This window comes from Rhizobium rhizogenes NBRC 13257, from assembly GCF_000696095.1.
Taxonomy (GTDB): domain Bacteria; phylum Pseudomonadota; class Alphaproteobacteria; order Rhizobiales; family Rhizobiaceae; genus Rhizobium; species Rhizobium rhizogenes.
Genome location: NZ_BAYX01000022.1, coordinates 55539 through 112922, shown reverse-complemented (window position 1 = coordinate 112922; position 57384 = coordinate 55539). Strand labels below are relative to the sequence as shown.

The window sequence follows — 57384 nt, the reverse complement described above, 5'->3', positions numbered from 1 at the left end:
ACGGGCAGCAGCTTGATCCTCGGCGGACTGGCGCTCAATCTCAGCGGCCAGGCCGATCTGACCGGCGCGCAAGTCAATACGGTCACGAATGCAGGTGGCTCCGGCGACATCGCCATCACCGCCGCCGGTCTGACCGCGAGCGACACCACGACGCTGCTCGCCGCCCACGACCTGACGCTGACCTTGCCGACGTTGACCAATAGCGGCCAGCTGGCCGCCGGCAACAACTTGACCATCAACACCAGCGGCGACCTCATCAATACATCGACTGGTCTTCTCTATGCCGGTAACGATGCTTCCCTTCTGGTCGCGGGAACGCTGACGAACGATCAGGGCGCCATTCTCGCCGGCGACGACCTGACGATCGCTGGCAGCACGCTTACGCAGCGCAATCAGGCGACCACCAATATCTCCGGCCTCATCCAGGCCGGTGGTGACATGTCTATCTTGACGTCCAATCTGACCAACAAGCGGTCGACAACGCCGACATGGACAACCGGCGTACTGGTGTCCTCCGGCGGTGTTGTCGGCACGTTTGTGCTTAATCCAGACGTCGCCGGCAAGCCATTCGCCTATCTGGAAACCAGCGACCAGAATATGTTCCAGCTTTACCCCGGTATCGATCCGCCGGCGTGGCAGGACTACCAGCCATTGCTGTGGTCTGAAGCTACCCTTGCCGACGGCACGAGCTACCATGCCTGGACGTGGACTTCCGCGAACGGGCCGACTGAAGTCCGGCCAATCTATGATTGGATCCTGGCGAGAGTGCCGAAGGATGGCAACGGCACCCCTGTGCTTGATGCGAACAATCCGTCGAGGTATTTCATCGTCGACCAGGTCATTCGCGGCGGTTCGGACGCCAGCACCACCTATACCTGGGATCCGACCAGCAATCTCAGCCAGTCGGTTTATGAGGACCAGTTCACCACCGCGCTCACCCCAGAAGCGGTCATTCGGGCCGGTGGCAATCTCACCGTTGATGCCACCAACCTCACCAATTCCTATAGCAGGATTGAAGCGGGTGGCGATGCGACCCTCAAGGGTTCGACGTTCACCAACGAGGGTGTTGTCCTCAATCGAACCACGACGCTGACCTGCAATGCTCAGAGCGCCTGCACGGCTTACAATGCCGATGGCACGGCCGATCCGTCTCGCGATATCGCTAACGGCACGTCGATCGTGTCGGGTACGACGGTCATCGGCGGCGCGGCCGGCATCGTCAAGGCGGCAGGCAGCCTCAACCTCAACTATGCCATGGTCAACAATACGTCTGCCGCCGGTTCGGTCGCCGGACAGGCAACGGTGACGTCGCCCGCGACCTCCAGCGATCCGCTGTCTGCCCTGAACGGCATGACCGCAGGCGGCGCCCTGTTCACGGTCAATAGTGCGCTCTCCAATGTGGCCGGCAACGGCGCGCTTACCGCCGGTGGCGGTCTGACCGCAGCGCTTGGCAATCTCACTCAGATATCCGCTGCGAACGTTGCGCAGCTAGCGGCACTCGCCAAACCGCAATCCGGTGGTGTCGGCGGCACGGTGCCGGGACAGGCCTTCATCTTCGAGACCCGCGCGGCCTTCCTAGACGTCTCGAAGTTCTATGGCTCGAGCTATTTCATCAACCGCGCCGGCTATAATCCGGAGACCGGCATTCCCTTCCTCGGGGATGCCTATTTCGACAATCAGCTCGTTGATACGCAATTGCGCCAGTTGGTCGGCGATGGTCTTGGCAACGGCTCCTTCATCCCCGGCAACAGCGCCATCGAGCAGATGAAGACCCTGCTCGACAACGGTGCTGCCTATGCCGAGGCCAATGGCCTTGCCTTTGGTCAGGCGCCAACGCCCGAACAGGTCGCCAATCTCAAACAGTCGATGGTGATCTATCAGGCCCAGACCATCAATGGCGTTCAGGTGCTGGCGCCTGTTGTCTATCTGTCGGCCGCAGATCGGGCCAAGGCGGGATCTGGCGCTGGCGCAATGATTGCCGGCAACACGGTCGATCTGAATGTCGGCGATCTGAACAATTCCGGCGCGGTTGCCGCTGCCGGCGGCCTCAACATCGCTGCGAGCTCGATCAAGTCGACCGGTAGTTTCTATGCCGGCGGCAACGCCAATCTCACCGCCTCGAACGGCATCACACTCGCTGCCCAGACGATGACCATCGGCGGTCAGAACCTCATCAATCCCAAAGCTGGCGTGTCGGCCGGCGGTAATATCCAGCTGGCCGCTAACAACAGCGATCTCAATCTCCAGGGCGCCAGCGTCAAGGCAGGCGGCTCAGCTCAGCTCTCGGGCAACAATGTCAACCTCGCTGCGGTCAAGGTTGATAATGGTGGTCAACAGAATGCCACCGGTACACGCGTCAATGCCGGCGGCAATCTGAACATTGCCGCTAATAACGACGTCAATGTCATCGGCTCCTCTGCCAAGGCGGGCGGCGATCTTAACGTCCAAGCCACGAGCGGCGCGGTCAACATCGTTTCCACCGACGTCGCCCGCAAGACCGACGATGGCTACACCAAGACATCAGGCACCGATCAGCAGGCTTCACAGCTGTCTGCCGGTGGCAATCTGCAGGTCAATGGCAATACCGGTGTCTTGATCTCTGGCTCCGATCTGTCGGCCAAGGGCGATGTCGGCCTGACCTCGAACGGCGACATCAACGTTACCACCTCGCAGAACCAGTCGAACTCGACCTTCGGTAAGGGCTCCTCGTCGTCGCTGACGCACAATGGCTCCACGATTACAGCCGGTGGCGATCTGGTCGCCAAGTCCAACAACGACATCAACGTCATCGGCTCGAACATGACGGCCGATGGTACGCTTGGCCTCCAGGCGAAGAACAACGTTACCATTGCCGAGGCGACCGATAGCACCACCCTCGATGTCAAAAGCTCCAGCAAGAAGAGCGGCTTCTTCGGTTCGACCAAGGAGAACGCCTCCGGTCATCTGGAGACCACCACAGCGGCCGGCTCGTCGATCTCCGGCAAGGATGGTGTTACCATCATTTCTGGCGGCGACACCACAGTCTCGGCCTCGAAGATCACGGCCGGCGACGCCGCCCACACCTCCGATCTCAACATCCAGACCGGCGGCAACCTGATCGTCACCGCCGGCAAGGACACCGAGACCGAACACGATAGCGCCAAGCGCAAGGGTTTTCTGCGCAGTGGCAGCTCCAGCTATGACGGCTACAACGAAACGACGGTCGGCTCGCAGCTTTCGGCCTCCGGCGACGTCAACCTTGATGCCGGTAAGGCAGCCGCCATCGTCGGTTCGAAGGTCAATGCCGATGGTTCTCTGAATATCTCGGGTGAGAGCGTTTCCATCATTGGCGCCCAGGAGAACCACCAGTCCGACAGCCAGCGCAAGGATTCCGGCCTGTTCGTCGGCTCTGGTGGCGGCTTCATCTCGCTTTACGGCAAGAACGAAAAACAGGGCGCGCAGTCCTCGACGGACAATATCGGCTCCACGCTGTCGGCTGGCCAGGATGTCAATCTGACCGCACGGGCGACCGACCTCAACATCATGGGATCGTCTGTCACCGCCGATCGCGACATCAACTTGTCGGCCGCCCGTGATGTCAATGTCACGCCAGGCGCGGAAAGCGCGTCGCAATCCGAGCAGCAGAAGAAATCCGGCTTTGGTCTCGCCTTCTCCACAGGCGGTGGCGGTTTCTCGCTGGGCATCGGTGCGCAGTCGACCAAGGACAGCAAGGCGCAGCAGTCCGATACCAATGCCATGTCGGTGTTGTCTGCCGGCCGCGATCTCAACATCTCGGCGGGTCACGACGTCAACCTGCAGGCGACCAGTGCCTCGGCTGAACGCGACGTTAGCCTCTTTGCCGGCAACGATATCAATCTCCTGTCGGCCAATGACGTTACCAATTACCAGGAGGCGCACGAGAAGAGCTTTGCCGGTGTGACGCTCACGGTATCGAGCCAGGTCGGCAAGGCCGCCCAGAGCATCATGAACTCCGCCGAGCGCCTGTCGGACAGCGGCGGCGTCAATGCCGTGACCAACACAGCCATTGCCGGTCTTGGCTTCTATCAAGGCTTCAAGGACCTTCAGGGCGTCTACGATCAGTATCAGAAGTCTGGCGACATCGGCGTCAATGTCTCACTGACAGTCGGCGCCAGCCATCAGGAAAACAGCTGGTCCTCTTCATCCTCGACCCCGGTCGTGACCGATATCCGCGCTGGCCGCTCGATCTCCATGGAGGCCGAGAATGGCTCCATCACCAGCGATGGAGCACAGATCCTGGCCGGTTATGACAAGAACGGCATTCCCACGTTATCCGGTGACCCGCTGACCGGCGATATCTTCCTGTCGGCGACAAACGGTAACATCAATCTCAACGCCGCTACTGGCACGACGGACACCTCGAGCAACAATTCCTCATGGAGTGTTGGCGTCGGAGTCGGCGCGACCTTTGGGGGCGGAGGCAAGGGCACCGCAGATCTGGGGCTGGTCGCCAATGCCGGCTATGGCAAGGGCAGCGCTGATACAAGTGGTCTCAGCCATACCAACACCCATGTCAACGGCACCGGTGACATCACCATCATCACCAATGACCTGGCGCTGCGCGGCGCTACGATCACCGGCAATTCGGTCACCGCCAACGTCAAGAACCTGACGATCGAAAGCCAGGTGGATACGGCCAAGGCCAAAGCTGATCAGCTCAGCCTCTCGGCTTCTACTGGCTTCGGCTCGACCAGCATCTCCGGTGTGACGCAGAATGCCAAGGGCGATGCCGCCCTTGTCACCGAGCAGTCGGGCATTCATGCCGGTACTGGGGGTCTCAATATCAACGTCAGCGGTCAAACGTCGCTCGTCGGCGGTCTGATTACGAGCGAGGCCAGCGCAGAACTCAACAACTTCTCCACCGGCACACTGACGGTCGCCGATATCGATACGCATTCGACCTGGAAGGCTAATACCTACGGCGGCTCGATCGGTACTAGTGGCATAGTGCCGTCCCCCCCTGTCAAAGCGAGCGAAAACAAAACAGGCCAGGCGCTCTCGGCCATCGGCGGCAATATTCCGATCACGATCACTGATCCGGCGCACCAGACGCAGGATATCGGCACGATCCGCCGCGATACCGACAATACCAACACTTCGCTGCCCGGTCTGCCGGACCTCGAAAATATCCTGCGCGACCAATACAAGACCCAGGCGGACCTGCAGGCGGCTCAAGCCACCATGGCGGGGCTGGTAGGTGATATCGCTACCAACCTATACAAGAATGCCGGCACGCAGGCAGAGCGTGATTTGTGGGCTGAAGGTGGCCAAGGTCGTGCGCTACTGCATGCAATCGGAGGGGGTATCCTCGGTGGGGTCAACGGCTGGGAAGGAGCCATCAATGGCGCGCTCGGAGGCGCTGCGACAACCCTGATGGCTCCTGCGATTGCTGATCTTGTCAAGGGCATGCTGAAGGACAGCACCTTGTCAGATCAGGATAAGCAGATGCTTGCTACTATGATCGGAACGAGTCTCAGCTCGGCTGTTGGTAGCGTAGTTGGCGGTGGAGAAGGAGGGTCCTACGGCGCTGCTAACTATCAATTCAACTACCTGACTCACGCACAGCGTGAAGAAGAAATAACGCAGTTGGCTGCGTGCGACGGCAATCAGGACTGCATCCAGGACATTGTTGGTCATTATGCCGGTGTAAGTGCCACCCAGCAAAGCGACTTGACGGCATGCCTGACGATGGCATGTGTTGATGCCATCGTAGCGTCACTCGGAGATTCTGATGCCACGCTGGGAGCTGACTATGGTCAACTGCTGCAATATTCGGGACAAGCGGCTGAAATTGCGATGGCTGACAAGGGACTTGGCGTCCTCATGCAGACTCGATTGCAGACAGATATAGCTTACGCCTATTCTACTGCAGCTTACTGTGAACAGAATCCCGGGGCTTCATGCAAACGTGACGGAGGGTTGCTCTACTACCTCGGCCAAACAGCTCTCGAGGCGACATACGGCACCCTTGGCCAAGGAGGTGGCGGCTCAGGCAATCCTGGCAATACGTCAGTTAAGACTGGAGCGCTTTTCGACAATCCTTCGGTTACCGTTACGTCACGTGTGAGCGAATTGCTCGATCAAATTCCCGCGAACTCCAGGGGCCGGATTACAATGGGGGTTGCCGTCGTCGAAGATGCCGCAGGTAATCGCCAAATTCTCATAAGCACTTCCGAACCCAACGGCTATCTGCGTCCAGGCGTCAGCTTAAAAGACGGTGAAACGCTGATTTCCGGCCCAAGAGGAAGCCACGCTGAGGCAGATATTGTACGATATGCCCAACAGAATGGGCTTAAGATTGTTGATATCGGTGCAACAAGGCCCGTTTGTGCAGGGTGCCAAGGTGTAATCCCCGGCGGCACAACTATCTCAACACCATTAAAGTGAGTGTCATGCGTCTATCTACAGTCAACGAAGATCTCGCCCAGCGCTTTCGACAAGCCCCAGATACGAATGATGCCCAACGACTATTCGAAGAGATATTCCGGGCGTGCGCTCGCAGAATTGATAACGGTTGGTACGCCTTGTTGGAGAATGACCCGCTCGCTCTGCAGTTAGCGGTCGGTGAACTGCCCCAAGGTTTCGATTTCGGCGGGCTAAGCGGCAAGATGGATGAAAAATATTTCGATGCAGAAGACGAAGGGCGAGATGAGGATTCTGCAGCCTACTTTGCCTTGGCTCGTTTGATGTCGGCACTTTCGTTTGCCGCAGCAGCCACGGATGCTACTGATTTTTCTGAGGCAACCTACGAAGCCATTATGGCACTACCCAATCCCAAAGAGGATTCGGCAACATTGCTCTAAATCATGCAGACGGAAAAATTTCAATTGGAATTGGCGCTGATGCTGGTCCAAGCGCTCTCTTCGAAGAGTTGGTCCACTACGGGCAATATAGAAGCGGGCAAGTAGATCTCTGGACGGCTCAGTATGGATTGAGCGGCGCAGTGTCTATCTCTGAATACGAAGCCGCTTACAAGCTGGTGAAAAATGCTTCCGCATATGGTATCAGCACTGCCGAGAATGCAGAAAATATAAAACGATTAGCCCAATTCGCTGAAGAAGCTGTCAAAGTGGGGTACAAAGTTCATTGAAGTGCAATCCCGTAAATATCGGAAAGATTACTTTTGCCGCAGTCGAGGAAAAAGATGGTGCGCGCCTAATTCGCACAGTGGTGAAGCTAGTGAGCGCTGACTACAATGTATATGGCGGGACACTATACATTTCAAAAGATGGTCGTGAATATGAATTCAAACACATCCCGTCAACATACTCAGGAGTAGATCGAAACATTGCGCCGCTAGTTTTTAGGGAGACGGAGTACTTTTCGTTCGACTATATCGGATGCGATATATATTCAAATTTGAACTCGGAATGAGTTGGAGTTGAGCTCATCCCTGGCGCGGCTAGCTCCGCTGCGGCTGGATGACGATTAATGCCAATACGGCATCAGTGGCCCGCTGCCGGTTTATCGGACACGAGGTTATTCGATATGCCCGGGAAGTGACTTTTGGGTCGCCGATTGTAACTGATAAATACAACGGATTTCAGTCAACTTCGACGATGACCATTTTGATAGATCGATTTGGAAACCTCGTCACCGCCATCCCAGGAAGAGTTCAATGAGACTAATTGGCAGTGATATAGAGGCGAAGTATCGATCTGAGCTAATTCATAGTAGTCATCTGCTTTTTTCAGGGCGAGGCAATAGACGCCTGTTAGCTTCTATCAATCGAGCATTTTCAGATATGGAATCTGCCTTTGTTTTGGATTGGGTTCCAGAACAGGGCGAGGATATTTTTACTGTTCTCGTGAACGACAACAAAGTTGCGGTATTTGAGTTGGCAAGGTCCAGCAATGAGCTTGCAGACGCTTGCGATGTTAGGACGGTGGAGGCTTACCGTCGTGGTCTGCGAAAACACCGCGCAATAAAATTAGCGGTTGCACTTGATCTGCTGTCGAATTGCTACTCTCGACGGCGCGATCTTTCCTCTTCCTGATACGGAGGAGTATGAGGATTTGTGGGTCGTGCTGACTAAATTGCGGCGGGATCGGCGGGTGTGAAGAGGGCGAGACGGACGGAAGCAGAAAAACGGGAAGGAGTCCCCTCGTGGGTACGCCCTTTTAACTTCATACGCGGATTCGTAGATGGACGACTTGGTAAGGCAGTTCTTCGGGGGCTATTTTCATCAGGATTGGCGCTTGGAGTATGGCAGCTATAAAGCCGCTATCGAAGACTTTGTAAGAAATGCTGAGCCTCAGCAACTTGATGCAGTGCTGGAGTTTGTTGACACATTTCTATTGAGCGGAGATTGCGAGGGATTTGATATGGTGAGATTTGGGGGATTTTATAATCCTAAGGGCGACGGGTTATCCAAACTCGACTTCTTGAACGCTGTTAAGCAATCGATTCTGTCAAGAAATGGGTCTGACTTCTCCTCAGTTTGATAACAGCTGAGGGAATCCTTGCGGTCGGTTCGGCGACGAAAGTCGCCGGAGAACTGGAGCAAACTGCAAGGGCAGCAGAAAAAACGGCCGGCACGCGTAATATTATCGCCTCGGACGGAACGACGGTCATCGTTCTCGTTGGGCGCAGCCGCCGACCTCTACGGCTAAGGCTGCAAGTTACACTTCAATTAAGAAAGAGAATCCGAGGATGCGCTTAAAAACTGTTGGCGTTTGGTTTGTCGTCGGCCTGTTGGCCGGTTGCGCCGGGACCCCGGACCCGGTGAAGGTTGCTGCCCAGCAACATGAAGGGTCGGCCCAGATTTTCGCAAACCAGAAGAAGAAAGGCTCGCTCCTTCTTGTGCGAATGGTGGATTCGCCGTTCTTGGGTGACGTGGATTGTGACGGTTACATCACGCTGCGCAGGATCAATGCGGGAAAGCCAGACGAGACGGAACCTCCTCTGTCGGTTGGTTCCGCACCCTCTTATCGCTTGCAAAATCCAAATAAACTTTCCCTCGGCCAGTTGTTCTCCGCGACGGTGCAAAAATATGAAAGATGGTTCGTACCCGTTGCCCCTGGTCGCTACGCCATCACATACGCGTCGTGCCACTATGGAAATACGACCATCGAAGCGGGAGGTGACAATGACGGTCTCTTCGGTAGAACATTCAGCTATGTCCGTCCATTTGGCGGTGAAAGTACAATCACAATTGGCCAGGGTCAGATTGTTGACGCAGGGTATATCCGGCTGGCAGGAACGCGTAGCGATCCGCGCGTGGTGGGATCGGAAGCCACGCCCGCCGAGCGTGACCTTATGAAGAGCGTCATGCCGGATGTCTATCCGTCGATTACTTTTACGAAATTCGGTTTGTAAGTGCTTAGTCAGCTCGGTAGACGTCCTGCGGTCACTTTAGGGGCCAGAGCAAGAGCTGCTCCAACCTGATTTAGCTTGACGATAAGGACATCCTGCAACTCAATCAGGCGAGGTTGGTCTCCCTCGGAATGGCTGTGTCGCCGAGGATAAAAGGAGAGGTTTGATTGCCAGTTACTGGCCATGACGATGAATTGCGCTCATCCGATTCAAAGACCGAGGCGACCTGTTCCGATCTCCGTAAATTCGATTCAGCCGGAAACGCCTTGCGCCGGCAGGCCGACGTTCTGCCGGGCGGCTATTTCCACGTCGTCTTCACCCTGCCGCAGCAGATCGCCGCGATCACCTTTCAGAACAAGAGCACCGTTTTACACCATCCTGTTACGCGCCGTCGCCGAGACATTGGGCAGGATTGCCGCCGATCCCAATAGTGTCAGACACACCACCCTTCGTTCAATGCAGCTTCAACGAGGTCCGATCCGTGGTGAGTGCGGGTCGCTCAGCCGTCGACCTATGTTTCGCGCTCTGGTCGACTGTGAAGCGAATCTTGAGCGACACCAGCGGGCTTGATGAGAGGTTCCCGTCAGGTCCCAGTAACGGTCGGAATGCGCGGCGCCGTCTCGTTCTGCTGGACACGAGCGGCCACAGCGACCGTTAGCGCTTGAGCCAGGCACATCGGCGCCGCGAGCGAGCGCGAAAAGGTATAGTCATGCTCGGGCACGGCAAACAGAACCTTCGCCGATTTGGCGAGCGGGGAAAGCGTGCTGTCGGAGATGGCGACGATCGGCACACCGGACTTTGCCGCCTCCTCGACGATGTTGACGACTTCCGTCGCGTAAAAGCGGAAAGAGACGGCAATCAGGACATCCTCCATCCGCATCGTGCGCGCCATATGCGTGGCCAGCCCGCCGCCAGGATCCAGCAGGATGCAGCGCTTACCAAGCATGGTCAGGATATAGCGCAGCAGATCAACGACCGGCGAGGAACGCAACTGGCCGATCAGGTAGACCGTCTCGGCCCCTTCGATCGCATCCGCTGCGATTGCGAGGTCCTCAGCGCTGATGCGCTCCAGCAATTCCTGCAGGGAGGCGATGTCGCGCACAACGAGATCGTGCAGGAAACCATATTCGGACCGATCCTCGCGGTTCTGCAATTCGTCTCCGAGCGCTCGCACCCTGGCTTCGAAGCCCGGCGCGGCTGTCGTCAGACGTCTCTGGAACAGGAGCTGGAGTTCCTTGAAACCTTTATAGCCGAGCGCCTGTGCGAAACGCACGAAACTCGATGCGTGCATGCCGCAGCGCTCGGCAATCGTGTTGACCGATTGCACCGCGACTTCATTCGGATTCTGCGTGAGATAGACCGAAATCCGCTGGTAGGTCTTGCTCATCTGAGCATGACGTTCATGGATCAGGCGGATCAGCTCTTCATAGTCCTTGGGGGCATCGTCTGATTGCGTCTGGTGCTTCATGGCCGGATCTTGCAATAATTATTGCAAAACGCAAACAAAATGAATGGACGCATTGGATTGCCCAGGCTGGCGATGAGGATTTTCAGAGACATCAAGTTCCTCATGAGCGGGTGGACGTCCGGAGGAAAACCGGACGCCGGAAAGCAGGGCGGCGCGGCTCCTTCAGGCGAGAACGCTCATCCACTGACGCGTGGATGACGAGCGTTGGATCGTCTCGACCAGTTGCTGGACGCGCGAACCGGCGGCAAATCCGAAGGGTTCGGGGATTTCGCCGACGATCGTACGCATATAGCCCTCGATCTCGATTGCTTTCAGGTCGTTGAAGCCGAGCTGATGCCCTGGCGCGATGCAGAAATGGCCGTAGGGCGGATGGTCGGGCGCGGCCTCGATCCTGCGGAAGCCACGTCGGCCTGCCGGATCCGCGTTCGAATAGAAATGCAGCTCGTTGAAGCGCTCCTGCGTGAATGCCAGTGCGCCCTTCGTGCCGTAGACCTCGAAATCATGCTGCATCTTGCGGCCGGTGGCAATCCAGTTGCCCTCGATGGAGCCCTGTGCGCCGTTGGCAAAACGCACGAAGGCGCGTGCGACGTCGTCGACTTCCACCTTGCGTGTGCCGCCCCTGCCGTCGGGCCGCTCGCCGATCATGGTGATGCAGTCGCCCATGACTTCGCTGATCGGACCGAGCAGGAATTCAGCGGTTGCAAGCGCATGGCTGCCGATGTCGGCCAGAGCTCCGCCGCCTTCAGGATCGTGGCGGAAGGTGAAGGGGCTGGACACATCTGCCATATAGTCTTCGGCGTGAAGACCGCGGTAGCCGCGAATTTCGCCCAGTTCGCCAGCAGCGATCATTTCGCGGGCAAGGCGCAGCATAGGATTGCACAAATAGTTGAAGCCCACCTGCGTCTTGACGCCTTTCGCTTTCGCAGCCGCGGCCATCTCGCGTGCGTCAGCAGAAAGCGGCGCCAGCGGCTTCTCGCAATAGACATGCTTGCCGGCGGCAATAGCGGCGAGCGCCATCTCCTTGTGCAGCGCATTCGGCGCGGTGATGTCGATGAGATCGATCTCGGGGTTGGAAACCAGCGTCCGCCAGTCGGCGCTGGCATGAACGAAGCCGAAATCGGCCGCCGCGCGAGCGGCCGCCTCTTTGGTGATATCGGCCACGGTGTGCATCTCCAGCCGGTAAGGCAGGTCGAAGACTTTTTGCGCCGAAGCAAAGCCGAAGACATGGGCCTTGCCCATGAAGCCGGTGCCGATCAGGCCGATACGGAGGAGAGGTTTTTCATACATGTGCAAAATCCGGATTGACGACAAGCTGCGGGTCGATGGTGCCGACAAGAAAATTGACAGCATTCTCAATCGCAGCGATGGCCATGCGTTCACCGCATTCAGCCGTCAGCCCGGCGATATGCGGTGACAGGATTGCGTTAGGATGCGAAAAAAGCGGAGAGCCGGTTGATGGCGGCTCATCGTCGAACACGTCCACGCCGGCAGCGCCCACCTGGCCGGAGGCGAGCGCGTCGGCCAGCGCCTGTTCGCAGACGACGCCGCCGCGCGCGGTGTTGACGAGGATGACCCCTCGCTTCATGCGGGCAATCTCGACTGCGCCGATCGCAGGACTGTCGGCTTTCGGGATATGGACCGAGATGCAGTCGGCCCATGCCAGTCCCTCGTCGAGCGGTACGGGCCTGACCGGTCCCTCGGGCCAGCCAACCTTTTCGAGGAAGGGATCATAGGCGCGGATCTGCATCCCGAACCCGGACGCCATGCGCGCCAGATGACGCCCGATCCGGCCATAACCGATGATCAACAGGTTCTTGCCCGAGATCTCCTGCTGCTCCAGCCTGTTTCGCCAGCCCCATTGGCCAGGCTCGCGCACGGCGCGATCGGCGAGCAGTACGCGTTTTGCTCCGGCGAGGAGTTGCATCATGGCATGCTCGGCGACCGACACTGAGTTCACGTCGCCGACAATCGTCAAAGCGATCCCACGCCTGTTGAGGGCGGGAAGATCGACCGAGTCGTAGCCGACGCCATGACGCGAAACGACCTTCAACCGTTCCGCCTGGGCAATCGTCGCGGCAGACAGCGGCTGCGTGCGGATCACCAGCGCGTCGGCCTTTGCGATCAGCGGCGCGTAGGACGGTTCGGAGACCTCCTCGACATAATCCACGGTAAAACCCCGCGTCTTGAGATCGCGCAGCAGGGCCTCGCCCGAGGGATGGAGTTTTCCGGCGGCCAAAAGGTGCGGCATCAATAGGCTCCTTTTGTGGCCTCGGCGGGAGCCGAATCGGTCAGGTCGCGCCATGTCTTGACCGACGCGGCGGCGGCGGCGGCCAGAAGGCGGCTGTCACCCGAAACGGTGGTGAGGTCAAAGCCCCAGCCGATTGCGCGGGCAGCATAGTCCGGCGTGCCGCAATGCAGGCAGGCGCGGATGCCATTCGCCTTGCAGGCCGCGAGAATACGCTTGATGAGGTCGATCATCTCCGGCTCCTCGCGGTCGAAGCCGGGCGGCAACCTGCCTTCCTGTGTGCCGAGGGTCAGATCGGCGGGGCCGACATAGATGCCATCGAGACCGGGCGTGGCGGCGATGGCATCCAGATTGTCGACGCCCTGCTGCGTCTCGATCATCGCCAGCGCCAGAACCTCGCCGTTTGCGGCAAGCCCGTAGCTGCCATAGGCGAAAGCCGCGCGCGTCGGGCCGAAGCTGCGTTGTCCGTGCGGCGGGTAGCGCAGGTAGCTGACGAACTCCGCGGCCTCTTCTGCAGAGTTCACCATCGGGCAGATGATCCCCTGCGCGCCGGCGTCCAATGCCTTCATGATGATGCCCGGCTCGCGCCACGGTACACGCGCCATCGGCGTGACGCCTGATGCACGCATCGCCTGAAACATCGGCAGCACGGAAGAGTAATCGAGGGCGCCGTGCTGGATATCGATGGTCACGGAATCATAGCCCTGCGCCGCCATGATCTCTGCGGTAAAAGCGTTGCCGATTGACAGCCAGCCGTTGATGGCTGGCCGACCTTCGGACCATTGCTGCTTGAGCCTGTTGATGAACATGTCGGGTCCTCAGAAGACGATCTGGGCGAGCTTGGTGTCGAGATAGTCATCGATCCCCTCGATGCCACCCTCTCTGCCCATGCCTGAATGGTTTGTGCCGCCGAACGGCGCCTCGGAAGCCGCCAAAGCGAAGCTGTTGATGCCGACCATGCCGGATTTCAGAGCCGCCACCGTGCGCCTGGCGCGATCGGGCGAGCGGGTGAAGGCATAGGCCGAAAGGCCCATTTCCGAGGCGTTGGCGCGGGTCAGCGCCTCGTCCTCGGTGGAAAACCGGGTGATCGCGGCGATCGGTCCGAAATTCTCCTCCGAAAAGACCTTCATGTCGTCGGTGACGCCGACGAGAATGGTCGGTTCGAAGAAGAAGCCGCTGTTGAGATGGGCGGGACGCTTGCCGCCATGAGCAATCGTCGCGCCGGCGCGAACCGCATCCTGAACGATGGCGTCGATCTCCTGCAGCCGGCCGGCATTGATCAGCGGTCCCATGCCGGTCTCGGGATCAAGCCCATCGCCGAGTTTGATTTTGGCCGTGCGGGTGACGAAACCATCGACGAAAGCGTCATGCAGGCTGTCGTGGACGAAGATCCGGTCGGGCGTGACGCAGACCTGACCACAATTGGCGAATTTTGTCGGCACGGTCAGGTCCAGTGCCGTCTGCAGGTCGGCGTCGTCATAGACGATCAGTGGCGCATTGCCGCCGAGCTCCATCGATACCTTTTTCACCGTATCGGCGGCGTCGCGGATCATTTGCTGGCCGACACGGGTCGAGCCGGTCAGCGACACCTTGCGCACGCGGCTGTCGGCCATGATCGGTCCATAGGTATTGCCCGTCGAGCCGACAACGAGGTTGACGGCTCCGTCAGGCAGGTTGGCGGCCCTGAGGCAGTCGACCATCACCATCGCCACGCCCGGCGTCTGCGACGAGGGCCTCAGCACCACCGGGCATCCGGCCGCAAGGGCGGGTGCCAGCTTGCGGGCCGGCAGGGCGGCGGGGAAGTTCCAGGCGGTGAAGGCGCCGACGATGCCGACGGGCTCGCGGCTGACCTCGAAGCGCCCGCCGGGCACGCGGCTGTCGATGATGCGGCCATAGATGCGGCGTGCCTCCTCGGCGAACCAGCGAAACTGGTCGCAGGCAAGCCCCCATTCCCGGCCCGCCTGGGCAAGCGGCTTGCCGGTCTCGGCAGAGATCATCCTTGCAGCCTCGTCGGCGCGGCGGACCATCTCGTCGGCGGCCTTGTGCAGCGCATCGGCCCTGGCGAAACCGCCCATCGCGCGTAGTTTCGACAGGGCGGCCGCGGCGGCATCGAGCGCCGAGCGGGTGTCCTCGACAGTCGCCAGGGGCACGGCGCCCAGAGCTTTTTCAGTGACAGGAGAGACAACCTCTCCCGTTACGGTGCCGGCTGCCCAGCGACCGTTTATGAAAAGTCCGAATTGTGCGTACATGGTTCACCCGATTTCGCTGGTATTTACGGTTCGCCCTTCGGCGATCGATCGGATTGCCGCTTCGGCGAGGATCAGCGCCTGGCGACCATCTTCGAAATTAACCGCGGGCGGCCTGTTCTGTTCGATCGCATCGACGAAGGCACCGATCTCTGCGGCGAACGCATCGCCATAGCGCTCGATGAAGAAATTCATCAGCGGTGCGCCTTGATCGGTGTGGCTGTCGGTATAGAGCCGCAGATTGTTGAGCGTGTGGTTTTCCGAAACCGCCATGCCGCCGCTGCCAAACGCCTCGACCCGCTGGTCATAACCGTAGACTGCGCGCCGCGAGTTTTTGATGATCGCTTGCTTCCCCGATGCGGTTTTCAGCACCACGGTCACCGTATCGTAGTCGTTGCAGCGCTCCATCAGCCCCGGATCGACGAGGCGCGAACCAGTTGCACTGACCTCAGCCACTTTCTCGTCGAGAATGAACCGCGCCAGATCGAAGTCGTGGATTGTCATGTCGCGGAAGATGCCGCCCGAGACTTCGATATAGGCGTCCGGCGCCATGCCGGGATCGCGCGAGGTGATGACAACCTGGTGCAGGTCCCCGATCTTGCCGGTCTTGACGGCCTGGCGCAACGCACTGTGTCCGGCGTCGAAGCGGCGTACGAAGCCGAGCATGACCGGCACATTGCTTCCTGCGATTCTTGTCGCGCAGGCATTGACGCGATCGAGCGATAGGTCGATCGGCTTCTCGCACAGGGCAGGTTTTCCGGCCGCCACGGCCTGTTCGATCAGATCCGCATGGGTAGCAGTTGAGGTCGCGATTAGCACGGCGTCCACGTCGGTGGATGCGAACACCGCATCGGCCGAATCGAAGCGGGGAACGCCCAGTTTTTCCGATATGTCTACGGCCGCCGGCATATGCACGTCGAACACACCCGCAAGCGTCGCGCGCGGATGGGCCGCAATGTTTTCCGCATGCATGCGACCAATACGGCCGACGCCCAGCACTGCAATTCTCAGCATTCAATTTCCTCCCGAGATATTTGGCAATAATCATTGCAAAGAGTTATATTTGTCAATATGTATTCCGGAACAACAAAACATTCCATCCGCAGGAGGAGGCGAGATGACCCGCAAGACTGTGCGCCTGACCATGGCTCAGGCCCTTGTCCGTTACCTTTGCAATCAGTTCACCGACATCGAGGGCGAGCGCGTACCGCTCTTCGCCGGCGTCTTTGCGATCTTTGGCCATGGTAACGTCACCTGCCTGTCCGAGGCGCTGGAGACCGTGCAGGACAGGCTACCGACGTGGCGCGGCCAGAACGAACAGTCGATGGCGCTCGCCGCCATCGGCTTTGCCAAGGCCAAGCGCCGTCGACAGATCATGGTCGCGGCAAGCTCAATCGGACCGGGTGCGCTCAACATGGTGACCGCGGCGGGTGTCGCCATGGCCAACCGCCTGCCGGTGCTGTTGCTTGCGGGCGATACCTACGCCAGCCGCCTGCCTGATCCTGTGCTGCAGCAGGTTGAACACTTCGGCGATCCGACGATCACCGCCAATGATGCCTTCAAGTCGGTCGTGCGCTATTGGGATCGGATCGTGCTGCCGGAACAGATCCTGCAATCGCTGCCGCAGGCGGTGGCAACGATGCTCGATCCAGCGGATTGCGGCCCGGCCTTCATTGGCTTGGCGCAGGATACCCAGGAAGTCGCCTTCGACTATCCGGAGGTGTTCTTCGAGCCGAAGGTCTGGAAGATCCCACGCCCGCGTCCCGACCGCGATACAGTAATCGCTGCGGCCGAACTGTTGAAGACCGCGAAGCGTCCGCTGATCATCTCGGGCGGCGGCGTGCGCTATTCGCTGGCTGAGGAAAAGGTCGCCGAATTCGCCGCGAAACGGGGAATCCCTGTTGTCGAGACCATCGCCGGCAAGGGCGCACTGACTCATGACCATCCGGTGCATGCCGGGCCGATCGGCATCGTGGGTTCGACCTCTGCCAATGCGCTCGCGAAAGACGCGGATGTGATCCTGGCGATCGGCACGCGCCTGCAGGACTTCACCACCGGATCGTGGACGGCCTTTTCGCAAGATGCGCAGTTTATCTCGATCAATGCGGCGCGCTTCGATGCGGTCAAGCATCGGTCGCTGTCCGTGGTCGGCGATGCGTTGGAAGCCGTGGCCGAGCTCGACGTTGCACTCGGCGACTATAAGGCTGCGGCGGGCCTGATGCCGCGCGCCAAGGCATTGTTTGCCGAATGGGATAAGCTCCTCGATGAGCATCAATTCCTGACCAATGCGCCGGTTCCCTCCTATGCCCAGGTGGTTGGCGTGCTGAACAAGGTCGCCCGCCCGGAGGATACGCTGATCGCCGCCGCCGGCGGCACGCCGGGCGAAGTGGTCAAGGGCTGGCGGGTCAAGAATCCGAACACCTTCGATTGCGAATTCGGCTTTTCCTGCATGGGCTACGAGATCCCCGCCGGCTGGGGCTGCGCCATGGCGCAGGAAGGACCTGGCGGCACCGGAGGCACGCCGATCGTCATGATCGGCGACGGTACCTACATGATGATGAACTCCGACATCTATTCGGCGGCGCTGACGGGACACCGGCTGATCGTCGTCGTCTGCGACAATGGCGGCTTTGCCGTCATCAACCGTCTGCAACAGGCCAAAGGCGTTCCGGGCTTCAACAATCTTCTCACCGATTCCCGCGTGCAAAACCGGGAAAACCCCCTCCACGTCGATTTCGTGAAGCATGCGGAGGCCATGGGTGCAAAGGCGCGCAAGGCCGAGAGCCTGGCTGACCTCGAAGATGCGATGAAGTGGGCACAGGGCAATGACGGCGTGACCGTGATCTCAATCGTGTCGGACGCCTGGAAATGGGTGCCGGGCGATGCCGACTGGGACGTCGGCGTCCCAGCCGTATCGACCTTTGAAACCGTCCGCGCAGCCCGCGCGGCGCAAGAGAAAATCCGCGAAGCACAGCGTTTGGGTGTTTGAGATGAAGGCAAGATTGGGAATTGCTCCGATTGCATGGTGGAACGACGACCTTGCGGAGCTCTCGGATGACGTCAGCCTGGAGGAGTGCCTACGGCAGGCTTCCGAGGCCGGCTTCACCGGCATGGAAACCGGCCGTCGGTTTCCGATGGACATGAAGGAACTGGGGCCGATCCTGTCCCGCTATGGAATTTCCGTCTGCGGCGGCTGGTTCTCCGGCCTTCTGCTCGATGGCGATCTCGAAGCGGAGAAGGACCGCATCGCGCAGCAGATGCAATTCTTCATCGCCGCGAAGGCGCCCTGCATTGTCTATGGCGAAACGGCGCGTTCGATTCAGGGCCTGCGCTCCGCACCGCTTGCGACGAAGCCGAAGCTTTCCGAGACCGAGATGGTGGCCTATGGCCGCAAGATCTCGGACTTCGCCGACTGGTGTGCCAGGCAGGGCATGCCGATTGCCTATCACCACCATATGGCGGCGGCGGTCGAGACGGAGGCGGAACTCGATTTGCTGATGGAGCACTCTTCCGTGCCGCTACTATTCGACGCTGGACACATGGCCTTTGCCGGCGGCGAGGTCATGCGGGTGATCGACAACCACCATGCCAGGATCACGCATGTCCACACCAAGGACATCCGCCGCGCGGTCGTGGATGGGCTGGACCGCAGCAGGGAAAGTTTCCTCGATGCGGTCATCAACGGCGCCTTTACCGTGCCGGGCGACGGCAGCCTCGATTTCGAGGCAATCGTCAAGGCGCTGGCCGCGAAGGGCTACGAGGGCTGGTTCGTGGTCGAGGCCGAACAGGATCCGGTCAAGAACCCTCCGCTGGAGATGGCCCGCAAGGGCCACAAGGAATTGCTGCGCGTCATGGACGCCGCCGGTTATGAGGTCGTGAAATGAACCGTATCGATGGAAAGATCGCCGTCATCACTGGCGGCACGCAGGGGCTGGGTGCTGCGATCGCCCGAATTTTCGCGCAAGCCGGCGCCGCCGGCCTGGTGATCGTTGGACGTGACGGCGCCAAAGGTGCGAAGGTGGCGGACCAGATCGTTGCCGAGCACGGAACGCCCGTGCTGGTCGTGGCGGCCGATCTGGGAGAGATCTCAGACGTCCGACGTGTGCTGGCCGAAACGGACGAACGGTTCGGCCGGGTGGATATCCTGGTCAATGCGGCTGCGCTGACCGACCGGGGCAATCTGCTGAACACTACGCCTGATCTTTTCGACCGGATCTTCGCCGTGAACGTGCGCGCGCCGTTCTTCCTGATGCAAGACGCTGTGCAGATCATGATCCGGGAAGGGATCGAAGGCACCATCGTCAACATCGGCTCGGCTTCGGAACACGCCGGTCAACCGTTCATCGCACCCTACTGCGCTTCGAAAGGCGCGCTTGCGACGCTGACGCGCAATTCCGGCTTCGCCCTGATGCGCAACCGGATCCGGGTCAACCAGCTCGACATCGGCTGGATGAACTCCGACCACGAGCGCGCCCTGCAGGCGGCGGAAACCGGAGATCCGCAAGCGATCGACCGGGCCGCAGCGCAACTGCCTTTCGGACGCCTGCTCGATCCGGCCGAAGTCGCACTTGCCGTCCTCTGGTCGGCTTCCGGCGATAGCGGGATGATGACGGGATCGGTGATTCACTACGACCAGTCTGTCTGGGGCGGTTATGACGGCCAGGCTCCGGCACCTGCCAAGCGGCTCGGGGAGTAAGCGATGCGCACGATCAAGGGACCAGGCGTTTTTCTCGCTCAGTTCGCGGCCGACGACGCACCCTACAATTCCTTGCCGAGCCTTGCGAAATGGGCAGCGGACAAGGGCTTCAAGGGCGTGCAGATCCCGACCTGGGATACGCGTCTCATCGATATGAAGAAGGCGGCGACAAGCGATGCCTATTGCGACGAACTGAAGGGCATGCTGGCCGACCACGGGCTTGAGATTACCGAATTCGCCTCGCATATCACCGGGCAACTGGTGGCGGTGCATCCGGCTCATGACACGATCATGGACAGTTTCGCACCGGAACATGTGCGCAGCAATCCGGCCGGACGGCGGGCCTGGGCCGAGGAGCAGCTGCGCTTTGCCGCCCGCGCCTCGCAACGGCTCGGGATCGACCGGCATGTGACGTTTTCCGGCGCGCTGCTGTGGCCCTATCTCTATCCCTATCCGCAATGGCCGGAGGGGCTGGTCGAGGAGGGGTTCGAAGAACTTGCCAAACGCTGGACGCCGATCCTCAACGATTTCGACGCGCATGGCGTGGATGTCTGCTACGAGATCCACCCCTGTGAAGACCTGCACGATGGCCATAGCTGGGAAATGTTTCTCGATAAGGTGGGCGAGCATCCGCGCGCCAACCTAATGTACGATCCGTCGCATTTCGTGCTGCAGGCGCTCGACTATCTCGCCTTCATCGACCACTACCATGAACGCATCAGGACCTTCCATGTAAAGGACGCCGAGTTCCGCCCCGACGGCAAGTCAGGCGCCTATGGCGGCTACCAGCCGTGGTCGAAGCGGGCTGGGCGCTTTCGCAGCCCCGGCGACGGGCAGGTCGATTTCGGCGCGATTTTCACGAAACTCACTACCTACGGCTTCGATGGCTGGGCGGTGCTCGAATGGGAATGCTTCGTCAAAAACCCGGAAGATGGCGCAGCCGAGGGCGCGCGTTTCATTGCGGATCATATCATCCGGGTCTCGGACCGGGCTTTCGACGATTTCGTGAAATCCGGCGCCAATCGCAGCGCTAACCGGGCGATGCTCGGACTGGGGGAGAAATGAGCGTTCAACGACCCTTGCGTCTTGGCATGGTCGGCGGCGGGCAGGGTGCCTATATCGGCAACATCCACCGTCTCGCCTCGCGCCTTGACGGGCAATGGCAGCTCGTGGCCGGTGCCTTCGACGTGGATCCCGAGCGCGGCCGCGAATTCGCGATCGGGCAGGGCCTCGATCCCTCGCGCAGTTATGGCTCATATCAGGATCTCATCTCAGGTGAGGTCGGGCGCGCGGACCGCGTGGATGCGGTGGCGATCTGCACGCCGAATTTCACCCACTATCCGATCGCCAAGGCGCTGATCGAGGCGGGTTTCGACGTGATCTGCGAGAAGCCACTCACGGCAACGTTTGAAGACGCCGTGGCGCTCGAAAAACTCGCCCGCGAATCCGGCCGCTTTGTCGGTGTGACCTATACCTATTCGGGCTATCCGATGGTGCATGAGGCGCGCGTGCGCGTTGCGCGCGGTGAGATCGGTGCAGTGCGTTCCGTGCAGGTCGAATATCCGCTCGAATGGATGGCGACCGCGATCGAGCAGAAGGGCAACGCGCAGGCGGCATGGCGTACCGACCCGAAGAAGAACGGCCGCGGCGGTTCGATAGGCGATATCGGTACCCATGCCTATCATCTGGCGGGTTTCGTGACGGGGCTCAAGTTGGACTCGCTCACCGCCGATCTCGCGACCTTCGTCGAGGGCCGGGCGCTGGACGACAACGCCCATGTGATGATGCGCTATCAGGGCGGTGCGCGAGGCCTGCTGTGGTCTTCGCAGGTCGCTTTGGGGAACTCGAACGGTGTGCGGTTGCGCGTCTTCGGCTCCAGCGGATCGTTTCAGTGGTTCCAGGAGCAGCCGAACGAATTGATCTATGCGCCACTGGAAGGCCGCGTCCAGATCATCAAGCGCGGCGCCGATGACTTGTCGGAAGACGCGAAGGTCCGCAGCCGGACCCCGCCAGGCCATCCGGAAGGTTATCTGGAAGCCTTCGCGAACCTCTATGCAGGCTTCGCCGAAGCGATCCGCGCACAGAAGGAAAATCGCGAGCCAGGTGCCGTCGGTCGGAATGTGCCGCTCGCCTATGACGGCTTGAAGGGCGTCGCCTTCGTTGAGGCTGTGGTCGATAGCGCAGAAGCAACGATCCAACCATGGATTCGACCGGTCGCGGTCTGATGGACGCGTCGCCGCCGCCGACAATGCCTCTTGGAGGACGATCTGTTGAAGGGTCACCTTTTCAAAGACCGCAATTATAGCGCGTATGAAGAAGGATTTGCGAATGAGGCGGTTCCGTCGATACCCCGTTCAAATTGTCTCTTATCCATCGCGCCGCCGAGGTCAGCTCACCGGCAAAGTCGTGCGATATGACGTAATCCATGCTGCCCGATTCCAGCAACGCGCGGGAATGGTTGGAGAGTTCGTGCCCGACGAACACGGTCTCCTGAGCCTTGCCTATGTGTTCGAGAGCCTTGGCAACGCCGCGATTGGCGCCGGCGACATTGTAGATCGCGGCCGGATGGCCGTTCGCCTCGAAATAGCGAAGCAACTGCTCGCATGTGTTCTCGGGCCGCTCGTCGGAGATCACGCGCTCCTCAATCCTGAGATGCGGGAAGTCCGAGCGGAGGACCCTGCGGAACCCCATTTCACGCTCCTGCTGGCAGCGGAAGGGAACGCTCATCACGATCAGGATGCTGTTGCGCTCTTTCGGCAGGGCATTGCCGATCAAAAGCGCAGCGACGCTTCCGGCCGCATACTGATCGTTGCCGACGAAGGCGCTCCGGCGCGAACTCGGCAAATCGGTCGTCAGGCAAACCACGGGAATCCCGGCTGTTCGCAGTTTGCGTATGGCACGGTTGACGGCGGGATGTTCTCTCGCGACCACCACAACGCCGTCAGCGTCGCTACCCTCCTGCTCGATGCTGCGCGCAAAAGCGATGGGGTCGAGTTCGCTCGTCGTCACATAGGCGCCCTCGACCTTGATGCCCGGAAGCGTACGGTTCACATCGGTCACGGCACTCGCCATCGCCGCATTGAAGGTCTCGCCGGACTCGCAGAAGAGGCGGATCAGCAGGGGCACATCCCTGTCCGAGTTTTCGTTTCGGAGCTTCTCCAACACAGCGAGAATACGCGCTCTGGTTTTATCTCGTACCCCGCTTCGGTTGTTGAGAACCCTATCGACCGTCGCCACGCCGACGCCCGCGAGATGGGCGATTTCGTGGACTGTCGGACCTTTCCAGGTGCCGTTAGAGGAACGCTTGCGCAAGACTATCTCCAATAGTGATGTAATTGCCATCATATGACGAATAAGTTTGGCGAATAATCCATTATTTATAATGGATTAGATACTGATTTTACCCCGCATCATTATTGATGATTATCCCATCATAAAATCGCTATCGTAAGCCTTGAATGATGGAAAATCAATCCGGATAATCACGCCGTCCAACTGAGGAGGAGGAACCCATGAAACTGAAAAAATTGATGATGCTTTCGAGCTTATTGGTTGCAACCGCATTGAGCAGCGCAAGCAGTGCTCAGGAGAGCGGGAAGCAATATCGCTTCGTCATGGTGTCTCATATCGGGTCCAACGATCCGAACATGAATTGGCTGACGACGTCGCTGAAGGAGTTCGAGAAGAGGTATCCGAACGTCAAGACCGAGTATATTTCAACCAACAACTATTCGGTTCAAGAGCACGTTCGTCTTCTCGAGCAGGCCATCGCCACCCACCCCGATGGCATTGCCGTGCCGATCGTCAGCTCCGACGCCTTCGAAGGCCCTCTGCGCAAGGCGATCGAGGAAGGCATCCCGGTTGTCGCCTTCAACATTCCTGACAGCCGGCCCGTCGGCGAGCGCATTCCCTATCTGACCTATGTCGGCGGTGACGAATACCTGACCGGCAAGAAGCTTGGTGAATATGCGATCGAACAGGCGAAGGAAGGCAAAGTTCCGATGCCGAAGCATGTCGTATGCGCCAGTCACGATTCCGCTCACCAGGGTCTAAAGGCGCGCTGCAAAGGCATGCAGGACGCCATGGCGACGGTTGGTGCCAAGTTCGACGAGTTGTTCATCGGCGCAGAGCCGGCGACGGCGCGCAACACGCTGCAATCCTTCCTGCAGGCCAATCCGGACACCAACTACATCTTTACGGTTGCCGGCTGGTCTGCGCCCTGGGCCTGGGGTGTCGCCAATGACATGAAGCTCGATCCCGACGTCGACGACAAGGGCATGACAATCCTCACGGTCGACGAAGGTCCAGTCTCAATCGAAGGCGTGCGCGCGGGACATATTCTCGCGACCAATAGCCAGGGCTTTTGGCTGCAGGGCTACGCGCCGATGGAATGGCTCCTTTGGAACAAGGAGTTCGGATATGCGCCTCAGAGCGACATCCTGACCGGCCCGATTATCATCGACAAGGACAACGCCGATCAGTGGGCTAAGCAGGTTCGCGGCGTGTTCGGTGACAAGGCCTACAACGAGCAGAACACCTGGTAGGAGTTCCTCCCGAAGCCGGGCAGCCGAGCCTCTTGAAGGCTCGGCTGCCTTCCTTCGATTGCGCCTCAAGCGCAGTTCTAATCAGCGAGTCCAAGTCTCATGAAGCATCTTCTGCGAAACCAGGGCCTCGGCGCAATCGTCGGTGTCGTCGTCATGTTTGCCGTCTTCACGGTGATCGATTTCTCGGGTTGGTGGACCGTTCAGACAGTGTCGAACGTCACCCAATTCACAGCGATCCTTGCCTTCGTGGCCATGGGTCAGGCTCTGATCATCATTACCAGGGAGATCGACCTTTCGGTCGGTTCGGTCTATGGCCTCACCGGGGTCGCCTTTATCACCATGGAGCCGGCGCTCGGCGTGCCCGGCTCCCTTGTCCTGGCGCTGGTCATTGCGGCGGCGGCAGGCCTCGTCCAGGGTATCGCGGTCGTCAAGGGACAGTTGCCATCGATGATCGTCACGCTCGGCGGTCTCTTTACGGCGCGCGGCATCATCTATGTATGGACCGGCGGCTCGGTCCATAATTTCTCGCCTGATGCGCGCAGCCATCCGCTGACGCTGCTTTTGGGCGGCAGCCTCTTTGGCGTCGAAGCTGCGATCTACTGGCTGATCCTGGTCGCTGCGGTTCTTGCCCTTGTGTTATGGCTGACGCCGTTCGGTAACCGCCTTCTGGCGACGGGCGGCAGCCGGGAGAGCGCAGAATCGCGCGGCGTCCAGACCGATCGCATCAAGATCGCAACGTTCATCCTCTGCTCCCTGCTGGCGGGCTTCGCCGGCATCTTGACGCTGTGCAACCAGCCGCAAACCCACGTAACGCTCGGCGAAAACATGGAGCTCGAGGCGATCGCCGCCGCCGTCATCGGCGGCTGCCTCTTGACCGGCGGACGCGGCTCGATCCTTGGCACCATACTCGGAGCGCTCATCGTCGTCAGCCTGCGCTACGAACTGATCGCGCTCGGTGCGCCATCATCCTGGTACATCACCTTCGTCGGCGCCGTGCTCATCATCGCAATCATCTTCAACCAGAAACTGGCCCGCTTCCTCGGGCACAGTGTTTGATGCGGGAGGACGCTCAAATGACAAACAATCACCCGCTTATTCAGGTCAAGAACCTCGACCTTTATTTCGGCGCCTTCCATGCCCTGAAAAATGTCTCGGTCGACTTTCATGCCGGCGAACTGGTCGGTCTGGTCGGCGACAACGGCGCCGGCAAGACGACGCTGATCCGCGTTCTCTGCGGGATCCATGCTCCGACATCCGGAGAGGTCTTCTTCGACGGCAAGAAAGTCGAAAAATTTCACCCGAAGCTTGCCATCGACCAGGGAATCGAAACGATCCAGCAATCCGTCGGGCTTTGCGACAACCTGTCGATTGCACGCAATTTCTACCTTGGACGGGAGCCCGTCAAACGCATCCTCGGCATCCCCTTTCTCGACTTCGGCAAGATGCGCGAAAAATCCGCCCGAGTCATTCGGCAGTTCGGCCTGCGCGAGAATGTCTCCGCCGATGACGAGGTAGAGCGGCTCTCCGGCGGCGAGCGTCAGTCGGTCAAGATTGGTCGCGCCGTCGAGTTCAAGAACCGCGTCATCATCATGGACGAGCCGACTAACCATCTGTCGGTGCGAGAGCGCGAGCATGTCAACGAGATTGCCGTGCAGCTCAAGGAGCAGGGCCTGCTCGTCATCTATATCACCCACGACATCTTCCAGGTCCACAAGCTCGCCGACCGCATCGTCATCATGGAAAATGGCGAAAAGGTCGCCGACGCATCCACGGATGCCATGACCGCCGAAGCGCTTGAGGACGTCATCCGCCAAGGCGGCCGCGTCGTTGAAAAGAAGGAGGTGGTCTGATGGCACTGTCGGCCGCCAAACCGCTCATTCGGCGTCATTCGGAGCTTGGCATTTTTCTGATCGGCCTCGTTCTGGTCGTCATTTTCTCCGCCACCTCGGACGGCAACTGGGCCAATCTCTACAATATCGGGACGATCCTGCAGGTGACGGCAACCCTGGGGCTGATGAGCCTTGGCGTCGCGCTGGTGATCGGAACCGGGGAGATCGATATCTCGGTTGGATCGACGTTCGGGATGGGCGCGCTCGCCTATCTCTGGCTTGCGGCGCGAGTCGATCCATCGGTCGCCGTCATGGCCGCGATACTGGTTGGGTCGGCGATTGGCCTGATCAACGGGCTGCTCGTCACGCGGACCGGTACGCCATCCCTCATTATCACGCTCGGTACGCTGATGATCTTCCGCGGCATCGCCATCGCGCTAACGGAAGGATTCTCGTTCTCCATTCCCTATGCGGCGCGCAAGGGCTGGACCTACGTCGTGCTCGGCGGGGGTGACTTCCTCAACTTCAACACAGCCTTCTACTGGCTAATCGTGGTGCTCGTCGTTCTCTGGGTGATGTTGAAGGCGATGCCGTTCGGCAACCGGCTTCTCGCCGTCGGCGGCTCGGCCGAGAGCGCCCATTCCCGTGGTGTCCGGGTGGATCGTATCAAACTGTCGGCCTTCGTCTTGTGTGGTATGCTCGCCGCTTTCGGCGGGGCGCTGGAAGCCGGCAAGCTCGGCTTTGCGGATGGCTCGATGGGGCGGCTCATGGAACTCCAGGCGATCGCCTCCTGCGTGCTGGGTGGTTGTTTGCTTGCCGGCGGGCGCATTTCCCTGATTGGCGCGCTGATGGGCGCATTCGTGCTGTCTTCCATCCAATCCTATCTCGTCGTCATGGGTGTGCAGCCGCAGTGGTTCATCCTGATATTGGGGATGATCGTCGTGCTCGCTGCCTACGGCGACCGCTCCCTTCGCCAATGGGCTCTCAAGAAATAAGGATATCGGAATGTCAGTCAGAATAGCGATTATCGGTGCCGGCATCATGGGGGCGGACCATGCACGGATCGTCGCCGAAGATCTGCCGGGAGCAACCTTGCAGGTGGTCTGCGATGCCGCGCCGGAGCGCGCGCGAAAGATAGCGGAAGAATTCGGTGCCGCGGATGTCTCCATCGATCCGGTCGGGACAATAGGGCGAGGAGATGTCGATGCCATCCTGATCGCGAGCCCCGACGAAACGCATGCGCCGCTGTCGCTCGCCGCGATCGAGGCCGGAAAGCCGGCCCTGTGCGAGAAGCCACTGTCACAGAGCGCGAAGGAGTGCTTGGTCGTGATCGAGGCGGAGGTGTCGCGTGGTCGCCAGTTCGTTCAACTCGGCTTCATGCGCCGCTTTGATCCGTCCTATCGTGATATGAAAGCGGGGCTTGACGATGGCGCGCTCGGCCATGCGATCATGATGCACAACTTCCACCGCAACGTCGAAGCGCCGGCGAATTTTACCGGGCAGATGGCGATCACCAACTCCGCACCCCACGAGTTGGATGTCGCGCGCTTTGTGCTGGGCGCCGACTACACGGCAATTTCGGTCTTTCAGCCGGCCGGCATTAATGCATCGAGGACGGGAGCGCCGGTGTTCATGGTCCTCGAAACCGACAAGGGCCAGCTCGTGAACATCGAAATCAACAACAATGCGGCCTATGGCTATGACGTGCGCGGCGAACTGGTCGGCGAGAAGGGATCGATCTTCCTCAATGCCCCGGTCTATATCCGCCAGAACGGTCAACTGATGGCGTACGAGCGTTATGCAACCGATTGGCGTCCTCGTTTCGCGGAAGCCTATCGGCTGCAGAACAAGGCGTTCCTGAACTTCGTTCGAACCGGCGTATTTCCGGTTATCGCTTCCGATGCCTGGGACGGCTATTGCGCCTCTCTTGCCGCGGAAGCTGGCGTCGAGGCGCTCCGGAAGGGTGGGCGCGTCACAATCGCAAAGATGGACAAGCCGTCTCTCTATCACTGACAAAAGAGGATCCACTCATGAAACTCGGCTTCGTCTCCGACAGCCTCGGCGGCATGTCCTTTGAAGCGCTTCTCGACAACGCGGCCCGACTTGGTGTCTCGGGTGTCGAGGTCAACACAGGCGGCTGGTCGACCGCGCCGCATTTCGATCTGCAGTCGATGAAGGCGAGCGCCGATTCGCGCCGCGACTTCGCCAAAGCGTTCGAAAATCGCGGTCTGGAGATTATCGCCCTCAACGCCAACGGCAACCCCTTGCATCCCACCCAGCCGGAGCAGGGCGAATGCCTGAAGGACACGATCCGTATCGCTGGCGACATGGGAATCAAGACGGTGTGCGCTATGTCCGGCCTGCCCGCCGGCCGTGAAGGCGATCTGATGCCAAATTGGGTCGTCTCCTCATGGCCGCCGGAAACGCAGGCCATCCTCCGCTATCAGTGGGAGGAAAAGCTTCTGCCGTTCTGGACGGAGATCGCCGCCCTCGCGAGAGAAAACGGTGTCGGACGCATCGCACTGGAATTGCATGGCAACCAGTATGTCTACAATGTGCCATCGCTTCTGAAACTGCGCGCCGCCGTCGGTCCGGTCATTGGCGCAAACCTCGATCCATCGCATCTGTTCTGGATGGGCGCCGATCCGCTTGTCGCGGCCTTGGCTCTGGGTGAGGCCGTACATCACGTGCATGCTAAGGACACGATGCTGAACGGTCCTGTTCAGGCGACGACGTCGCTTCTCGAGAACGGCTCGTTGATGGACATCCCGGCCCGTAGCTGGTCTTACATCACGCTCGGCTTCGGTCATGGCGAGGAATGGTGGCGCCAATTCTGCTATCACCTGAAGATGGCGGGCTACGACGGTTGGCTGTCGGTCGAGCACGAGGATGTGCTGCTTAACAGCCTCGAAGGGCTGGAGAAGTCTATCGCACTCCTCAAGGGCGTAATGCCTGTGGCTGCGAGCGACTTCGTACCTCAGGCGATATGATCGATCCTCCCGCTGAATGGCCACTGCAGTGTGAACCTCACGCCTTTGGTGGCAATCACATCGCAGGCGCACTGAACCTGTACGCTTCTATTGCCAGATCATCATAAGCACGGGCAAAAGCAGGGCGGTCAGGGCGATTCCGAGGGCGGTGAACGCCGCGTTCAGTTCGCTGTGAGCGGTGACCTGCGCAGCGGTGACATCTGCGGCGAGACGGTGGGCGCGCCAATCATCGATGCACAGGTGCTTGAGCAACGGCGTCGATGATACCGCCCAGGATGGCGCGAGCGTCGGAATTGCGCCGATCTCCTACGGGACGGCCATAGTGATCGGCGTCGTCACCGCCTTCGGCGCCATGGAAAGTGCAACCGAGCGCTCGTCGCCAAGGGTCCAGACAATAGCGACGCCACTGACGAGGTTGATAGTCTGACCCAATGTCGCGGATCGGTTCGCAAGGCGACGCGCCGGCGCTTTGATTTTGCGCGTTTTAATTCCCAAGCACGGCGACTGACCCATGAATGCCGATCATGACCTCATGTCGATTTTCCCCCTTAGTCCGCGGGGCAGCTGCCTGCTATAGGATCAACATGGTCGATCGCAAGGTAAGCGGCTTCTTCTCGAGGAAACGGAATGTCTGGTGAAACTTTGGCGGGCGGCAGCGTCGATGTCGCCATTATCGGCGCGGGAGCTGCCGGCGTTGGCGCGGCGCGGCGGCTGCAAGCGCTACGACCCGATTTGTCGCTTGTGCTGCTCGAAGCTTCCGATCGCATCGGCGGCCGGGCGCGGACGGTGCATCCGGCCGACCTCGGCGGTCTTGCGCTCGATCTTGGTTGTGGCTGGCTGCATGGCGCCAGGACAAATGCCTGGACGGGGATCGCCGAAGAGATCGGCCTGACGGTCGATCGCACGCCGGCGCCCTGGAGCGAGGGCGGGCTGCAATTGCAGAGGGACGACAGCGATGCCAAGGCGGCGCGTATTGCGGCCAACACGTTCCTCGAACGGATCTATACCTATGAGGGTGAAGAGGACGCTCCGCTTTCGGCGTTGCTTGCGGCGGGCAATCCCTGGAATGGCTATATCCACGCGCTAGGCACGTTCCTTACCGGCGCGGAGTTAGACCGATCCTCTGCTATCGATCAGAGCCGCTACGATCCCGGCCCGGGTCCGGATTGGCGGGTGCAGCAGGGTTACGGAACGCTGGTTGCGACCTACGCAGCTCCACTCCCGGTTCATACCGAAGCGGAAGTCCGCCGTATCGACCACAGTGCCGCCGATTACGTTGTTCTATCGACCGCGAGGGGCGATCTAAGGGCGAAGGCCGTCGTCATCGCCGTCTCCACGAATATTCTCGCGGCCGAAAAAATTGCGTTCTGGCCACCGCTTCCGGGCAAGATCGAGGCGGCATCACAGCTGCCGCTGGGGCTGGCGAACAAGCTTTTCCTGCAGGTGCGGACGCCGGAGGCCTTTCCGGCCGATGCCCATATTCTCGGCTCCTATCATAGCGGACGAACCGGATCCTATCAGTTGAAGCCTTTTGGCGCCCCCGTCATCGAGACCTATTTTGCCGGCGATCTTGCCCATGATCTGGAGCGGGAGGGGATCGGCGCGGCATTCGATTTCTCGGTGGAACAGCTGAAGCGTTTCTTCGGTTCGAGTGTTGAGGACATGCTGTCGCCGGCGGTCATGTCCGCCTGGGCAAGCGAGCCTTTTGTCGGCGGATCCTACTCCTATGCGGTGCCCGGCGCTTCCGATCAGCGGCAGGTCCTTGCCGCGCCTCATGATCAGCGCCTGTTCTTTGCCGGTGAAGCCTGCTCAGTGACGCGCTATTCCACGGCCCATGGCGCCTACGAAACCGGCTTCGCCGCCGCGGAGGCCATTGCGAAGACGCTCGTTTGAACGCATCAGCAAAAATGCAGCCTCACAATAGTGCGCTTTCGTTCGACGGGAACGCTTTTCGGGTGGGCGATTGCAGGTCGCCATGGCCATATTGGTAGTGTTGGTGATGTAGTCGAATCACCGCGATCGGGCCGAAGACGCGGGGAGTGCCGTCAGGCTCATTCGTTCCGGCCCCGGCAGGAGGAAATCGATATGGCCAAGACAGTGCATGATGCGCGACAAGAGCATGTTTTCAAGCTGATGACGTCGCCGGTTGGCGAGCTGAAGCTTGTCGCCAGCCACAAGGGCCTGGCGGCGATCCTCTGGGACAATGACCGGCCGGGCCGCGTACCCCTGACTATCGTCGCGGAGGATGAAGACCATCCGGTTCTGGTGGAAACGGAGCGGCAGTTGCGGCAATATTTCGGCGGCGAGCGGCGGATCTTCGATCTTCTGCTCGATTTTTCGGGCACGGCGTTTCAAAAGAAAGTCTGGCAGGCGCTGCTCACCATCCCCTTCGGCGAGACGCGCTCCTACACGCAGATTGCCGGGCAGATCGGCGCTCCCAAGGCAATCCGGGCGGTCGGCGCCGCCAATGGCCGAAACCCGATCTCTATCATCGCGCCATGCCATCGTGTCATTGGTGCCGCCGGGGATTTGCGTGGGTTTGCCGGCGGTCTCGAGCGGAAAACTTATCTTCTCGGCTTCGAAGGCTCCGAAACCAAGGCATTCGATTTCGCGGCTTGATCCAACGAGGCGACAATAACAAAACGGCCCGCTCCTTGGAGGAGCGGGCCGTTTGCGTTTCACCCTATGCGCGGCAACCGGGCCGACTATAGGCTGGTATCAGCCTTCAAGCCACTTCACCTGTTCCGGCGTCAGCTTGATGTCGAGCGCCGAGAGGCTGTCTTCCAGTTCAGCGATCGTGCGCGGGCCGATCAGCGGGATGACCGGGAAGGGTTGGGCGACGACATAGGCGAGCGCGATATGGATCGGGTTGCGGCCGAGCTTCTGCGCCAGTTCGATCGCGCGGTCGCGACGACCGAAATTGCGGTCGGAATACCAGACGCGCACCAGCTCCTCGTCGCTTTGCTTGTCGCGGCCCGCACGGTCGGTGAAGAAGCCACGGCCCTGGCTCGACCAGGCAAAGTTCGGGATCTGCTTGGCGTTCAGCCAGCTCTTCCAGTCGTCGTCGGAGGCAGCGACGCAACCGGCCCAGATCGGATCGAGCATTTCCGCCAGCGAGAAGTTGTTGGAAAGTGCTGCCGGAGCCGTCTTGCCGTTCTTCTCGGCATAGGCGATCGCCTCGTCGAAGCGGGCGCGGGTCCAGTTGGAGCCGCCGAAGATACCGCGAATGCGGCCGGCCCTGACCTCTGCGTCCATGGCATCGACGAATTCGCCGACCGGAACGGCGGTGTTGTCGCGATGCATGAAGTAGATATCGACATAGTCGGTCTTCAGACGGTTGAGTGACAGATCGAGCTGCTTGCCGATCATATCAGGGTAGCAGAGCGGCGAATGCGCGCCCTTGCCAATCAGCACGATCTCCTCGCGCGGCACCTTCCGGCTGGTGTGCCAATCGCCGAAAATGCTTTCGGTCTTGCCGCCGCCATAGACATAGGCGGTGTCGAAGGCATTGCCGCCGGCCTCGTAGAAGGCGTCGAGCGTCAGCGATGCCGCGGCGAAATTCGGGAAGAACTCGAAGCCGAGGGTGACGATCGAGGCCGGCTTGGCGATGCCGGGGATACTGCGCTTTGGAACGCTGTTGCCCTTGGTGACGGGTGCCCCGACGATGTTCGTCGTCCGCCGCGTCGCCTTTTCAACCTCATATTCGAGGCCGATGGTGGCGCGCCATTGGTCGAGAACGCGCAGGTTGCCGATCGAATCGGCCCAGCCGATACCCGGATAGGCGAATTCCTTGGCTCCGGCGCGGATGGCGTCGCCGGCGGCGTCGACTTCGAAGGAATAAAGCCAACGGTCTTCTTTGACTTCGATGACTTGCGTCTCGCCGCCCTTGATGAGTTCGATCTTGCCGACGCCGCCCTTATGGCCGGAAGCGAACCAGAAATCCTTGACTTCGATACGTCCTTCGGAGCCGATGATGCGCAGCGTATTGTCCTGGTTCGCCATGATCGAGCAGGAAACTTCGGCGATGATGTTGTTCGGGAATTTCAGCACGGCTGACGCCCATTCGTCGACGCCCGTCTGGCCGAGATGGGCAACGCCCGAGACCTTGTCAGGATCGAGGAACGGCTTGCCGTCGGCTGCACCGGCGATCAGCCGTGCCATCGACACAGGATAGCCGCCGACATCGAGAATGCCGCCGCCGGCGGTTTCATTGGCAAACAGCCGGTGTTCCGGCCTGACGCTGCCCATGTTGAAGCCGAAGGACGAGCGGATGATGCGGATATCGCCGATCACGCCGCTTTTCACCAGTTCGATCAGCTTCGCCGTCTGCGGATGCACACGGTACATGAAGGCTTCACCGGCGAAAACGCCGGCCTTCGTGGCTTCGTAATAGATCGCCTCGGCATCATAGGCGGAGAGTGCAATCGGCTTTTCGACGAGGACATGCTTGCCGGCGCGGATTGCCTTGATCGCCCATTCGGCATGGCCGGTATGCGGCGTGGCGATATAGATGGCGTCGACGTCTTTGTCGGCGAGTAGTGCTTCGTAACCATTGACGATGCGTGCGCCGGGGAAGTTGTCGCCAAGGCCGGGCTTGTCGGGGTTGCGGCTGGCGATGGCTACGAGCTTGCCGCCGCGCGAATGGGCAACGCCGTCGGCAAATGTCTTGGCAATCGTGCCGGGGCCGATGATGCCCCAGCGGATGGGTGCGTCTGTACTCATGAAACTATCCTTTCCTCAATCTTCATGCTGTCTTGGGAGCGGTTGGAATGGGCGCCTATCGCAATCGGTTGCCGGCGCTGTCGAACAGGAATGTCTTGGCTGCGGAGAGGGCGACGGTCAGCGTGTCCCGATTGCTGGCATTGCGGGATTCTTCACGCTCGATCACGATCTGCTCGCCGTCCGCGACATTGGCGTAGATGTAGCTGGTATTGCCGAGATGCTCGGCAACATCGATGTCGACGGTCATGTCGACATCGCCGCGTCCGGCCTCGAGGAAATGTTCGGGGCGAACGCCAAGCGTCACCTGCTCGCCGATTTCGACCCGAGCGGTCGTGGTCGGCAGCGACAAGCGGACGTTGCGCTGATTGCGCAGGACCACCGCGATGCGGCCTGGTTGATTGTCGACGACCTCGGCCAGCAGAAAGTTCATCTTCGGTGAGCCGACGAAGCCGGCGACGAACTGGTTGACGGGATCGTCGTAAAGATCGAGCGGCGCGCCGATCTGTTCGATATTGCCGCCGCGAAGCACGACGATCTTGTCGGCGAGCGTCATCGCCTCCGTCTGGTCGTGCGTCACGTAGATCATCGTGGTGCCGAGCTTCTTGTGGAGACGCGAGATTTCGACGCGCATCTGCACGCGCAGTTCGGCGTCGAGGTTGGAGAGCGGTTCGTCGAACAGGAAGATCTGCGGCTCACGCACGATGGCGCGGCCGATGGCGACGCGCTGACGCTGGCCGCCGGAAAGCTGCTTCGGCCGACGCTGCATCAGCTCGGTGATCTGCAGGATCTCGGAAGCCTGCTTGACGCGACGGTCAGTGTCGGCTTTCGGATTGCCGTTCATGCGCAGGCCGAAATTGAGGTTCTGCTCGACGGTCAGGTGCGGATAGAGCGCATAGGACTGGAAGACCATGGCGATGCCGCGATCGGCCGGTTCGACATCGTTGACGACGCGGCCGCCGATGCTGAGCTCGCCGCTGGTAATATCCTCCAGCCCGGCGATCATGCGCAGCAGCGTGGACTTGCCGCATCCGGACGGGCCGACGAAGACGACGAACTCGCCGTCTTTCACTTCCAGGTTGGCGCCGTGGATGATTTCCAGCGAACCGTAGCGTTTGACGATATTGGTAAGAGACAGTTCTGCCATACGGGATCTCCCGGAATTACTTGATTGCGCCAGCGGCGATGCCGGCGATGAAATGACGTTGCAGGAGAACGAAGATGATGAGGATCGGTGCTGTCAGCATGACCGCCCCGGCCATGATGCCGCCCCAAGAGACCTTGGTGAGGCCGATCAGCGTTCCTAATGCCACCGGCGCCGTCATCATGCCCGGCCGGGAGTTGATCAGCAGCGGCCAGAGATAGTTGTTCCAGGAAGCGAGGAACAGGATGATGGCGAGCGCCGCCATGGTCGGCCTTGCGAGCGGTAGGGCGATACGCAGGAAGATCTGCCACTCCTTGACACCCTCGACGCGGGCCGCGTCGAAAAGCTCGGCCGGCATCATCGAGAAGGCCTGGCGCATGAACAGCACGCCGAGCGAGTTGAACAGCGGCGGCACGATGAGCGCGACCCAGGTGTTCGCCAGCCCGAAATTGCGCGCCACCATGATGAACTGCGGAATGATGACCACCGAATAAGGCAGCGTGATTGTTCCGAGGATGATGCCGATGACAACGGATTGGCCGAGGAAGCGGTAGCGGGCCAGCGCCCATCCGGCCATCGATGTCAGGAAAACCGACAGGATGGTATAGACGATCGCGACGACGATGGAGATCGTCAACGCGCCGAAGAAGTTGGTGTCGGCCTGCAGGTTGTGGACATTGTCTAAGAAGCTCGTCGACGGTGTCAGGACGATGGATGGGCTGAAGATGCCCTCGTCCGGCATGGTCGAGAAGATGAACATCATCCAGAGCGGAAACAGCCAGATAAGCGCGAGCGGCACCAACAGCGCATGCAGCGCGATCGAACGCATCAGAGTGGATTTGGACTTCGATTTCATTTTTGTTCGCGCCCCACCCAGAGATTGAGGAGAGAGATCGCCACCGCCAATGCCGCCATGGTGTAAGCGATTGCGGAGGCATAGCCGAAGTTGGTCGACTGGAAGCCTTGGCGATAGAGCAGCAGGCCTAGGGTTTCGGTCGCACCGCCGGGGCCGCCGCGGTTGGTGATCAGATACGGTTCGGTGAAGAGCTGCATCGTTCCGATGACCGACAGCACCACGCAGAAAAGGATGATCGGCTTCAGGAGCGGCAGGGTGATGTGGATGAATTGCTGGATGGGGCCGACGCGGTCGAGCGTGGCAGCCTCATAGACATCCTCGGGGATCGATTGCAGCCCGGAGAGGATGATGATGGCATTGTAGCCGGCCCAGCGCCAGGTCACGGCGATGATGATCAGCAACATGGCAGCATGCGAATTGGCGAACCACGAAACCGGAGCGATACCGACACCGCTGAGAAGCTTATTGATAATGCCGAAATCGAGATTGAACATCAGCCGGAAGACGGCGGCATAGGCGACTTCGCCGACCACGACCGGGGCGAAGAAGGCAAAGCGAAATAGGCCCCTTGCCTTCAGAAGCGGCGAGTTCAACAGCACCGCCATGACGGTGGCGAGCGAGATCATCACCGGCACCTGGATCACCAGGATGATCAGCGTATTGGTAAGCGCGTTGTAGAAGGCTGGGTCGCCGAATAGGCGCCCCCAATTGACCGTCGCGCTGAATATCCAGGGATTGACGCGCGTATTCTGGAACGAAATCAGGAACGAATTGATGATAGGCCAGATCCAGAAGGTGGCGAACACCAGAAGATAGGGCGCAAGGAACGCGTAAGCGCTCCGGTTTCGCAACCGCATGAAAGCCTTCTCCTTTTTTTCTCAATGAGGTGACGTGCAAGGCACATCCCCGCCGCCTCAAGGGCGGCGGGGATGCCGGGCGCGGCTTGGGAGGCGCGCCCGGCTGTGTCACTCACTTTGCGATCGGCAGTCCGGTCGCCGAGGCGATCTGCTGGGCTGCATCGTCGAGCGCAGCCTTGCCGTCCGGATAGCCGCCCGCAAGGTATTTCGTCTGCACCGCCTTGATGATTGCATCGGCGTCGCTGAAATACTGGGTGCCGGGGCTCGGACGGATTTTCGGCAGGGTCGAGAGAATATCGGCCCAGACCTTCTGGCCACCCCAGTACGGCAGTGGTTCGTTGACGAAGGGGTCCTTGACCGCCGTCAGCAGCGACGGCACGAGACCGAAGGATTTCAGCATTGTGACCTGGCCTTCATTGGTGCCAAGCGTATATTCCAGGAACTTCCAGGCGGCTTCCTTGTTCTTCGAGCTGCTGGCGATGGCCAGCGACGAACCGCCGAGATTGGCCGCATGCTGGCCGTCGGCCGTCATGCTTGGCATCGGATAGACGCCCCATTTGCCGGCGAGATCCGGCGACGTCGAACGGATAGTGCCTTCATACCAGCCGCCATACAGCTGCGACGCGACCTTGCCGGCATTGTTCGACTGGATTTTCTCGTCCCAGTTCGCTGCACTCAGCAGGCCTGCATCCTTAATCTCCTTCACCTTGTCCAGGGCCTTGATGCAGCCTGGCTGACTGACGGCGATGCTCTGGCTGTCATCCGAGAAATAGCCGCAGCCCTGCTCGTTGGCGAGCATGCGGAACCATTCGCTGTCGCCGTTGAGATCGGCCTGCGCCATGATCACACCCGGATTGGCGGCGGAGATCTTCTTGCCTGCGGCAATGAAATCGTCCCAGGTCTTGATCGTTGCCGGATCGACGCCGGCCTTCTCGTAGAGATCACGACGGTAGAACACCGCGACCGGACCAGAATCCCAGGGCATGGCATAGGCGGCATCGCCGACTTCGAGCTCGGCGCGCTTGAAATCCGGGAACTGCTTCTTGAGTTCGTCCGTATAACCGAGCTTCGTCAGATCGGTCAGGCAGTCCGGGAAACGGTTCCAGAAGATCGAGGCCTTGTGGTTCTCGATCGACATGATGTCCGGCAGACCGTCGCCACCGGCGGCGCAAGCGGGCAGCATCTTGTCGAAGACCTGCGGGTTGCCGATGTCCTGCACATCGACCTTGATATCCGGATATTTTTTGTTGAAGCCCTCAAGCGTGGATTTCAGCGCCGATGCGGCGACGTTCCAGCTCCAGACGGTAATGGTGGTTTGCTCGGCGAATGCGGAGCCGGAAGCAAGCATGGCGGCGAGCGTAGTCGCGCCAAGAAGTTTTAAACGCATTGAAAATCCTCCCTTTTCAATTGCCGTCCTCTAACGAACACGCTTAAACTATCTGTCGGTACGCTTCTGTCTCCTAAAAAGGGAACATTGACTTGGCGAAAAGTAAGGTGGGTGATCGAGCGGTCTATCAGCCGGGTGCGAGCAGCATCGAAGGGCTGCCGACCACCCTGCAGATGTTTCACACCCATCCTCCCTTGATGGCGAAGCCGCATTGGCATGCGCAGGTCGAGATCAACTATATCATGCGTGGCACCGTGCATTACCGCATGAACGATCATGAAGTTCAGCTCCAGGCTGGCGATATCTGTCTGTTCTGGGGCGGCCAGCCGCATCAGATGGATGATTCGTCGGAGGATTCGATCTATGCTGGCGCGCATCTGCCGCTGGTGCATTTTTTCCGTATGCGCCTGCCGCTTGATATTTCCGGCCGACTGATGCGAGGCCAGATCCTGGTGACGTCTGCGACGGATGCTGCCGACAACGAGAATTTCGCGCGCTGGCATCGCTATGCCGTCTCCGGCGATCCGGCCAAGGCCGGCCATGCGGTCGCCGAACTTCTGCTGCGCCTGGAGCGCATCGCCTTCGAGCCCTATCTCATGCTGCCGGAAAAACGGGAGCCCGAAATGGGTGGGCAGGTGCATCCGCAATCGTCCCGCAGCCTGGCGCGGATGTGTGATTTCATCGCCGGCAATTTCCTGCACGACATCGATACGGTTGATATCGCCAAGGCGGCGGACCTGCATCCGAAATATGCGATGAACCTCTTCAAGAAATGCACTGGCATGACGCTCAGTAAATATGTGAACCTGCTGCGCCTGTCGCGCGCCCAGGCGATGCTGATGCGCGATGGTGCCAATGTGCTGCAGGTGGCGATGGACAGCGGTTTCGGCTCGATCAGCGCCTTCAACAAGTCCTTCCGCCATATTGCCGGCATGACGCCCTCGGACTTCCGCCGCGACATGCGGGTCCTGACCGCGATGAACGTCGAGGCCGTCCGGCCCCCGATGCGACGACCGGCCCCGCAATTCTAGCTACGGAGCCCCTTGCCGCCGCCGTCGATCTGTCGCACTCCTCAAGGCTTGTTTGGAGAGGAGAATTTCATGAGGCAATTTTCGGCGTGTATCGAGTGGCTGTTTGCCCGCGAGGGCGATGATTTCGCTGATCGTATCCGGCTGGCGCACGCGGCCGGTCTCAACGCGGTCGAGTTCTGGCGCTGGGCGAACAAGGATCTGGATGCTATCGCATCGGCGATCTCTGAAACAGGCATCGCGGTTGCCGGCATTGTCGCCGAGCCGATGATTGCGCTGACGAATCCGGCTAACAAGGAGGCTTGGCTGGAGGGCTTGCGGGCATCCGTCGGCGTGGCCCAGCGCCTCGGCGCTCCGGTTCTGATCGCGCAGGCGGGAGACGATCTGCCGGAATTTTCGCGCGTCGAGCAGCGCGCCGCCTTGGTCTCCGCCCTGCGTGCCGGTGCCGATATTCTCAAAGGTTCGGGCGTGCGCCTCGGCCTCGAACCGCTGAACACGCTGGTCGATCATGCCGGCTACTATCTGTCCTCGACGGTGGAAGGTCTCGATATCGTCGACGAGGTCGGCCGGCCGGAAGTGGGCATCGTTTACGACATCTACCATTCGGCCGTGATGGGAGAGCGAACGGAGGATGCCATCGGCAGACGCGTCGATCGCATCGTCCATGTCCATGTCGCCGATCACCCCGGCCGCAACGATCCGGGTACGGGCGAGATCGATTTGGTCCAGCGGCTGAACTGGCTGTTTGCCCATGGTTACGAGGGCAGTGTGGGCCTTGAATACAGGCCGAAGACGGGGGATGCCGAAGCTGTTCAGGCGGTGGTGAAGTTGCTGTCAGCCTGACGGTCAGACCGGCTCGAGCATGCCGAAGACGGCGACCAATGCGATAACGGCGATACCGAGGACGATCTCGGCGATGCTGCCGAGGCGGATGGCATTCAGCGCCCGCGCCTGATCATGCCCGATGCGCGGCACGAGAACATAGCGATTGACGATCGCCAGCAGGCTCATGCCGGCGACAAGCGCGATCTTGAGGCCAAGCAGCGCTTGATAGGGCGACGACCAGTCCGTTGGCAGATGTTTGAGGATCAGCGTCGTATTGACGATGCCGGAGATAATGACCATTGCGACGGCAACATGCCCGGCCGTGGAGAAACGTCGCAGTGCGAGCAGCGCCTCAACTCGATATTCAGGCTGGCTCAGAAGCCGGAGAATGGGGATCAGCGGTACCAGCGCGCCCAACCAGCCGCCACCGGCCAGAACGTGCAGCATATCGTTGGCGCGATGCGCCATCCTCAGCCATCCCTCATGCATCGAGGCATGCCCGGTCAGGACGAGGGCTGCAAGGCCGAGACCGGAGCCCAGTGCAATACCTCGATGACGCCTACGCCCCGGCAGCGGCAGGGCGAGAAGAACGATAAGGGCGGCCACAGCCTGTGCGAGCCAGGCTTGCCCCACCGTCGTCTCGAACAAGACCGCGTGGAGCGTGCCGGCATTGATGGCGTCGTTCCAGCCGTTGCCGATGCTGGCGGCTGCAAGCGGCAGCGACACGAAGGCTGTCGCGCCGGCAAGCAAAGCCGTGACGACCGATGTGCCAGCGAACATCTGCCAGACCCTGTCAGCCAGGACTTTCGGCACCATGAGGCAAAGATAGGCCGAGGTGCCCCACAGAAGCATCAGTGATGCATCGTGAAGGAACCGGCATGCCGCCAGCGCTGTATCCGGGTCGATCAAGGTTTTACGGTGAAGGTGTAGCTGCCATTGGTCTTATGGCCATCGGTGGAAAGGACATGCCATTCGACCGTGTAGGTGCCGGAGCCAAGGGGGCTAGAAACGGGAACTATCAGAACTTTGTCATTCCGTGTGAGCCCGGGATCACCAAGCTTGACGGCTGTTTTGTCCGGACCCGTCAGTTTGACGCCGGAGAATTTGAGGTTCAGGCTCTCCGTGAAGGTCAGGTCCAGCTCGCTGGGCGAGCTTGTGACCGTGCTTTTGTCGGCGGGTGCCGCCGATTTCAGATGCGCATGCGCAAAGGCCTGTCCGGCAAGTCCGAGGGCGAGAACGGCGGCAAGGCCGAGCCTGGTAATGGTCGTAGCGATGAAAAGTCCTCCTCTTGGCTTATCGAGCGCGATAGGATTGTGGGTACATCATGTCAACTTTTGCCATGCGAAATGAGCACATTCAGGACGCTTTGCCGCAAGGTAACGTTTTCTTGACGGCTTGAGGCGAGGTAGAGGGCTGACAGAAGCGTTTATGTCCATGGCTCGGCAAAGAATCGTCGTTTTTCGATCGTTCCTGCAGATATGGGGTAGAGCGCTCGGGATGCTGATACTTCGATGAGAGAGTTTCATGGTGGCAAATACGATACGCGAAAAAATGACGCGTGGCTTCGGCCAGCAGCGTCGGCGTGAGCGGCTCGATCTCCTGAATATGCCTACCTATGTGATCGGCGACGTGCATGGACGCTACGATCTCCTGAGCGCGCTGGAGCGCAAGATTTTCACCGATGCCGCCACGCTGCCCGGCCGCAAGCTGATCGTCATGCTCGGCGACTATATCGATCGGGGTCCCGCCTCGGCGCGGGTCATTGGCCGGCTGATGGCGCCACCGCCCAATGGTTTCGACCGGGTCTGCCTCACCGGCAATCACGAAATGGCGATGCTCGACTATATCGACGGAGACATATCGCTGGACGACTGGGTGGCGCTCGGCGGCGACGCGACGCTGAAGTCCTACGGTGCGGATATCCATACCTTGCGCCAGCAATATCCCCAGCAGAAGAAGCTCGATACCTTCATCCGGACCTGGCTGCCCGACGACCATATCAATTTCCTCCGCAGCCTGCCGATCCTGCTCGACACGCCGGAGGCGCTGTTCGTTCATGCCGGGATCGATCCGGACCTGCCGATCGCGGAGCAGGCGGATGACGATCTTGTCTACATCCGCTCACGCTTCCACGACAGCGCGCAGCCGCTGCCGAAACTGATCATTCACGGTCACACGCCGGTAAAGGAAGCCGACGCGGATGGGCTGCGGCTCAACATCGATACCGGCGCCTTCTATTCCGGAAAGCTGACAGCGGCCCGGCTGTGGCAGGGCCGCGTCCTCATCACGACGACATAGTTAGCCGGCTACGATGCTTCATCTTGACTGCACGGCGCCCTAGAGATTGCCGATGCAGAGATACTTCATCTCGAGATAGTCGTCGGCGCCGTGGCGCGAGCCTTCGCGGCCAAGACCGGATTGCTTGATACCGCCGAAGGGCGCGGTTTCCGCCGACATCAGGCCGGTGTTGATGCCGACCATGCCGTATTCCAGCGCCTCGGCAACCCGCCAGACCTTCTTCAGATCACCGGCGAAGAAATAGGCGGCGAGGCCGAATTCGGTGTCGTTCGCCTGCGCGATCACATCGTCCACTGTCTCAAAGCGGAAGAGCGGCGCGACGGGGCCGAAGGTCTCTTCCCGGGCGACCTTCATGGTACGGTCGATACCGGTCAGAATGGTCGGCGTGAAGAAGGTGCCGGCGCCCTCGATGCGCTTGCCGCCGGTCAGCACCTTTGCACCCTTCGATACGGCATCGCGGACATGATCCTCGACCTTGGCGATGCCCTGCTCGTCGATCAGCGGGCCGATGGCAACGCCGGGCGTAAAGCCATCGCCGACCGCAAGCTCGGCCACCTTGGCGGCGAGCTTGGCCGCGAAGGCGTCATAGACGTTCGACTGGACATAGATGCGGTTGGCGCAGACACAGGTCTGGCCGGCATTGCGGTATTTCGAGGCGATCGCCCCTTCAACGGCGGCGTCGAGATCGGCGTCGTCGAAGACGATGAACGGGGCATTGCCGCCGAGCTCGAGGCTGACTTTCTTGATCTGGTCGGAGCACTGGCGCATCAGGATACGGCCGACTTCGGTCGAGCCGGTGAAGCTGATCTTGCGTACCTTGGCATTGCCGCAGAGCTCGCGGCCGATCGCCGGGCCGTCGACGCCGACGATGACGTTGAACACGCCGGCGGGAATGCCGGCCTGCTCAGCCAGCACCGCGAGCGCGATTGCCGACAGCGGCGTCTGCTCGGCGGGCTTGGAGACCACTGTGCAGCCGACGGCAAGCGCCGGTGCAACCTTGCGGGCGATCATCGCCGCCGGGAAGTTCCAGGGGGTGATCGTGCCGACGACGCCGACCGGCTGCCGGATAACGAGCATGCGCTTGTCGTTGGAGGGAGCCGGAATGGTCTCGCCATAGATGCGCTTGGCCTCTTCCGCGTACCATTCAACATAGGAAGCGGCATAAAGGATCTCGCCCTTGGCCTCGGGCAAGGGCTTGCCCATTTCCGCCGTCAGGATGGCGCCAAGCTCGTCGGCATTGGCGACCATCAGGTCGAACCATTTGCGCAGGATGGCGCTGCGTTCCTTGGCCGGGCGGGCAGCCCAGGCGGCTTGCGCGGCATAGGCCGCGTCGATCGCTGCGGTGGTCTCGGCAGCGCCCATATCGGGCAGGCTCGCCAGCACTTCGCCGGTTGCCGGGTTGATGACATCGAAGGTCTTCGTCGCACCGCCGGCGGTCCAGACGCCGTTGATGTAGCCGGCATCGCGCAGGAAGGGCGAGGAGAAGGGAACATGCTTGGTCATTGCGGTCGTGAAGGTCATGATATGCACTCCGGAGAGGATATTGCCCGGCTATCTCGCCGGGCGTTCTGGGAATAGGATTGGCGCAAGCGCCGTTATTTGCCGGCGCTTGCTTCCAGCATCGAGGCTTCCAGAATGTCGAGCGCCTCGCTGAATACGCCGTCCTGAATGGTGATCGGCGAGAGGAAGCGGATGACATTGCCGTGGACGCCGCAGGTGAGCAGGATCAGGCCCTTGTCGAGGGCGATCAGCCGTACCTTATTGGCGAAGTCGGCGCTCGGCAGTTTCGTCGTCGCATCGTTGAACTCAATGGCGTTCATGAAGCCTGGTCCGCGAATGTCGACGATCTCCGGCACCTTGTCGCGCAGCGATTCCAGCCGTTGTTTCAGTCGCGAACCGAGCTGGTTGGCGCGGTTGCAGAGGTCCTCGTCGACGATGACATCGAGCACGGCATGAGCGGCGGCGATGCCGATCGGATTGCCGCCATAGGTGCCGCCGAGGCCACCCGGTCCCGGCGCATCCATGATTTCGGCCCGGCCGGTGACGGCGGCCAGCGGGAAGCCGCCGGCAAGGCTCTTTGCCATCGTCATGAGATCAGGTGCGACCTCGTGATGGTCCATGGCGAACATCTTGCCGGTACGGGCAAAGCCGGTCTGTACTTCATCGGCAATGAGCAGAATGCCGTGCTGGTCGCAAAGTTCCCGAAGTGCCTTCATGAAGGAGGCGGGCGCCGAGTAAAAACCGCCTTCGCCCTGCACCGGCTCGATGATGATGGCGGCAACACGCTGCGGGTCGACATCGGCGGCAAACAGCTTTTTCAGTGCGGCGAGTGACTGCTCGACGGTAACGCCGTGCAGCGGCACCGGGAAGGGCGCATGGAAGACGTCGCCCGGCATCGAGCCGAAACCGACCTTGTAGGGCACGACCTTGCCGGTCAGCGCCATGCCCATGAAGGTGCGGCCATGGAAGCCGCCGCCAAAGGCGATGACGGCCGAACGGCCGGTGGCGGCGCGGGCGATCTTGATGGCATTCTCGACCGCTTCGGCGCCGGTGGTGACGAAGATGGTCTTCTTGGCGAAATCGCCCGGCGTCAGGGCGTTGAGGCGCTCGGCAAGATGCACATAGTTTTCATAGGGCACGACCTGATGGCAGGTGTGGGTGAAGCGGTCGAGCTGCTCCTTGACGGCGGCGATGACGCGGGGATGGCGATGGCCGGTATTGACGACGGCGATGCCGGAGGCAAAGTCGATGTAGCGGCGCCCATCCTTGTCCCAGATCTCCGAATTTTCAGCCCGGTCGGCATAGATCTGCGTGGTCATGCCGACGCCGCGGGAAATGGCGGCGTTCTTCCGGTCTGTCAGGGTCATCGCGCTGTTCTCCAGGGATAAGAAAGTTCGAATTATCTTGCAGAACTTCTGCAAGTTCTTTAGAAAAATTCCTACATTTTTCCTGCAAGATATCAAGCGGCATTTTGTAGGGGTGACAAGAAAGCGGTCGAGGCTCACGCAAGCCGGCCATCCATGCTAAGCAAATCAAAAGACTAAGATCAGGAATCATTGGCAAATGAACAGCATCGAGCCCGTGCGCTACAAGGTGGCGGAGGCGGCGCGTCTGGCGGGAGTGTCGGCTTCAACGCTCAGGCTATGGGAGAGCCAGGGTCTGGTCGTTCCCAGCCGCTCCGACACCGGACACCGCCAGTATAGCGCCGAGGACGTCGCGCGGCTGAAGCGGATTTCCTGGTTTCGCGCCGAGCGCGGGCTCAATCCCGCCGCGATCCGCGAAGCCCTGGAGACGGAAGACGCGACCCTGCCGGGTACGGAGAATGGCGAGCAGGCGGCGTCCTCCGGCATTGGCCGCAAGCTGCGGGCGCTCCGTCATGCGGCCGGCAAGACGCTGGATCAGGTCGCCGCCGACATGGGCGTTACATCCTCGACACTATCGACGCTGGAGCGGACTTCGCAGGGCGTGAGCTTCAAGACCCTGCACGATCTCGCCGATTATTATGGCACGACGGTCTCGCGGCTGTCGGGCGAGGAGCGCGAGGACGTGCCAGTGCTGATCCGGTCGGGCGAATGGCGTGCCTGGCCGGAAACGACGCCGGGCGTGACCGTCCAGCTTCTCGCCGAGGGGCGGACGATGATGGATTGCCATCGCTTCGTCCTGGCGCCTGGCGCCACCAGCGAAGGCGCCTATCGACATGACGGTGAGGAGTTCATCCATATTCTCGCCGGCCGGCTGGAGCTGGTGCTCGACAACGACCAGTTCTTCGATCTGATGCCGGGCGATTCGCTCTACTTCGAAAGCCGCCGCGACCATTCCTGGCGCAACCGTCACGACGGCGAGACCATATTGCTCTGGATCAATACGCCGCCGACATTCTAGGCCTCGCGCGGTATCGCTATATCCCTGCCTGTTCTATAAAACAGGACGATAACAAGTTTCAGCCGATAGTAAGCCCGGAGAGTTTCATGGCCGCCACCATCCGCTATCACGAAGGCGATATTTCCGCCGCCGATGCCGCCCGCTATACCGGCGCCATAGCCATCGACACCGAAACCCTTGGCCTCATCCCCCGCCGCGACCGGCTCTGTGTTGTGCAGCTTTCGCCGGGCGACGGCACCGCTGATATCATCCGCATCGCCTCGGGCCAGAGCCAAGCGCCCAATCTCGTCGCCATGCTCGCCGATACGACCCGCCAGAAAATCTTCCACTACGGCCGCTTCGATATCGCCGTACTGTTCCATACCTTCGGCGTCACCACCACGCCGGTCTTCTGCACAAAGATCGCCTCACGCCTCTGCCGCACCTATACCGACCGTCACGGCCTGAAGGACAATCTCAAGGAACTGCTCGAGGTCGATATTTCCAAGGCGCAGCAGTCTTCCGACTGGGCGGCAGAGAAGCTGTCGCCGGCGCAGCTCGAATATGCCGCCTCAGACGTCCTCTACCTGCATGCGTTGCGCGACAAGCTGACGGCACGTCTCGTACGCGATGGCCGCATGGAACATGCGGAAGCCTGCTTCGCCTTTCTCCCGACCCGCGCCAAGCTCGATCTCCTCGGCTGGGAAGAGGCCGATATTTTCGCGCATAGCTGATCAGCCGCGCCAAAAGACAAAACGACTGAAAAAGCCGGTGCCGCTTCCGCTGGACCGGCTTTTCTTTAGCAATCTGTTAAGAAACGCGCTGCTATTCTGCCTCTGATTGCATGCATTCGATCGGCGCCTTCTTGTGTTGCCTTGCCGGCTTCCGGCGTTCGAATAGCGACCGGCCGCATGAGCGGACCTTGACTGAACCTGCCTCCCGCTTCCAACACCGTCTTGCCAGACAGAGGAGCATGTCATGTTGTCTCCCGTTGCCGCAGTTTCCGTTGTGGGTGCGTCCATTGAGAAGCCGGTGGTTGCCACCGCCGAAACATCCAGCGTCCAGGCTGCCGCGACGCCGGTTGCGGTTCTGTCGAGTGCGGTGAACGCCAGCGCCGGAGGCAAGCTGAACATGCTGCTGGCTGTGGCACGCGAGCGGATGTTCGAAAGCCTGCTGTCGGCCATCGACGCCGCCAGCGTGGCGCTGAACGTTCCGCGCGAGCCCGGCGAGAGCAATGCTGCCCTGGCGCAGCGGCTGGTCGATGCAATCCGAAGCCTGCCACCCCAGCAACTTGCCGCCGCCCAGCAACAGTTGAATGCGCAGATGAAAACGCCGGTTCCTCTGCCGCTGCTTGCTGAAGCCCTCGACAATCCGGATAGCCCGAAAGCGGTGCAGATCGCCGTCAGTCTGGATGCATCCCTGACGCAGGAGCCAGATGCGGTCATCAGGGCAGTCGTCAATTCCTATGGCCAGAATGCCGGAGAACCAGATGCGGTCGGGCAGCAGACCCCGATCCCGGCGCAGGCGATGCCGAAGACCTCGGAGGCGGCTGCCACCAATACGGCAACGACAGCCCCGTCGGCCTTGCCCGAGAAGATGGCAGCGCCATCTCCCACGCCTGTTACCGCCTCTCCTTCGACGCCTTCCGCTCAGGCTCCGCAGCAGGCAGCGACGACTATCCTCCAGACAATTGCCGGTCCCGTAGTGATCCCGGTTCCGGAGGCCATGCATGAGCTGGAGGCCGCCGTGATGCCGCAAACCGCTCCAAATCCGCAGGTCAGTGCGACGCCGCAGGCCGCAAGCATGCCCGCTGCTGAACGGGGTGTCCTTCCGCAGATTGCCGTCATCGTCGAAGACAAGGCACTCCCCACCGCATCGCTGCCTCTGGCGGCGGTGGGCGAAGCAAAGCTTCCGACCGAAATCGCCTTGATCAGATCTCCCCTCACGCCACCGCCGGTGCCGCGTGACATCCAGCAACTACAGGCCGATATCAAGCAAGGGCTGCAGGTCGTCATCAGCCCCGCGATTGATGTGACCGGCCCCGATCTTCCGCAGGTCACCCGGAGCGATATGCCGCTTGCCGAACGGGTCATTGCGCAGGCGCTTGCCGCCGGTCAGCAGGATCTGCAACCATTACCGCAGACGGTCCGTGACGAGAGCCTCAGGAACCTCGCCGCCGCCTTGGCGGGCCAGACCGCGGCTTCCTCCGAGGAGGCGCAGACTGCACCGGCCGCCGCACTTCCCGTAAAATCGCAGGGTAATGTGCCGGCGATGACGATCATGGATATGTCGGAGGCCGTGGCGCAGACGGGAACGACGATCGCTCCGCTGCTCGGCATTCCCTTCGCGATCGCACATTACCTTCCGGCTGATACCCCCACCGAGGACGATCCGAAACGGGTCGATCGCGTCGACCTGGTCGATGAGGAGCGCGAACAGGGGCAGGGCGGAGAGACGGCGCGCGACGACAGCGAGGACGAATCCCCGCCCGAGGAGGCGGATCAACCGGCTGCTGCTGCCGCCGATCCAGCCGCCGAGGACGCCAATGTTGAAGTGATTTCCGCTTCGGCCATACCTGTTGCGCCGAAAATAGCAGCGCTGCCGGCTCCCGCGCCGGTCGATCCTCTGTCCGATCACGCCTTCGATTTCTATCGGCGCATGGTCGGTTGGGAATGAAATAGCCGGGCCACAAGAAGCTCAAACAAAAACCCGCCGGATCGCTCCGGCGGGTTTTCTATTTCTATCAGGCTTGCCGAGGATTATTCGGCGCCGCGGTTCTTCAGAGCCGCACCCAGGATGTCGCCGAGCGAAGCGCCCGAGTCGGACGAACCGAACTGAGCAACTGCTTCCTTCTCTTCTGCGATTTCCAGAGCCTTGATGGACAGCATGATCTTGCGGTCCTTCTTGGAGAAGTTGGTGACGCGAGCGTCGACAACCTGACCGACCGAGAAACGCTCCGGACGCTGTTCGTCACGGTCACGCGACAGATCGGCGCGGCGGATGAACGAGGTGATGTCGTCGTGGCTGACGAGCTTCACTTCGATGCCGCCGTCGTTGACTGCGATAACTTCGCAGGAAACGACTGCATTCTTGCGCAGGTCGCCAGAAGCAGCGGCTTCGCCGACTGCATCCTTGCCGAGCTGCTTGATGCCGAGCGAGATGCGTTCCTTGTCGACATCGACGTCGAGAACGACGGCCTTGACGACATCACCCTTGTTGAACTCCTCGATGACCTGTTCGCCCGGACGGTTCCAGTCGAGGTCGGAGAGGTGCACCATGCCGTCCACATCGCCGTCGAGGCCGATGAACAGGCCGAATTCGGTCTTGTTCTTGACTTCGCCTTCGACTTCGGTGCCGGCCGGATGGTTGCGGGCGAATGCAGCCCACGGATTTTCGAGCGTCTGCTTCAGGCCGAGCGAGATACGGCGCTTGGTCGGATCGACTTCGAGAACGACCACTTCGACTTCCTGGCTCGTGGACAGGATCTTGCCGGGGTGTACGTTCTTCTTGGTCCAGGACATTTCCGAGATGTGGATCAGGCCTTCGATGCCCGGCTCCAGCTCGACGAACGCACCGTAGTCGGTGATGTTCGTAACGGTACCGGAAATCTTCTTGCCTTCCGGATACTTGGCCTGGATGCCATCCCACGGATCGCTCTCGAGCTGCTTCATGCCGAGCGAGATACGGTGGGTTTCCTGGTTGATGCGGATGATCTGTACCTTGACCTGCTGGCCGATGGACAGGATTTCCGACGGATGGTTCACACGGCGCCATGCCATGTCGGTGACGTGCAGCAGGCCGTCGATGCCGCCGAGGTCAACGAACGCACCGTAATCGGTGATGTTCTTGACGACGCCGTCAACAACCTGGCCTTCTTCGAGGTTCTGAACGATTTCAGAACGCTGCTCGGCACGGGATTCTTCCAGAACCGTACGGCGGGAAACCACGATGTTGCCGCGGCGCTTGTCCATCTTGAGGATTTCGAAGGGCTGCGGGTTGTGCATCAGTGGGGTCACGTCGCGGATCGGACGAATATCGACCTGCGAGCGCGGCAGGAAGGCGATAGCGCCGTCGAGATCGACGGTGAAGCCGCCCTTGACCTGGTTGAAGATGACGCCTTCAACGCGTTCGCCAGCTTCGAACTTGGCTTCGAGCTTGATCCAGCTTTCTTCGCGGCGAGCCTTTTCGCGCGACAGAACGGCTTCGCCCAGCGCGTTTTCGATACGCTCGACGTAAACTTCGACTTCATCGCCAACCTTGAGCGTGCCGTCCTTGGCGCGTGCACCGAATTCCTTCAGTGCGATGCGGCCTTCGACCTTGAGGCCGACGTCGACAACTGCGACGTCCTTCTCGATGCCGGTGACGATGCCCTTGGTGACATAGCCTTCGGCCAGGTCGTTCTTGGCAAAGGACTCTTCGAGAAGAGCTGCGAAATCTTCGCGAGAGGGGGTAGCTACAGACATAAAATCTCCTGGCGTGTCCTTATTATGCATTTTGGACACTGATGCGCCGGTGGTTTGTGTTGAACAGGCCTGCATCCAGTCCGCCTTCCCTTGGGAAAGCTATCCGGCGCTTGGACGGAATGTCAGGCTTCTAAAAATCGGCGGCTTCGTGCGCAAGGCACGCGAAAGCCGCTCGCATGTTAGGCATTTCGGCTCAGAGCGGCGTCGATGATCGACTTTGCCGCCTGAAACGCCGCTTCTATACTCATTTCCGAGGTATCAAGCAAGTGCGCGTCTTCCGCCGGCCGCAAGGGGCTGTCGGCCCGGCCCATATCGCGCTCGTCGCGACGTTTCACGTCCTCGAAAATCGCCTGATAATCGGCACTGCCGCCGGCATCGGCGATTTCGTCGTAACGCCGCTTTGCGCGAACCTCGGCCGAGGCCGTGACATAGATCTTCACCGGCGCATCCGGGCGGATGACGGTGCCGATGTCGCGCCCGTCGAGAACCGTGCCCGGCTCCTTGCGCGAAAAGGCGCGTTGCGCCTCGACCAATACCCGGCGCACCGCCGGCATGACGGCGACCTTCGAGGCCGCCTCGCCGATCTCGTGTTTTGACAGCACGGCACGGTCGAGCCCGCCAAAATCAACCTTGCGCGCCATCGCCTCCGCCATGGCCTCGTCATTAAGCGGCAGACCGGCATCGAGCAGGGCCTTGGCCGTTGCCCGATAGATCAGGCCGGTGTCGAGATGGTGGAAACCATACTGGTCGGCAATCCGGCGCGACAAGGTTCCCTTGCCTGCCGCGGCCGGTCCGTCGATGGCGATCGTAAACGGTGTCGTCACGGAGATATGCTTCCTTCCACGTCCATATCGGCGCCAAGTTCCGCCATCAGATCGAAAAACTCCGGAAAGCTGGTGGCGATCATCGCGCTGTCGTCGACCTTGACCGGATGTTCCGAGGCGAGCCCCATCACGAGGAAACTCATCGCGATGCGGTGGTCGAGATGGGTCTTGACCTCGCCGCCGGCATTGCCGAGACCTTTCCCATCCGGCCGGCCCCGCACAGTTAGCGAAGCCTCGCCTTCGGTGCAATCGACGCCGTTGAGCGTCAGCCCTTCGGCAACCGCCGAGAGACGATCGGATTCCTTGACCCGCAGTTCTTCCAGACCCAGCATGACCGTCGTGCCCTCGGCAAAGGCGGCGGCAACGGCGAGGACCGGATATTCGTCGATCATCGACGGCGCCCGCTCGGCCGGCACCGTGACGCCCTTGAGCGCCGAGGACCGCACGCGCAGATCCGCGACATCCTCGCCGCCGGCAAGGCGCTTGTCGAGGATCTCGATATCGGCGCCCATCTCCTGCAGCGTCAGGATCAGGCCGGTGCGGGTCGGGTTCATCAGCACGTTGCGGATGGTGATGTCGGAGCCGGCAACGATCAATGCTGCGACCAGCGGAAAGGCATTCGAGGAGGGGTCGCCTGGAACGTCGATGGTCTGGCCGAAAAGCTTGCCCTGGCCCTGAAGGCGGATGATGCGAACGCCGTCGCGATCGGTCTCAACCGAAAGTTCGGCGCCGAAGCCGGCCAGCATCTTTTCCGTATGGTCGCGGGTCATGACCGGCTCGATGACGGAGGTGATCCCCGGCGCATTGAGGCCGGCGAGCAGCACGGCGGATTTCACCTGCGCCGAGGCCATCGGCACGCGGTAGGTGATCGGATTGGCGGTCTCGGGTCCATGCAGCGTCACCGGCAGCCGGTCGCCCTCGCTCGATTTGACCTGCACGCCCATCTGCCGGAGCGGATCGAGGATGCGGCCCATTGGCCGTTTGGAGAGCGAGGCATCGCCGATGAAGGTGGATTCGAAATGATAGACGCCGACAAGACCCATGGTCAGGCGGCTGCCGGTGCCGGCATTGCCGAAGTCGAGGGGAGCCTCAGGGGCCAGCAGTGCGCCGTTGCCGACGCCCTTGATGATCCATTCGTCGCCGGCCTTCTCGATCTTGGCGCCCATGGCCCGCATGGCCTTGCCGGTGTTGAGCACATCCTCGCCCTCGAGCAGGCCGGTGATACGGGTTTCGCCGGAGGCGAGGCCGCCGAACATGAAGGCGCGGTGCGAAATGGATTTGTCGCCAGGAACGCGGATGGTGCCGGAAAGATTGGTCGAACGGCGCGCTGTCGCGGGCCGCGAATGAGTGTCGTGCGGCATGGGCAATTCCTTTGCAATGCCGTTATCTATGCCGCATTATCGCTGACTTCGGTCCGGTTGCGCCAGCTGCCCTGCGGTTCACGCGGGCTCGATATCACAGAGATGTTGCCGGGTCATCCCGGTATGCGGGGAAAACCCTTCTTGCTGTATATAAAGTTTGGCTTTGACAGGGCCTGCGGTAACGATTAAGGGGACCGGCTGATAATTTCCCTTAAAAGGCCGGCTTTCCCGGCTTGCCGAATATTGATTCGGCCATTCATGAGGCTTTGACAGTGGCGAAAGCGGAACTTGGAACAAAACGTACCGATCCGGACAACGGCAAGAAATTCTATGACCTGAACCGGGACCCGGTCGTCTCGCCCTATACCGGCAAGTCCTGGCCCCTGTCCTACTTCGAGGAAACCTCCGCTGCCAAGGAAGTTCCGGAAGAAGAGGAAGTGGCTGAAGTCGATACCGAAAACACCGAGGTCGAGCTGGTCTCGCTGGAGGACGCCGATGAGGCGGTTGCCGGCGACGAGATCCCGGATATCGGCGATGACGATGTCGAAATCGGCGACGATGACGACGACACCTTCCTCGAAGCCGACGAAGACGAAGATGATGACGACATGAGCGACATCATCGGCGTGACCGGCGACGACGACGACGTTTGATTTGCGGACAGTCGGCCCGGTAAAGCAAGAAAAGTTTTCCGGGCCGAAAATTTCGGCTTGCTATCTGTAAAAACCAGAAGTAATAAGCCGCCACCCCGACGGGCGAAACGCTTCGAAGGGACCCAGGGCCGGTTCAACCGGCACCATCTTGATGGGGCTATAGCTCAGCTGGGAGAGCGCTTGCATGGCATGCAAGAGGTCAGCGGTTCGATCCCGCTTAGCTCCACCAACCTTCGCTCTGCGAGCTTCGGCTCGGCAAGCCCGGAGGGTTTGATGGGCTGAAGGCGAGAAGGTAGCGAAGGCTGCCGCGCTGAAGTTGCGAAGCAACGTAAGCGGGGTTTTCTCCACTCGATGCAAACTCTTCTCTCATCCTTTCGAAGATTGCTATTACTGTCAGAAGCAATAATGTATCGCTATGGTTGCGTACTTGCTCGGACGCACTATCATGCCTCTGCGTGAAGTATGTCTACATCCTCACGAGCATTGAGGCTCCTGACCATCACTACGTCTGGGTGACGGGCGACTGAAAGCTCGCTTGGCAAAGCATAATTCCAAGGAGGTCCCGCATACCTCAAAATACGCTCCTTGCTCCCTCAAGACCTACATCGCTTTTTCCGATGAGGCGCAGGCGCTCGCATTCGAAAAATATCTGAAATCCGGCTCAGGGCGGGCTTTCGCGAAGAAGAGGCTGTAGCTTCGTATCCAATTCACCACCACCCGCACACTCACCTCGATCAACCCCTCCGCATCCCACCCACTTCATGCTAGCCTCCACCGTCCCATCAACCCATCCGATTCGACCATGACCAGACAGCGTCGCCGTCGCCTCATCAAGACCCGTCGTACGGTGACGGGGTTTCTGCTCGTTGCCTCGATCTCCTTTATTGCCGGGATGACCGATGCGGTGGGGCTCATGCTGACTGGGAACTTCGTGTCCTTCATGACCGGCAATACGACGCGGGCGGCGATTGCGCTTGGGACGGGGGATTTCGGCCATGCCGCAGTGCTGTTTGCGGCGATCGTCACCTTTATCGGCGGCAACGCGCTGGGGATCGTCGTTGCCCATGCCGCCGATCGGCGGGCCTTTGTCGTGTTGGCCTGCGTCAGCATCCTGCTGGCGCTGGCAGCCGGTTTCGAGGTGCCGTCGCTGATCCTCGTGCAGTTCTATCTGGTCGTGCTGGCCATGGGCATGGTCAATGCCACCGTCGAGCACATCGAGGGCCTGCCGATCGGGCTCACCTATGTTACCGGCGCGCTGTCCCGCTTCGGGCGCGGGATCGGCCGCTTTATCCTCGGCGACCGCGATTTCGCCTGGACGGTGCAGATCGTGCCCTGGAGCGGCATGATTATCGGCGCCATCCTCGGCGCGCTTCTGGCCAGCGCCTTTGGCTCGCATGCGCTTTGGCTGGTGTCGATGGTCGCGCTTGCCCTTGCATTCGCCACGCTTTTCATCCCGCGACCGCTGCAGCGCCGGTTCAATCAGCGCCTGATGGTGACGGCGTCGATGGTGAAGAGATCGAAATAGATATGCCGGCCATTTGCGTCTTCGGCCGACGGAGCGCCTTTGCGGTCCATCGGCCAAGCCGGATTACGATTCGACGATCGCGGCGGTCACGCGGCGAACGACAGGCAGCAACAGCAGCAGCACCGGGAAGGCGATTGCCCATGAAATCCCCCAGGTGGATGGCCACAGGGCGAATGCCTCAGCCGTCACGCCCTGCGACCGCAGAATGCTGATCGCCGAGACGACCGAGGTCATCAGCAGCGACAGGATAAGCGGCATGACGACCGCGCTGTAATGTTTGGGGAGTTTGCCGTTTGGCATGGTGGATCTCCGTAAGATGCCAATCAGAGCAATTGCGCAGCGCCGATTGACGGGTTGCGCGTTGATTGACGTAAACGCTTACGGAGCTTCGATCTGAAGCAACGATGTTTCTATGACGAAAAAACGCTCGCGATGCAAGAGCGCCACCAAGATCGAAATAGCCACATTGCAGTGCACAAAAATCTGCTAGGAAAAGACGAATCGTTTTCCGCCAATGCCCATTGGAGCTTCGGCTCGAAAAGCGCGAGGATACATTTTGTTCGTTTTTTCCAAACTTGTCTGGATTTTCGGTCAGCCGCTATCCCTGGCCTTTTTGTTCGGCGTGCTGGCCTTCATCAGCGTCCTCGTCCGCCGGCGCGGGATCGCGCTTGCCTCGTCATTGCTGTCGATCCTGATCCTGTTTGTGGCGCTTTATACGAACGCGGGCGCCTATGTCGTCCAGGGGCTGGAGGAGCGTTTTCCGCGTGTCGCGGCCGATCCGGCGGATCTGAAATGCATGATCGTGCTCGGTGGCGCCACGCAGAACCAGGTGACGACGGTGCGCGGCGGCTATGAGCTCGATTCGGGCGGTGATCGCCTGATCGAGGCCCTGCGGCTGGCGCAGAAATATCCGCAGGCGCGCATCGTCGTGTCCGGCGGCGATGGCTCGATCGGCGGTGATTACGAGGGCGATGCCGTCATCTCCGAGCGTTTCTTCACGGCGCTCGGCATCGGCAAGGATCGCCTCGTCGAGGACAAGACCTCGCGCACCACCTTCGAGAACGCCGTCAATACCAAGGAGCTGCTGGCGCAGAACGGGCTGTCCGGCTGCCTGCTGATCACCTCCGGCTTCCACATGCCGCGCTCCATGGGCATTTTCCGCAAGCAGGGCATCGATGTCGTGCCCTGGCCCGTGGATTATCGCAGCACCGGCAAGGAAACGCTCGGCCTCGATTTCACCCAGCCGTCGCTGAACGCGCAGTTGCTGTCGACCGGCGTGCGCGAGTGGATCGGCCTCGTCGGCTATTATGCCGTCGGCCGCACCTCGGCGTTTTATCCCGGACCGTAACTACGCGTTTTGACCGTAACTATGCGTCAACGCCGTAGGCTCTACTTTTTCGAGATAGTGACGAATTTGACGCCGCGAACGCGGACGGTGATCTCGCAAGGGTCACCGTCGGTGCGGTCGCAGAAGCGCGGATGCATTTTCATGACCAGCACCATGTTGCCGAAGCGCTGGATGAAATCATAGCCGTAGATTCGCGCCGTCGCGACGAGGATGTAGCCGCCCTCGACGACATGGACGTAGAAATTATAGGGGCAGCCCTCGTCGGTGCAGTCGGGGCCTTTTTCGCCCTTGCAGCTGATCTCGCCTTCGTTGACGACGATGTCCATAAGCTTGTCGTTGTTGAAGTCCCGCTCGGTGGCAAAGCCGTCGCCGAAGCTTGCCTGGCCCTCGCAGCGCTTGGTGAAGTGATCCCTCTCATAGGCCACCGGATCCTGCAGCAGCGATTGCTGCGCTTGCGCCGTGACGGGCAGGATGACGAACGCGACGAGATTGAGGATCACGATCAGCAGGGATTTCAACGGGGTTTCCTCTCCAAAGCACGAAGCGACCGCGGGGGTTGTCGCGTCCGCTTCGGCATCTTTACACCTGCCTGCTTGCGCGGCCCTTGCCACCGTGATTCACTCCATCAAAATCGCCGCCGGCATTCTGTTGGAGTTCCCGATGTCGCTTCTTTCGTTTCTCGACTATGCCGGCGTCGCGCTTTTCGCCGCGACCGGCGCGCTGGCGGCCTCGCGCAAGCAGCTCGATCTGATCGGCTTCCTGTTTTTTGCCGCGGTCACCGGCACCGGCGGCGGCACGCTGAGGGATATCATTCTTGGTCGTGTACCGGTCTTCTGGGTGCTGAACCCGACCTATGTCATTATCTGCGCCTTGGTCGGCGTTTT

General features: G+C 60.5%; 51 protein-coding genes, 1 tRNA gene and 2 pseudogenes (2 of these 54 running past the window's edge). 32 read left to right on the top strand and 22 right to left on the bottom strand.

Features of this window, described 5'->3' with window-relative positions; translation table 11 throughout:
• The 7 genes and pseudogenes from RRH01S_RS29755 to RRH01S_RS34085 all read left to right on the top strand — a co-directional run.
• On the top strand, nt 1-6405 hold part of the coding region annotated (locus tag RRH01S_RS29755; RefSeq protein ID WP_234711783.1) for a hemagglutinin repeat-containing protein (this coding region is incomplete at its 5' end). Its footprint begins 3027 nt before the window's first position; 6405 of 9432 annotated nt are visible.
• Nucleotides 6406-6410: 5 nt separating this feature from the next.
• Nucleotides 6411-6821: a hypothetical protein gene (locus RRH01S_RS29750; protein WP_042476535.1), complete on the top strand. Its 411-nt coding sequence runs from the start codon at nt 6411-6413 to the stop codon at nt 6819-6821.
• Nucleotides 6822-6961: 140 nt separating this feature from the next.
• The gene (locus RRH01S_RS34585; protein WP_165586822.1) at nt 6962-7108 is read left to right on the top strand and encodes a hypothetical protein; all 147 of its coding nucleotides are present in this window, start codon (nt 6962-6964) and stop codon (nt 7106-7108) included.
• Between the two features lie 528 nt (nt 7109-7636).
• Entirely contained in the window at nt 7637-8014 is a 378-nt protein-coding gene (locus RRH01S_RS34245) for a hypothetical protein (protein ID WP_012650676.1), read from the top strand.
• A 148-nt stretch (nt 8015-8162) separates the two neighbouring features.
• The gene (locus tag RRH01S_RS29745; RefSeq protein WP_042476532.1) at nt 8163-8462 is read left to right on the top strand and encodes a contact-dependent growth inhibition system immunity protein; all 300 of its coding nucleotides are present in this window, start codon (nt 8163-8165) and stop codon (nt 8460-8462) included.
• 208 nt (nt 8463-8670) lie between these two features.
• A complete protein-coding gene (locus RRH01S_RS29740) occupies nt 8671-9336 on the top strand; it encodes a hypothetical protein (protein ID WP_007701449.1) in 666 nt (221 codons plus the stop codon).
• A 269-nt stretch (nt 9337-9605) separates the two neighbouring features.
• Nucleotides 9606-9759, top strand: a pseudogene (locus RRH01S_RS34085) (IS91 family transposase); the annotation flags it as partial.
• Nucleotides 9760-9916: 157 nt separating this feature from the next.
• Here RRH01S_RS34085 and RRH01S_RS29730 read toward each other — a convergent pair.
• The 6 genes from RRH01S_RS29730 to iolG all read right to left on the bottom strand — a co-directional run bounded on the left by RRH01S_RS29730 (nt 9917) and on the right by iolG (nt 16306).
• Entirely contained in the window at nt 9917-10801 is an 885-nt protein-coding gene (locus RRH01S_RS29730) for a MurR/RpiR family transcriptional regulator (RefSeq protein WP_007701444.1), read from the bottom strand.
• A 162-nt stretch (nt 10802-10963) separates the two neighbouring features.
• Entirely contained in the window at nt 10964-12088 is a 1125-nt protein-coding gene (locus tag RRH01S_RS29725; RefSeq protein WP_042476529.1) for a Gfo/Idh/MocA family protein, read from the bottom strand.
• The gene (locus RRH01S_RS29720) at nt 12081-13049 is read right to left on the bottom strand and encodes a hydroxyacid dehydrogenase (RefSeq protein WP_034516961.1); all 969 of its coding nucleotides are present in this window, start codon (nt 13047-13049) and stop codon (nt 12081-12083) included. Before RRH01S_RS29720 ends, RRH01S_RS29725 begins: the two co-directional genes overlap by 8 nt.
• Nucleotides 13049-13855, bottom strand: coding sequence for an HpcH/HpaI aldolase family protein (locus RRH01S_RS29715; RefSeq protein WP_007701434.1), 807 nt, complete (start codon nt 13853-13855; stop codon nt 13049-13051). The genes RRH01S_RS29720 and RRH01S_RS29715 overlap by 1 nt, the downstream gene beginning before the upstream one ends.
• 9 nt (nt 13856-13864) lie before the next feature.
• Entirely contained in the window at nt 13865-15295 is a 1431-nt protein-coding gene (locus RRH01S_RS29710) for an NAD-dependent succinate-semialdehyde dehydrogenase (protein ID WP_007701431.1), read from the bottom strand.
• Nucleotides 15296-15298: 3 nt separating this feature from the next.
• Complete coding sequence (gene iolG / locus RRH01S_RS29705; protein ID WP_042476526.1) at nt 15299-16306, bottom strand: inositol 2-dehydrogenase; 1008 nt, start codon at nt 16304-16306, stop codon at nt 15299-15301.
• Between the two features lie 103 nt (nt 16307-16409).
• Here iolG and iolD point away from each other — a divergent pair, with 103 nt between their 5' ends.
• Genes iolD through RRH01S_RS29680 form a run of 5 tightly spaced genes read left to right on the top strand, consistent with a single transcriptional unit; the run spans nt 16410 to nt 22213 of the window.
• The gene (iolD, locus tag RRH01S_RS29700; protein WP_012650677.1) at nt 16410-18281 is read left to right on the top strand and encodes a 3D-(3,5/4)-trihydroxycyclohexane-1,2-dione acylhydrolase (decyclizing); all 1872 of its coding nucleotides are present in this window, start codon (nt 16410-16412) and stop codon (nt 18279-18281) included.
• Nucleotide 18282: 1 nt separating this feature from the next.
• Nucleotides 18283-19176, top strand: a complete 894-nt coding sequence (gene iolE / locus RRH01S_RS29695; RefSeq protein ID WP_042476523.1) for a myo-inosose-2 dehydratase — start codon at nt 18283-18285, stop codon at nt 19174-19176.
• On the top strand, nt 19173-19988 hold the full coding sequence (locus RRH01S_RS29690) for an SDR family oxidoreductase (protein WP_007701413.1): 816 nt from the start codon (nt 19173-19175) through the stop codon (nt 19986-19988). The genes iolE and RRH01S_RS29690 overlap by 4 nt, the downstream gene beginning before the upstream one ends.
• Nucleotides 19989-19991: 3 nt before the next feature.
• Nucleotides 19992-21053, top strand: a complete 1062-nt coding sequence (locus RRH01S_RS29685; protein ID WP_034516955.1) for a sugar phosphate isomerase/epimerase family protein — start codon at nt 19992-19994, stop codon at nt 21051-21053.
• A 26-nt stretch (nt 21054-21079) separates the two neighbouring features.
• Nucleotides 21080-22213 (top strand): Gfo/Idh/MocA family protein, encoded by a 1134-nt coding sequence (locus tag RRH01S_RS29680; protein WP_012650678.1) that lies wholly within the window; start codon nt 21080-21082, stop codon nt 22211-22213.
• A gap of 61 nt (nt 22214-22274) precedes the next feature.
• Here the strand turns inward: RRH01S_RS29680 and RRH01S_RS29675 are convergent, their stop codons facing one another.
• Nucleotides 22275-23300, bottom strand: a complete 1026-nt coding sequence (locus RRH01S_RS29675; protein ID WP_007701404.1) for a LacI family DNA-binding transcriptional regulator — start codon at nt 23298-23300, stop codon at nt 22275-22277.
• Nucleotides 23301-23500: 200 nt separating this feature from the next.
• Between RRH01S_RS29675 and RRH01S_RS29670 the strand changes: the two genes are divergently transcribed.
• The 6 genes from RRH01S_RS29670 (at nt 23501) to RRH01S_RS29645 (ending at nt 29351) form a co-directional block, all read left to right on the top strand.
• Nucleotides 23501-24532, top strand: coding sequence for a sugar ABC transporter substrate-binding protein (locus RRH01S_RS29670; RefSeq protein WP_007701401.1), 1032 nt, complete (start codon nt 23501-23503; stop codon nt 24530-24532).
• Nucleotides 24533-24631: 99 nt separating this feature from the next.
• On the top strand, nt 24632-25588 hold the full coding sequence (locus tag RRH01S_RS29665; protein WP_012650681.1) for an ABC transporter permease: 957 nt from the start codon (nt 24632-24634) through the stop codon (nt 25586-25588).
• Between the two features lie 17 nt (nt 25589-25605).
• Nucleotides 25606-26382, top strand: coding sequence for an ATP-binding cassette domain-containing protein (locus tag RRH01S_RS29660; RefSeq protein ID WP_007695014.1), 777 nt, complete (start codon nt 25606-25608; stop codon nt 26380-26382).
• Nucleotides 26382-27356 (top strand): ABC transporter permease, encoded by a 975-nt coding sequence (locus RRH01S_RS29655; protein WP_007695013.1) that lies wholly within the window; start codon nt 26382-26384, stop codon nt 27354-27356. Before RRH01S_RS29660 ends, RRH01S_RS29655 begins: the two co-directional genes overlap by 1 nt.
• Nucleotides 27357-27366: 10 nt before the next feature.
• Nucleotides 27367-28374, top strand: coding sequence for a Gfo/Idh/MocA family oxidoreductase (locus RRH01S_RS29650; RefSeq protein ID WP_007695012.1), 1008 nt, complete (start codon nt 27367-27369; stop codon nt 28372-28374).
• 17 nt (nt 28375-28391) lie between these two features.
• The gene (locus RRH01S_RS29645) at nt 28392-29351 is read left to right on the top strand and encodes a sugar phosphate isomerase/epimerase family protein (protein ID WP_042476518.1); all 960 of its coding nucleotides are present in this window, start codon (nt 28392-28394) and stop codon (nt 29349-29351) included.
• 306 nt (nt 29352-29657) lie between these two features.
• Here RRH01S_RS29645 and RRH01S_RS35285 read toward each other — a convergent pair whose 3' ends face one another.
• Entirely contained in the window at nt 29658-29864 is a 207-nt protein-coding gene (locus RRH01S_RS35285; RefSeq protein WP_012650682.1) for an LrgB family protein, read from the bottom strand.
• A 114-nt stretch (nt 29865-29978) separates the two neighbouring features.
• Here RRH01S_RS35285 and RRH01S_RS29635 point away from each other — a divergent pair, with 114 nt between their 5' ends.
• Together RRH01S_RS29635 and RRH01S_RS29630 are read left to right on the top strand one after the other, a co-directional pair.
• Entirely contained in the window at nt 29979-31244 is a 1266-nt protein-coding gene (locus RRH01S_RS29635) for a flavin monoamine oxidase family protein (RefSeq protein ID WP_042476515.1), read from the top strand.
• Between the two features lie 192 nt (nt 31245-31436).
• Complete coding sequence (locus RRH01S_RS29630) at nt 31437-31970, top strand: methylated-DNA--[protein]-cysteine S-methyltransferase (RefSeq protein WP_042476512.1); 534 nt, start codon at nt 31437-31439, stop codon at nt 31968-31970.
• A gap of 99 nt (nt 31971-32069) precedes the next feature.
• On the opposite strand, the gene RRH01S_RS29625 is transcribed toward RRH01S_RS29630, so the two are convergent.
• From RRH01S_RS29625 to RRH01S_RS29605, 5 genes are all read right to left on the bottom strand, one after another.
• The gene (locus tag RRH01S_RS29625; protein WP_007690372.1) at nt 32070-34073 is read right to left on the bottom strand and encodes an aldo/keto reductase; all 2004 of its coding nucleotides are present in this window, start codon (nt 34071-34073) and stop codon (nt 32070-32072) included.
• A gap of 55 nt (nt 34074-34128) precedes the next feature.
• Nucleotides 34129-35217 (bottom strand): ABC transporter ATP-binding protein, encoded by a 1089-nt coding sequence (locus tag RRH01S_RS29620; RefSeq protein ID WP_007690370.1) that lies wholly within the window; start codon nt 35215-35217, stop codon nt 34129-34131.
• Nucleotides 35218-35233: 16 nt separating this feature from the next.
• On the bottom strand, nt 35234-36070 hold the full coding sequence (locus tag RRH01S_RS29615; RefSeq protein WP_007690368.1) for a carbohydrate ABC transporter permease: 837 nt from the start codon (nt 36068-36070) through the stop codon (nt 35234-35236).
• Entirely contained in the window at nt 36067-36927 is an 861-nt protein-coding gene (locus RRH01S_RS29610) for a carbohydrate ABC transporter permease (protein ID WP_007690365.1), read from the bottom strand. Before RRH01S_RS29610 ends, RRH01S_RS29615 begins: the two co-directional genes overlap by 4 nt.
• Nucleotides 36928-37039: 112 nt before the next feature.
• Complete coding sequence (locus tag RRH01S_RS29605) at nt 37040-38314, bottom strand: ABC transporter substrate-binding protein (protein WP_007690364.1); 1275 nt, start codon at nt 38312-38314, stop codon at nt 37040-37042.
• Between the two features lie 86 nt (nt 38315-38400).
• Here RRH01S_RS29605 and RRH01S_RS29600 point away from each other — a divergent pair, with 86 nt between their 5' ends.
• Nucleotides 38401-39345 carry a helix-turn-helix domain-containing protein gene (locus RRH01S_RS29600; protein ID WP_042476507.1) on the top strand — a complete coding sequence of 315 codons (945 nt, stop codon included), beginning with the start codon at nt 38401-38403 and terminating at the stop codon, nt 39343-39345.
• Between the two features lie 69 nt (nt 39346-39414).
• Nucleotides 39415-40185, top strand: coding sequence for a TIM barrel protein (locus tag RRH01S_RS29595; RefSeq protein ID WP_042476504.1), 771 nt, complete (start codon nt 39415-39417; stop codon nt 40183-40185).
• Nucleotides 40186-40188: 3 nt separating this feature from the next.
• Here RRH01S_RS29595 and copD read toward each other — a convergent pair whose 3' ends face one another.
• Both copD and copC read right to left on the bottom strand, forming a co-directional pair.
• Nucleotides 40189-41019 (bottom strand): copper homeostasis membrane protein CopD, encoded by an 831-nt coding sequence (gene copD, locus RRH01S_RS29590; protein WP_153511127.1) that lies wholly within the window; start codon nt 41017-41019, stop codon nt 40189-40191.
• A gap of 53 nt (nt 41020-41072) precedes the next feature.
• On the bottom strand, nt 41073-41441 hold the full coding sequence (gene copC / locus RRH01S_RS33740) for a copper homeostasis periplasmic binding protein CopC (RefSeq protein ID WP_110924676.1): 369 nt from the start codon (nt 41439-41441) through the stop codon (nt 41073-41075).
• 250 nt (nt 41442-41691) lie between these two features.
• Here copC and RRH01S_RS29580 point away from each other — a divergent pair, with 250 nt between their 5' ends.
• The gene (locus RRH01S_RS29580) at nt 41692-42465 is read left to right on the top strand and encodes a metallophosphoesterase family protein (RefSeq protein WP_080705500.1); all 774 of its coding nucleotides are present in this window, start codon (nt 41692-41694) and stop codon (nt 42463-42465) included.
• Between the two features lie 39 nt (nt 42466-42504).
• Here RRH01S_RS29580 and RRH01S_RS29575 read toward each other — a convergent pair whose 3' ends face one another.
• Both RRH01S_RS29575 and RRH01S_RS29570 read right to left on the bottom strand, forming a co-directional pair.
• Complete coding sequence (locus RRH01S_RS29575) at nt 42505-43986, bottom strand: NAD-dependent succinate-semialdehyde dehydrogenase (protein ID WP_007690352.1); 1482 nt, start codon at nt 43984-43986, stop codon at nt 42505-42507.
• Between the two features lie 74 nt (nt 43987-44060).
• Nucleotides 44061-45332, bottom strand: a complete 1272-nt coding sequence (locus RRH01S_RS29570) for a 4-aminobutyrate--2-oxoglutarate transaminase (protein ID WP_042476501.1) — start codon at nt 45330-45332, stop codon at nt 44061-44063.
• 196 nt (nt 45333-45528) lie between these two features.
• Between RRH01S_RS29570 and RRH01S_RS29565 the strand changes: the two genes are divergently transcribed.
• From RRH01S_RS29565 to RRH01S_RS29555, 3 genes are all read left to right on the top strand, one after another.
• Nucleotides 45529-46347, top strand: coding sequence for a MerR family transcriptional regulator (locus RRH01S_RS29565; protein WP_007690348.1), 819 nt, complete (start codon nt 45529-45531; stop codon nt 46345-46347).
• Nucleotides 46348-46433: 86 nt separating this feature from the next.
• On the top strand, nt 46434-47060 hold the full coding sequence (locus RRH01S_RS29560; RefSeq protein ID WP_007690347.1) for a ribonuclease D: 627 nt from the start codon (nt 46434-46436) through the stop codon (nt 47058-47060).
• A gap of 244 nt (nt 47061-47304) precedes the next feature.
• Nucleotides 47305-49002 (top strand): hypothetical protein, encoded by a 1698-nt coding sequence (locus RRH01S_RS29555; protein ID WP_042476498.1) that lies wholly within the window; start codon nt 47305-47307, stop codon nt 49000-49002.
• Nucleotides 49003-49085: 83 nt separating this feature from the next.
• On the opposite strand, the gene rpsA is transcribed toward RRH01S_RS29555, so the two are convergent.
• The 3 genes from rpsA to aroA form a co-directional block, all read right to left on the bottom strand.
• A complete protein-coding gene (rpsA, locus tag RRH01S_RS29550; RefSeq protein WP_007690343.1) occupies nt 49086-50789 on the bottom strand; it encodes a 30S ribosomal protein S1 in 1704 nt (567 codons plus the stop codon).
• Between the two features lie 179 nt (nt 50790-50968).
• Complete coding sequence (gene cmk, locus RRH01S_RS29545; RefSeq protein WP_007690341.1) at nt 50969-51613, bottom strand: (d)CMP kinase; 645 nt, start codon at nt 51611-51613, stop codon at nt 50969-50971.
• Entirely contained in the window at nt 51610-52974 is a 1365-nt protein-coding gene (aroA, locus tag RRH01S_RS29540; protein ID WP_042476496.1) for a 3-phosphoshikimate 1-carboxyvinyltransferase, read from the bottom strand. Before aroA ends, cmk begins: the two co-directional genes overlap by 4 nt.
• A 272-nt stretch (nt 52975-53246) precedes the next feature.
• Between aroA and RRH01S_RS29535 the strand changes: the two genes are divergently transcribed.
• The 4 genes and pseudogenes from RRH01S_RS29535 to RRH01S_RS29520 all read left to right on the top strand — a co-directional run bounded on the left by RRH01S_RS29535 (nt 53247) and on the right by RRH01S_RS29520 (nt 55152).
• Complete coding sequence (locus RRH01S_RS29535) at nt 53247-53627, top strand: TIGR02300 family protein (RefSeq protein WP_007690334.1); 381 nt, start codon at nt 53247-53249, stop codon at nt 53625-53627.
• Between the two features lie 153 nt (nt 53628-53780).
• Nucleotides 53781-53856: transfer RNA gene (locus RRH01S_RS29530), tRNA-Ala, on the top strand.
• Between the two features lie 226 nt (nt 53857-54082).
• Nucleotides 54083-54321 (top strand): annotated as a pseudogene (locus RRH01S_RS34975) (GIY-YIG nuclease family protein).
• Between the two features lie 108 nt (nt 54322-54429).
• Nucleotides 54430-55152 (top strand): YoaK family protein, encoded by a 723-nt coding sequence (locus RRH01S_RS29520; protein WP_037222875.1) that lies wholly within the window; start codon nt 54430-54432, stop codon nt 55150-55152.
• Nucleotides 55153-55215: 63 nt separating this feature from the next.
• Here the strand turns inward: RRH01S_RS29520 and RRH01S_RS29515 are convergent, their stop codons facing one another.
• Nucleotides 55216-55452, bottom strand: coding sequence for a DUF2798 domain-containing protein (locus tag RRH01S_RS29515; protein WP_007690331.1), 237 nt, complete (start codon nt 55450-55452; stop codon nt 55216-55218).
• Between the two features lie 256 nt (nt 55453-55708).
• Between RRH01S_RS29515 and RRH01S_RS29510 the strand changes: the two genes are divergently transcribed.
• Nucleotides 55709-56500: a YdcF family protein gene (locus RRH01S_RS29510; RefSeq protein WP_007690329.1), complete on the top strand. Its 792-nt coding sequence runs from the start codon at nt 55709-55711 to the stop codon at nt 56498-56500.
• Nucleotides 56501-56541: 41 nt separating this feature from the next.
• On the opposite strand, the gene RRH01S_RS29505 is transcribed toward RRH01S_RS29510, so the two are convergent.
• The gene (locus tag RRH01S_RS29505; protein WP_037222879.1) at nt 56542-57018 is read right to left on the bottom strand and encodes a hypothetical protein; all 477 of its coding nucleotides are present in this window, start codon (nt 57016-57018) and stop codon (nt 56542-56544) included.
• 142 nt (nt 57019-57160) lie between these two features.
• On the opposite strand from RRH01S_RS29505, the gene RRH01S_RS29500 reads away from it, so the two are divergent.
• A protein-coding gene (locus tag RRH01S_RS29500) for a trimeric intracellular cation channel family protein (protein ID WP_007690325.1) crosses the window boundary here: on the top strand, nt 57161-57384 show its beginning. It continues 412 nt past the right edge of the window; 224 of the gene's 636 nt are visible here — the first part of the coding sequence; the start codon lies at nt 57161-57163; the stop codon falls past the right edge of the window.

Excerpts from the sequence above, each read along its gene's own strand:
- RRH01S_RS29685 (WP_034516955.1), top strand. The coding sequence starts at position 19,992 with ATGCGCACGATCAAGGGACCAGGCGTTTTTCTCGCTCAGTTCGCGGCC.
- RRH01S_RS29750 (WP_042476535.1), top strand. The coding sequence starts at position 6,411 with ATGCGTCTATCTACAGTCAACGAAGATCTCGCCCAGCGCTTTCGACAA.
- RRH01S_RS29580 (WP_080705500.1), top strand. The coding sequence starts at position 41,692 with ATGGTGGCAAATACGATACGCGAAAAAATGACGCGTGGCTTCGGCCAG.
- RRH01S_RS29740 (WP_007701449.1), top strand. The coding sequence starts at position 8,671 with ATGCGCTTAAAAACTGTTGGCGTTTGGTTTGTCGTCGGCCTGTTGGCC.
- RRH01S_RS29620 (WP_007690370.1), bottom strand. The coding sequence starts at position 35,217 with ATGGCAGAACTGTCTCTTACCAATATCGTCAAACGCTACGGTTCGCTG.
- copD (WP_153511127.1), bottom strand. The coding sequence starts at position 41,019 with ATGCTTCTGTGGGGCACCTCGGCCTATCTTTGCCTCATGGTGCCGAAA.
- RRH01S_RS29710 (WP_007701431.1), bottom strand. The coding sequence starts at position 15,295 with ATGTACGCACAATTCGGACTTTTCATAAACGGTCGCTGGGCAGCCGGC.
- aroA (WP_042476496.1), bottom strand. The coding sequence starts at position 52,974 with ATGCCGCACGACACTCATTCGCGGCCCGCGACAGCGCGCCGTTCGACC.
- RRH01S_RS29610 (WP_007690365.1), bottom strand. The coding sequence starts at position 36,927 with ATGCGGTTGCGAAACCGGAGCGCTTACGCGTTCCTTGCGCCCTATCTT.
- RRH01S_RS29575 (WP_007690352.1), bottom strand. The coding sequence starts at position 43,986 with ATGACCTTCACGACCGCAATGACCAAGCATGTTCCCTTCTCCTCGCCC.
- RRH01S_RS29665 (WP_012650681.1), top strand. The coding sequence starts at position 24,632 with ATGAAGCATCTTCTGCGAAACCAGGGCCTCGGCGCAATCGTCGGTGTC.
- RRH01S_RS29680 (WP_012650678.1), top strand. The coding sequence starts at position 21,080 with ATGGTCGGCGGCGGGCAGGGTGCCTATATCGGCAACATCCACCGTCTC.
- RRH01S_RS29560 (WP_007690347.1), top strand. The coding sequence starts at position 46,434 with ATGGCCGCCACCATCCGCTATCACGAAGGCGATATTTCCGCCGCCGAT.
- RRH01S_RS29605 (WP_007690364.1), bottom strand. The coding sequence starts at position 38,314 with ATGCGTTTAAAACTTCTTGGCGCGACTACGCTCGCCGCCATGCTTGCT.
- RRH01S_RS29520 (WP_037222875.1), top strand. The coding sequence starts at position 54,430 with ATGACCAGACAGCGTCGCCGTCGCCTCATCAAGACCCGTCGTACGGTG.
- RRH01S_RS35285 (WP_012650682.1), bottom strand. The coding sequence starts at position 29,864 with ATGGGTCAGTCGCCGTGCTTGGGAATTAAAACGCGCAAAATCAAAGCG.
- RRH01S_RS29555 (WP_042476498.1), top strand. The coding sequence starts at position 47,305 with ATGTTGTCTCCCGTTGCCGCAGTTTCCGTTGTGGGTGCGTCCATTGAG.
- RRH01S_RS29625 (WP_007690372.1), bottom strand. The coding sequence starts at position 34,073 with ATGAGTACAGACGCACCCATCCGCTGGGGCATCATCGGCCCCGGCACG.
- RRH01S_RS29690 (WP_007701413.1), top strand. The coding sequence starts at position 19,173 with ATGAACCGTATCGATGGAAAGATCGCCGTCATCACTGGCGGCACGCAG.
- RRH01S_RS29660 (WP_007695014.1), top strand. The coding sequence starts at position 25,606 with ATGACAAACAATCACCCGCTTATTCAGGTCAAGAACCTCGACCTTTAT.
- RRH01S_RS29645 (WP_042476518.1), top strand. The coding sequence starts at position 28,392 with ATGAAACTCGGCTTCGTCTCCGACAGCCTCGGCGGCATGTCCTTTGAA.
- RRH01S_RS29655 (WP_007695013.1), top strand. The coding sequence starts at position 26,382 with ATGGCACTGTCGGCCGCCAAACCGCTCATTCGGCGTCATTCGGAGCTT.
- RRH01S_RS29715 (WP_007701434.1), bottom strand. The coding sequence starts at position 13,855 with ATGTTCATCAACAGGCTCAAGCAGCAATGGTCCGAAGGTCGGCCAGCC.
- RRH01S_RS29635 (WP_042476515.1), top strand. The coding sequence starts at position 29,979 with ATGTCTGGTGAAACTTTGGCGGGCGGCAGCGTCGATGTCGCCATTATC.
- RRH01S_RS29630 (WP_042476512.1), top strand. The coding sequence starts at position 31,437 with ATGGCCAAGACAGTGCATGATGCGCGACAAGAGCATGTTTTCAAGCTG.
- RRH01S_RS29730 (WP_007701444.1), bottom strand. The coding sequence starts at position 10,801 with ATGAAGCACCAGACGCAATCAGACGATGCCCCCAAGGACTATGAAGAG.
- RRH01S_RS29670 (WP_007701401.1), top strand. The coding sequence starts at position 23,501 with ATGAAACTGAAAAAATTGATGATGCTTTCGAGCTTATTGGTTGCAACC.
- iolG (WP_042476526.1), bottom strand. The coding sequence starts at position 16,306 with ATGCTGAGAATTGCAGTGCTGGGCGTCGGCCGTATTGGTCGCATGCAT.
- RRH01S_RS29725 (WP_042476529.1), bottom strand. The coding sequence starts at position 12,088 with ATGTATGAAAAACCTCTCCTCCGTATCGGCCTGATCGGCACCGGCTTC.
- iolD (WP_012650677.1), top strand. The coding sequence starts at position 16,410 with ATGACCCGCAAGACTGTGCGCCTGACCATGGCTCAGGCCCTTGTCCGT.
- RRH01S_RS29565 (WP_007690348.1), top strand. The coding sequence starts at position 45,529 with ATGAACAGCATCGAGCCCGTGCGCTACAAGGTGGCGGAGGCGGCGCGT.
- iolE (WP_042476523.1), top strand. The coding sequence starts at position 18,283 with ATGAAGGCAAGATTGGGAATTGCTCCGATTGCATGGTGGAACGACGAC.
- RRH01S_RS29745 (WP_042476532.1), top strand. The coding sequence starts at position 8,163 with ATGGACGACTTGGTAAGGCAGTTCTTCGGGGGCTATTTTCATCAGGAT.
- RRH01S_RS29615 (WP_007690368.1), bottom strand. The coding sequence starts at position 36,070 with ATGAAATCGAAGTCCAAATCCACTCTGATGCGTTCGATCGCGCTGCAT.
- RRH01S_RS29570 (WP_042476501.1), bottom strand. The coding sequence starts at position 45,332 with ATGACCCTGACAGACCGGAAGAACGCCGCCATTTCCCGCGGCGTCGGC.
- RRH01S_RS34245 (WP_012650676.1), top strand. The coding sequence starts at position 7,637 with ATGAGACTAATTGGCAGTGATATAGAGGCGAAGTATCGATCTGAGCTA.
- RRH01S_RS29595 (WP_042476504.1), top strand. The coding sequence starts at position 39,415 with ATGAGGCAATTTTCGGCGTGTATCGAGTGGCTGTTTGCCCGCGAGGGC.
- RRH01S_RS29720 (WP_034516961.1), bottom strand. The coding sequence starts at position 13,049 with ATGCCGCACCTTTTGGCCGCCGGAAAACTCCATCCCTCGGGCGAGGCC.
- RRH01S_RS29650 (WP_007695012.1), top strand. The coding sequence starts at position 27,367 with ATGTCAGTCAGAATAGCGATTATCGGTGCCGGCATCATGGGGGCGGAC.
- rpsA (WP_007690343.1), bottom strand. The coding sequence starts at position 50,789 with ATGTCTGTAGCTACCCCCTCTCGCGAAGATTTCGCAGCTCTTCTCGAA.
- RRH01S_RS29515 (WP_007690331.1), bottom strand. The coding sequence starts at position 55,452 with ATGCCAAACGGCAAACTCCCCAAACATTACAGCGCGGTCGTCATGCCG.